This window comes from Idiomarina sp. 29L (genome assembly GCF_004123135.1).
GTDB lineage: Bacteria > Pseudomonadota > Gammaproteobacteria > Enterobacterales > Alteromonadaceae > Idiomarina.
The window spans coordinates 57672-113944 of sequence record NZ_SDJS01000004.1; the positions used below are offsets into that span (position 1 = coordinate 57672).

Genomic DNA, 56273 nt, shown 5'->3' on the forward strand with positions numbered 1-56273 from the left:
GTCCAAATTCGCCTCAACGTCACGCACTTCCAACTTAAGGTCAGACAAGGCTTCATAAAAGTGCAGTAAGTGACTTTCAAATAACGTAGGTATCATTCGAAAATCAGGAATGAGCGCAAACTTGTCACTGTACAAGCGATAAATATTAATATGGTTCGACTTTAGCTGCTTTTGTGCCCATAAACTGAATTTACGAAGCAATTCGTCACCAAAGTCCAAACCATAGAAGTCCGCATAACTGCGAAATTTTCGTATATCAAGTACGGCCAGACATTGTGCTTTTACACGTTTCAGGTCGTTTAATAAGTCAACTCTGGTTGGTAACCCGGTTACCCGATCATAGCGCGCTTCTTGCAGAAGTTCGTCAAGGTGAACTTCGCGTGAGATATCCTGAAACAACAGAACCAGTTCATTTAGCGTACCCGCTTCGTCGTAAAGCGGAATTGTCATACAACGACACCAGTTCGTGCGTGTGTTGCTTTCAAGGCAAACCGTACCGTTCCAGCTGTTACCCGATTCAATTGCATAGCTTATAACTTCTGTTACATGCTGTCTGTTGTCAGGGTGCAGGAAATCACGAAACGCTGTAGTCTGTTTTAGGTAGTGAATATCGAGCAGCTTATGCATGGAGTCACTTAACCACCGAATGTGACCAGACGGCGACAGTCGGGCACAAAGCGCAGTAGACTCTAACGTATTTATGTACTGCTTTAACAAAAATTGATCACGCATTCGCGCTTGATTACCTCAGCGACTCAGTAGAGATGTTAGCTTTTTGTAATGTAACGAATTCGATTGAATAATAACAGCCCGCAATCGCAGATATTTCTTTAAATTTACAGTCCAGCTTGCGTATAATCGCTCCGTTTTTGCAAACTTGACTAAAATTTAGGCGCTTTATCCATGAAACACATCGTTTTCTCTTTGTTCATTCTTTTGGCTTTGCCTTTTTCAGCAACCGCAGAAAAGTATTGGTCAGACACCAGTCTCACCTACTTAAATGGTAGTGACTATGAAGTTGGCGACCCTGACCGCCAGGTTATCACTCTTGAGTACGTTGGCGGGTACAGTTGGGGCAAGATCTTCTCTTTCGCCGACCGTTTAGAATCTGATAACGGCGATACAGAAACCTATATTGAGGTCTCTCCAGAAGTCTACTTCGTGCAGTTTGATGACAACATCGTCAACAATTTAAGCGTTACCACTACCGCGGAAGTTGGTGACGGTTTTACTCACTACCTTTATGGCATTGGCGCAGCTTTCGATGTACCTGGCTTTCAGTTTTTTGAAGTTGATGCGTACAGGAGAAACAATGATGGTTTCGACAACAACTACCAAGTGACCTTGTCTTGGGGAGTACCTTTCTCTGTTGGTGAAACCCAATGGATGTACGATGGCTTTTTAGATTACGCCTCTGGTATTAGCGGTATCGGTCCGGCTAATATGAACTTCACTTCACAGCTCAAGTGGAATTTAGCGCCTTATTTTGACCTGTCTGCGCCACTTTACGTTGGTGTCGAGTACGTTTACTGGCGCAACAAGTTTTATATTGATGGTGTTAACGAGAAAAACCCGAATTTATTGATTAAATGGCACTTTTAAGTGCCATTTTTCTATAGATGATACACCCCTTGATAATCCGCGACCTCGACATCAAAAGACGTTGTTTGCATAAGGTGGTCGCGGAATGCTTCCAGGGCGTCCGGCTCGCCATGCACCAACTGAATCGCCGTATTGGGTTTTAATTCAGACTGCTTCAGCCACTGCGTAATTTCTTCATAATCCGCGTGTCCTGACAGCCCCTCTAATGCTCTTATACGAGCCTTAACCGGGAGCCACTCGCCGTGCAGTTTAATCGACTCAACACCTTGTAACATTTTTGCACCGCGTGTACCGCCTGCCTGGTGGCCGCTGAACAGCACCGTTGAGCGATGATCAGCCAGCCAATGCTTGAAATGATGCAAAATTCGGCCTCCTGTTGCCATACCGCTACCGGCAATTATGATATGCGGTCCAGTTTGCGAGGCTATCGCTTTTGAGTCATCAACCGAACGCGTGTACTCCACTTTGTTATAGGTATTTTGACACTGAGCATCCGACAACTTATGCAAGTCATGAAACCGTTGATACAAGCCAGACACATTAATGGCCATGGGAGAGTCCAGGAAAATAGGCTGCCGTGGAATCCGCTTTTCATCCATTAATTTTACCAACAAATACTGTAACAACTGGGCACGGCCTACTGAGAAACTCGGTATTAAAAGGACACCACCGGACTGAGAGGTTTCATTGACCACTTCCGCTAATTGCTCTTCTGCACTGTCGGCTGCCTGATGACGCCGGTCTCCATAAGTCGATTCCAACATTAGTAAATCAAGTTCAGGCAACGGCTCTGGCGGATACATCATAATGTCATTTGGCCGACCAAGGTCACCGGAAAAGCCAACTCGCTTACCATCAGCTTCCAAAATAACGCTGGCAGCACCTAAAATGTGTCCCGCTTTTCTTAACGTGATAGTAATATCGCCAATGGAAAACTGTTGATGGTATTCAACGCCTTGAAATAACGTCATAGACGCTTTCGCCGTGGCTTCGTCGTAGAGAGGTTCAGGCTTTTCATGCCGACTGAGCTTATGTTTACCAAGGTACTTGGCATCCTCTTCTTGTATGCGACCACTGTCTGCCAGCAAGATATCGCACAAACCGACCGTTGCGTGATGTGTAAAAACAGGACCACGGTAGCCATTTTTATACAAAACCGGAATAAAACCGGAATGATCTAAATGCGCATGTGTCAGAACCACACCGTCAACGTCCTGGATACCCATTGGCAAGGGCTGCCAATTGCGGCGTCGTAGCCACTTGTAGCCCTGAAATAAACCACAGTCAATCAAGAGTCGGGTCGAATCCGTTTCAACTAAATATTTAGAGCCCGTTACGGTTTCTGCACCGCCAAGAAATACAATTTTCATACAGCATCCTTTTCTATGCGATCACGGCCGTTTCGCTTTGCGTGTAATAACGCCCTATCGGCCCGGTCAACAGCGACCATAATATGTTCATTTTTTGATACCTGTGCCACACCAAAGCTGCATGACAAACGCTCTGCAAGCGATGGTATGACTATTTTCGATATACCCTCTCTCAGTTTATGCGCAACACCCACAGCATCGCTTTGATCGGTATCAGGGAGTAAAATCATAAACTCGTCACCACCAAAGCGACCGAGTACATCCGACTCCCGCAACTGCGCATTGACCGCATTGGTAATTTCAACAAGCGCTGAGTCACCAACAATATGACCATAAGTGTCATTAATTGATTTAAACTTATCGAGATCAAACATAATGACTGAAATAGGTTTGTTACGTCGCCGAGCCATTTTCAGTAGTAAGTCCGCTTGTTGCATAAAGTGTTCACGAGAGGCCGCGCTTGTTAAACCGTCTTGCGATACTTGATGCGTCAAGTATTGATTATGTGCGACTAGCGCCGGAACCGTTAATCCAAACCAAGCCGTTGACGCTATAACAGTGACCGCAAACTGATACACAATTGCGTAGTCCATTAACCCCAATAGACCAATAGAAAAGGCCGTAATGGTACTAAAGACAGCAAGTGCTATAGCGGTTTTTAATGGCGACTCGGTATAGGAAACCCAAAGCAAAGGTAAAATTAAAAAGAAGACCAGAAAGGCAGCCTCTTCATAGCTGGAAAACATAGAAATGATTAAGCAAACTGCCAGCATAATGACAATAATTAGCAACTTTGTAGAAAAGGACGACCAACTGCCCCCACCTTCGGTAAACTTTAAGCCGCCTAGCCAGCGTTCTATTTGTGGGTAGCGCCAACTCACCAACGCAATGAAAATAGGCGTGAGCACAATAACGCCGCTCAAGTCACCTATCCACCAAGGCAGCCAGGTGTACCAAAGCGCCTCAGCTTGAAGCAAATTACCGGAGATCATGACCTCAGTACCCAACCACGCCGCGCAAAATGACGACAGTGCAGCAATACCTAAAAACGTCATAATGGTGCTAGACAAACCGTGGCTGCCTAAGCGAAGTAGTTTGGAGCGCAATAACCACGCCCCTAAGAAATAAGGCACCGTATGCGCAAATCCAAAAATCAGACCAGTCACGAGTAAATCCTTGACCGGTGTTTGGTCACCGTATAAATCAGATACCCATAACGTTGTTACGATACTGCCAAGTAGTATTGCGGGAAAGGCTCGCCAGCTCATGACCAGAAATGCAGCGAACGTCAGCCCCGCTGGCGGAAACCAAATACTGGCGTGCGGAGCGTATTCCATTATTCCTGCAACACGCCACAAAATTATCCAGGCAAGCGCTAACAGTAATGTTCTTATAATTATTTGGCGCAATATAAACCGTCTTATTATTTTTTTATTATGTCTCTAACTGTTATAAAAAAACACTCAAAAGGCAACCTTTAGTCTATTGACGGGGCTAATTTATCTTGCTTCACTCAAAGTTAATAAGGAGTGAAACATGACGCAACAATACCCAAAAGCCGATGAGTTCATGGCCAGCACGCATGAAGTTGAAAACCAGCCGGAGCCTTTAGAAAACTATAATCTCTATTTAGCTGACAAGGCGCTTCAGGCGGCGGTTGAACGAGAGGGAGCCAGCTGGGCCTACTCTGATCTTATTGCTTTTGGTGCGCTGGCCGGTCAACGTGACAGTATTGAGCTTGGGTTTCAGGCAAACAAATATCCGCCGGAGCTGAGAACTCACGATCGCTATGGACATCGTATTGATCAGGTCGACTTTCACCCCAGTTATCATCAGTTAATGACAACCGCCATTGAGCATGGGTTGCATGCCAGTCCCTGGAGCGACCCTAAACCGGGGGCTCATGTGGCTCGAGCGGCAAAATATTATCTGCATACCCAAGTCGAAGCGGCGCACGGCTGTCCCATTACCATGACCTTTGCAGCCGTTCCGGCGCTGCGTCACCAGCCCAGTTTACTGAAAGAGTGGGCGCCAAAAATCACAGCCCGCGTTTATGACCCGAGCAACCGCCCCCATACCGAAAAAAGCGCGGTAACAATTGGCATGGCAATGACCGAAAAGCAAGGTGGGTCTGACGTGCGTAGAAACTCGACTCGGGCTTACGCCATTAGTCAAGAAGGTTCAGGGGAAGCCTATGAGCTCATCGGGCACAAATGGTTTGTTTCAGCACCTATGTGTGACGCTTTTCTTGTGCTCGCACAGACGACAAACGGTTTATCGTGCTTTTTAGTCCCCCGTTGGCGCCCCGATGGCTCTAAAAACCCGCTACAAATACAACAGTTGAAACAAAAAATGGGCAATGCCGCCAATGCATCCAGTGAAACCGAGTTACGTGGCGCGCTAGGTTGGATGGTCGGTGAAGAGGGTCGCGGCGTTCGCACTATTATTGAAATGGTTGCGACCACTCGCTACGACTGCATGATTGGTTCGTCGTCCGGCATGCGCCAAGCTGTGGCTCAAGCCATCCATCACGCATCGAATCGGGAAGCTTTCGGTGCCCGGTTAAGCGAACAACCGCTCATGCAAAACTTGCTGGCTGACCTGGCAATAGAAAGTGAAGCAGCTACGACATACACCATGCGCATTGCCCGAGCAATGGACAACCAGAACAACGAGCACGAAAAGCTGTTGTCCCGCATTGCCACACCCGTTGGCAAATACTGGATTTGCAAGCGTACACCGAACCATGCCTACGAGGCGATGGAAGTCATTGGCGGCAGCGGTGTTATGGAAAACCATATTATGCCGCGTTTATTCCGGGAGTCACCTGTAAATGCGATATGGGAAGGCAGCGGCAATGTTCAGTGCCTTGATATTTTGCGCGCAATTGAAAAACAGCCGGAGGTTCTCGATGCATACTTTACTGAATTAGAGAAGGCTCAGGGAGCTGATCGACACTTTGATACCTTTGTGCGTAGCTTAAAATCTAAATTTAGTGATATAAGCACTCTGCAATATCAGGCAAGGACTATTGCGGACAAAATGGCGGTAGGCTTGCAGGGGGCACTATTACTGCAACATTCCACAAATGATGTTGCTGACGCCTTTTGCAAAAGCCGCTTAGCGTCCAATGGTGGTTTGAATTACGGGACCATGCCGAGTGGACTTAATTGTGCTGCGATCGTCGAAAGGGGCGCGCCAACAAACGAATAAATAATTCACCAACAATAGCCAGCACTAAGCCGCAAACCAAGCCAAATAGGATAGCGCCCGGGTTCAGCTTAACAGTGTAAGAAAAGTCGCTTCTGACTTCCTGTTGTATGTCTGGTACAGGAGAAATAAAAGCCTGAGTATAAGCGTTCCAGGCACTTTCATTAAATTCATTCAACGCACTGAGTAATAGCTGGTGGCGTGTGTATATAACGCTAATGCTTTGCCCGCCTTCCCGGAAGACGATATCGTCACTGGCCTCATAGTGAGCAATGAGCTGTTCGATATCACCATCGAAAAACTTCTCTGCTTCGTCTCTGAATGCATCAAGGCTTTTTTCTGACTCTATTAGATGAGCATTAAGGCTTTTGCCGTATTGATCAACAAAGCCCGGTAATTGAATACCAGCCAGTACGCCCAGAATCAGCAAAATAATTCTCAGGTAAGATGTGAAAACGCCCATGCTCTCTCCTTACATAGCCTAAAGCTACTCTAGGCCAGACCATGGTCAATAATCAAACAAAATTACACGACTTAACGCAAGAGAAGCTAACCGGTCAGAACAACGGCATTCTTACCTTCTTTTTTCGCCTGGTACATGGCTCGATCTGCGCGTGCCATAATGTTTTCAACGGTGTAATGCTCTGACGGTTTGTCACATTGGCATAAACCAATAGACAAGGTTACTGGCAACTTTGCATGCCCTATTCCGCTAACTAATTCAGCTCTTAAGCGTTGCATCATTTGCTCTGCGTCACTTGCAGCAATCATCGGATGAATGGTCGCAAATTCGTCTCCGCCAATGCGAGCGACATAATCGGTATGCCGACTGTGCAAACGAATAAGTTCAGCAATCTTTTGTAGGACTTCATCACCGTACTGGTGACCATACTCGTCGTTAATTTCTTTAAAGTCATCAAGATCAATAAAGCTGACTGCGAACGGCGTTCCATGCTGCTCCAACTGCGTAATTTCATCGGTCAACTGCGCTGTAAACGCTCTTCGGTTCATTATGCCGGTTAAATGATCCGTCAATGCCTGACGTTTTTCAAACTCCAGTTCCAAACGAATTTTATCTTCCGCTTTTTTAAGCAGCGTGTAATCACGAGCGATCGCAATACCGAACAATTCACCATCAATTTCCATCTGGTTCAGCATAATATCAACGTAAAACTTAGAACCATCACGGCGAACGGCAGGAAAGATTAGGCCATTCCCCATTGAACGCCGCCCTGGGTGTTTAAAAAACTTGACCAGGTGTTCATCATGCTTTTCCCGGAACTCTTTAGGCAATAAGCTATTTAACGGCATTTCCAACATTGAAGACGACGAATAACCAAACATTGCCGCTGCTGCTTGATTCACAGCGACAATTAACCCTTCAGTGTTTATAACGACTGCACCATCAGGAATAATCTCGAGAAAATCGGTAAAGGCTTGTTTTACTTCCATGAGCATTCTCCGTTACAGCACAGCCCTTTAAAGCGAATGTTTTTAACTAAAATAACTTTTTAACTAAGATAACTAATATATAACAGTTCTGTTGAAGCTTTAAGCAAAATCGCCCAAAAGCCGTTGAGAATAGATTCTCCGAGGGTAGACTTTGACTCAGATCAAGTTGAATTACTGAATCCGAGTTACTGAGAATGTGGTATAGTGCAGGGAAAGTCACAGCAACTGTGACACCTACTTAAAACAATTCCCGGAGCTTCATGTCCACAGAACAAAATCAGAACTCGTTTCAGTCACTAGGACTGAACGACAATATCTTACGAGCCGTAAATGAATGCGGTTACACCACCCCTACCCCGATTCAAGAGCAAGCCATTCCGACCGTAATGAAAGGTCATGACTTACTGGCAGCAGCGCAAACCGGAACCGGGAAAACAGCAGGATTTACGCTTCCTTTATTGCATAACTTGTCTTCGACGAAGACAGAAGGTAAGCCTGTTATTCGAGCGTTAATATTAACACCGACACGTGAGTTAGCGGCTCAGGTTGAGGATAACCTCAACACCTACGCAAAATACACAGGCCTTAAATCATTGGTCATTTTTGGTGGCGTTGGTATCAACCCACAAATTAATGCGTTACGTCGAGGTGTCGACATTTTAGTAGCAACCCCCGGACGCTTGCTTGACCATAGCCGTCAGGGCACGGTTGATTTAAGCAACATCGATGTGCTTATTCTTGATGAAGCAGACCGCATGCTGGACATGGGTTTTATTCATGACATTAAAAAAGTTATGAAATTAATTCCTGAAGAGCGCCAGACGCTGCTGTTCTCTGCGACATTCTCAAAAGAAATAAAAGCATTAGCTCAACAGTTTATGCACCAACCTAAACTGGTGGAAGTTGCTCGCCAAAATGCCACTGCTGATACAATCGAGCAGCGCGTTTATCCGGTTGATAAGAAACGCAAACGTGAGTTACTAAGCTATCTAATTGGCAGCAGAAACTGGCGACAAGTATTAGTCTTTACCCGAACCAAGCACGGGGCTAATCGTTTGGCGACTCAACTTAGCGACGACGGTTTACCAGCAATGGCTATTCACGGCAATAAGAGCCAAGGCGCCAGAACCAAAGCTTTAGCGCAGTTTAAAGCAGGGAAGTTACGTGTTTTAGTCGCAACCGATATTGCTGCACGCGGTATTGATATCGACGAATTACCACATGTAATAAATTTTGAACTACCACAAGTTGCTGAAGACTATGTGCATCGCATTGGACGTACCGGCCGTGCCGGCAGCGAAGGCGAAGCCGCTTCTTTGGTCTGCGTTGACGAACATAAGTTGCTACGCGACATTGAAAAGCTGACCAAGAATGAGATACCGAAAGAAGTGGTTCCGGGTTTTGAGCCCGATCCGAGCATAAAACCTGAGCCTATCCAAAAGCCCAGAGGTAGCCGGCCAAATAACTCGCGCCGTGCGCCGAGACAAAACCGCCCGGCGACACGACGCTAGCCACTTCACTGTCGGCTGGGTTTTACTTCAAAAAATCCAGTCCGCCAGTTACTGCAGCGACCTGGGCTTCAATACACTGCTCAGGCGTTGCTTTGGGGCTGTCGGGGTAAACTTCTGTGGTTGTGGCGTACTCTGCTTTACTGAAGCTAATGCAAAGTCCCAGCTTAGACGTTGGCAGTAAAATAACACCTCGCTGCGCAATGTCTTCGCCAATCAGTTTATTTTCATCGTCAGCGTCCGCTATGTGTGTGACTTTCTCGACAGAGTCCAGTACGGCCTTTTGGAATTCCGGGTAAGGCTTTTCGGCATTACCGACCAAATAGAAGCCGTCAGGGATATTCCAATTAGTATTCACGGTACCATCCATTGCGGCTTTTGCCGGACGAAACTCACTGTTGTCAGTATCTGTGGTTTCATGCAAGTCAATGTGCGCCAGAATATCTACGCCTAAATCCGCGACGTACTTCATAATATGAGCGCACTCGCCAGCCGGTGATTCAGCAACAAACGAACGATTAGGATCAATAGCGGCCGGGTTCCATCGGTTAATGGTTTCATAACCCCACGGACTTAAACACGGTGCAACAACAACGTTAAAGTGCTCTGCATAGCTATTGGCTTGGGTTTCTATAAAACGCAACGCACCGTGAACACCACTTGTTTCGTAGCCGTGTACACCACCAGTGACTAATACCGTCGGTTTATTACTGTCCCAACTCTTAGTTTTCACCGCGAATAACGGGTAAGTAGCGCTTTCGTAAGCCAACTCGCCATATTGTTCAACGTCAAAGTCGTCTTTAAATGTCTCTATTTTGCTAACAACATCATCAAAGTATGAACGCTTTTGAGTTTGCTCCGCTAACCATTGCGCTTTTTCTTCCGCACCCCATGGTTTACCTGGAGTACCAATGTGGTAAATCGTTTCTTGCGTCATAGCCTGATCCTATTCATTACGTCTTTTAAAGAGAGATAGCTATACTACCAAAGTCTTCTCATGCACCAAAGCTATGCTGCCTTGGTCGCCTCTTTATTACCCGCTTTATTATCTACTTTCTCTGCCGGTGTTTTTTCTGCTTTCGGCTTTTTCGGTTTCTTGGCGCCGAGAGCAATTAAAACATTTTCTCGTTCTTTCGCTAAAAACATCGCCATATCTTCAAGCTGCTTGTCGTCAGTAAAAAGCTCGCTGCTTTCAATTAAGGGCGTTAGCGCCTCTGCCATATCCAACATTTTATCGTGTGCATCAGCTTCGGCTTTCGAGGTAAATGTCATTTTTTCGGCTCCATCGCGAATCACTACGTATTGGGTTACTACAGCCATGGTTGTGTCCTTTGCTGAGGTTTACAGATACTGGTTATTTGTACAGTATAAAGCAAGTAATTGCAATAGCTGCCACATTCGCTAAACTGCGCACTCTTAACAAAGACGATAAGTACAGGAATACAGCCAGCCCCATGACTCAGTTCTCCAAAGCACAAGTTCGACTGGCTATATTTGCCATGGCCATTGGCAGTTTTGCTATTGGTATCGGTGAGTTCGTGATTATGGGTTTGCTGCCTGACGTCGCTACCGATTTTAATACTGACACGCGTACAACCGGGCACTTAATCAGTCTTTACGCTTTAGGTGTTGTTATCGGTGCGCCACTTATTACTATCCTCTTTGCGCGCTTTCCTCGTAAACCGATGCTACTCATACTGTTGTTCGTTTTCGCTATTGGTAATTTTGCCAGCGCATCGGCCGATAATTACTTTTTGCTGCAAATTTTACGATTTCTAACTGGTCTGCCGCATGGGGCTTACTTTGGCATAGCCTGTTTGGTCGCTGCCGATATGGTGCGCCGAAACCAGCGTGGTATGGCTGTCACTATGGTTATGATGGGTCTTACCATCGCCATTTTGGTTGGTAACCCTCTAGCAACATGGCTCGGGCAGCTCATCGACTGGCGTACGGTCTACCACACTGTTGGTGCATTAGGTTTAGTTGCACTGGTTATGATTGCACTTGTGGTTCCACAACATCCAAACGAACAAAAAACCTCCGCCCGAGGTGAAATGAAAGCCTTGCAGAATCCTCAGGTTTGGCTAACCCTGGCAATTGGCGCCATCGGTTTTGGCGGCATGTTTGCGGTTTTAAGCTACATAGCCCCCACCTTGATTAACGCTACCGGACTGGCCCCTCACTGGATACCTATTGCATTGCTTATCTACGGTATCGGCTCGTTAGCAGGGAGTTTAGTCGGCGGTTGGGCAGCGGACCGAAGCCTTAAGTTAACGATTGGTGGCTCACTTATTTGGTCAGCAGTTGTACTAGGTATTTTCCCCTTTACGCTAGAAAGCATTTGGAGCGTTATGCCAATGGTCCTTCTACTTGGCAGTGCAGCGGCTTTGGTTCCCGCGCTTCAGGTTCGCCTTATGGATGTAGCGGGAGAAGCACAAACCTTAGCCGCATCGCTGAATCACTCCGCATTTAACGCGGCCAACGCCTTAGGCGCCTGGCTCGGTGGTTTAGCTATTGTTTCACCACTGAGCTGGCAAGGTACCGGTTGGGTCGGCTGCGGTTTGTCCCTCGCAGGCTTATTGCTATTCTGGATCACTAAAGAACACAGCCGTAAAGCGCCCGATATTATTAGCCTTTAGTCTCGCCGTTGATGTGCAATTCGCGCAACTCTTTGTCGGGCTTTGCGTACGACAAACGCGCTGCGCGAGAGGTCGAGTGATAACCATCTAGTCCGGAAATAGTCATAGTACCCAGACCTTCAATGTCGATATAGCCATCACTTTGCACTGCATCCTCCTGCACATCTACCCAACGCACTTCGCCAACGATAAGCGCCGTGTCGTTGTGTTGTATCGGAATAATTTCAACCAACTGCATACCAATACGCAAAGAACTTTCAGCGACATAAGGTGCATGGAACCCATCCATAAACTCAGGGGTCAAGTCACAAGCGTCAAACTCGGACTGCTCTCTGGGATAGCGCGCTGACGTTTGATGGGCTTGTTTAAAAAAGCTCTCGCCAACATGATTAATAGTATACACACCACTTTCCTCAATATTCTCCCAGGTGTGCCGTGTCACTGACTGTGGACGCATAACAAAGCCAAGAAACGGCGGGTTGCTTCCAAGGTGCACAACCGAACTCACAATAGCCAGGTTATCCTGCTGACGCCTATCGCGTGTACCTATAACATTGGCACTCTTAAAGCCAGAAAGACAGTTCACAAACCGGGCACGTTCCCTTTCTTTCATTTGGGCTAAATCATTCTGTTTATAGTGTTTCATAGTAACCTCAAGATTTATCTCTAATCTGTATTACGCAGGAAAAGCCACTTTTGATCGTTGGAAAGACTCTTTACAAAAAACATTATTGCGAACAGTTATCATTTGCGTTAACTTGTTTTCAGCAACGACCAAAAGGAAAAGTGATACAAATGAAAAATGCCTACACTGGTTACTTTAGCAGTCAGGAAAACCTGCAAAAAGCCACCCAGTACCTACAACAGAAGAACTATTGCAGTGTCACTTCAGTGCTGTCAGAAGCAATTGAAGATGCACGTTGCGCCGCAGAAGAAGTCGCTTTGACAGCCAATGCAATACAAACCTACACGACGGCGTCGATTTTACTCATCGCTGTTTATATTCGGATTAATAAGCCGCTTCTCGCTCAGGAAAGACAAGAGAGCGCAAACCGGCAACTTCAACAATGGCGCACCAATACGGACTCCATGCAAATTAATGAATTGTGCCGCTACTGCTGCCAGCTATTGATTACCGGGTGTCAGCACTCTCGCTGTGTTGGACACTACACTCAGCAACTTGAGGAGCTAAACCATGCGCAGGAACAAACCTGAACGTTTGCAACTGTCCATGAGCAAAGAGCAGTTGAAACATCTGCTGTTAGAAAAGCGAGTTGTCGCAAGTGACATTCGTTGCTGCGACTACTGCAGCCAATGCGAATTAAAGGAACTTATACTGGAATGTGCCCGAATATCGTGCTCAGGTGAGACGAGAGATACTGGTGGTTAAAATTCCTTTTTGCGAAGCACTTTTTTCTGGCCGTGCTGCTTCTTATTATTCAAGCGCTTCTCTTTAGCAGCGCGAGTTGGCTTAGTTGGAATACGTTTTTTCTGCACTTTAGAAACACTGCGAATGAGTTCAGTCAGCTGCTCTAAAGCCAACTCTCTGTTCCTTGCCTGACTACGTGTTTCCTGACTTTTAATAATCACTTTGCCACTTTGAGTAATACGGTGATCATGCTTTTTAAGCAGTCGTTGTTTATAAAAGTCAGGCAGCGATGACGCCTGGATATCAAAAATGAGCTGTGCGGCGGTAGCCACTTTATTAACATTTTGTCCACCAGCTCCACTGGAGCGAATAAATTGCCACTCTATTTCGCTTTCCGCAATTTCAACGCGCTGAGAAATATTAATCATCGAGGACGGTTATCTCTTTCTGAAGGTGAATACATACATGAAAACCTTTGTTGAACCTTATTTAGGATAAATTATTACCCGCGATTTTGAAACAAGCGGACATCTCCTCTGTCTCTTCGGTGTCATCCAATTGTTAAAAATTATGGTATATTACTGCGCAACTTTTTTACTCAAGCAGGATTAATCTATGGCCGCTTTTGGCTCTGTATTTATGCCGCAAATGACGTTGGCGACGTTTGAAAACTCAAATTGGAGTACGCCTGAACTGGTTTCCTCCGACGCCATTCAATTACACCCGGGGGCTCACGTTTTACATTACGCCAGCACCTGTTTTGAAGGGCTGAAAGCGTTTCGACACGACGATGGTTCCATTAATATTTTTCGTATGGATCGCAACGTGAAGCGCATGCAGCAGAGCAGTGAGCTACTCTCGTTACCCGCATTCGACGAATCCATGCTTGAGAAAATGATTGTCGATGTCGTTAAACACTTTAGTGACGAAGTACCTGCGCCACCAGGCTCTATGTACATCCGTCCAACCCATATTGGCACCGAAGCCGCAATTGGCAAAGCCGCCTCTCCAACACATTCTTCCATGCTTTATGTGTTGTTATCACCTGTTGGCGATTACTTTTCGGGCGGCGATAAAGCACTGCGACTGTTGCTGGAAGAAAACGGTTCCCGCTGCGCGGCGCACATGGGCATGGTGAAAAGTGGTGGTAATTATGCCAGTGCGCTACAGCCTATTTTAGAGGCTCGTTCCTCTGTCAATGCTGACCAAGTATTGTTCTGTCCAAACGGCGACGTTCAGGAAACCGGTGCGGCTAACTTTTTGCTAATTGATGGTAATGAGATCATAACCAAAGCACTGGATACCAGCTTTTTGCACGGCGTCACTCGTGACTCTATTCTTACCATAGCTAAAGACTTAGGAATGACAGTGTCAGAGCGGGAACTGAGTGTTGAAGAGTTATTAGAGCGCGCAGCAAAACCAAACTGCGAGGCCGCTCTATCAGGTACGGCCGCCGTTTTAGCGCCAGTTGGCACTCTTATTCATAATGGTCAGGAGTTCTCAGTCGGCAGTGGCAACACAGGCCAAAGCACTCTGAAACTCCGCAAAGCCTTAAATGATATTCAATGGGGCAAAGCGGACGATAAACATGGTTGGCTAACCAAAATCTGAAATACTTAGCACTTTTAGATCGTTTTTTCAGGTGGTAAGACGACCCACTCTGGATCTTCAAACTCCCCTATGGGCGTAATCTCGCAAAACGGCGCTGCGCTGCGAATAATCTCGGCGACGTCTGGGTTGGATTGATTTTCCATTGCATCCCGCTGCGCTTTCGAGTCCCAGGATGCAATAGCAATAAGTGTTTTATCATCGCCAATTTTTCGGTGGAGCTTGGTGCCTCGTGCACCCGGCGCACGCTGAATAATTTCACTGGCTTTAACCCAAGCCTCTGCATAGTCTTCTGCTGTGTGTCCGTCTTTTATACGCACCTGAAAAATATATTTCATTACTCTCCTTTATTCGCGTACTGGTATAGTTATTTTCGTTTTTTCTCCGCTTTCACCATTTTTATATAAAAAAATACAGCGTAGAAAAAACACATACCAACAACAATAGCCAGTCCACTAAAAGAAATAAAGATAACAGGGTCACTAAAAAACTCTTGCCATAAACTCATAACGGATACTCCTATTTTGTTTTCATCAGTTTATGAGAACGCAGCGAACCCGTTATTGAGCTAAATCAACTTATTGAATATCACTTTATTTTTTGTGGGTATTTTGAAAAACATCTGTAAAGAGCACCATAAACGTAAATTATTGTCCTATATTTAATAGCGTTAGTATTTTAGTTAACACTGGAGGTTAGTGATGAAAAACGTAAAAGCAGCTTTATTCGCAAGTTTAATTCCATTGTCGCTTCTGGCACTGTCTGGTTGTAGTGAACAAGAAGCAAACAAAGCAGAGTCTGAAGTTGAGAGTAAAATGGAACAAGCTGAGCAAAAAGCAAAGGAAACCATGGACGACGCTCAGGAAAAGTCAGAAGACGCTTGGAATGAAACCAAAGAAACGTCTGAAGATGCCTGGAATAAAACCAAAGAGGAAGCTCAGGAAGCTGGCGACTACGCTGAAGAAAAAGCAGATCAAGCGGGTGACTACATCGATGACTCTATCATCACCACGCGCGTTAAGGCCGTTATTTTTGAAGACGACAACCTCAACAGCATGAATATTAGCGTTGAAACCAACAACGGTATTGTTCAACTGTCAGGTTTTGTTGAGAGCGACGCTGATATTGATACAGCTGAAAACTTAGCTTCTACAGTCGAAGGCGTGAAAGACATTGAAAACGACCTTCAAGTGAAGAAATAACGAAATCACTTAGTGTTAAAAAGAGCGGCAAATTAGCCGCTCTTTTTATTTGTATCAAAGCATTTCAGGCACTAGCAGGAGACTTAAAAGCTTGCTAACTTAGGCTCCAACAATAATAACAAGCAGCCTGTCATGTCTACCAGTTCATTTTCAAACGAGACAATCGAAAACAGCAGCCTTCCTAAAGCTCGTGAACAACAATTTTTACCGTTAAGCCCTGCCTACGTTAAAGTTAACTTACTTTGCCGCTTGCTGATTTGGCTTGTGATTTTAGTCGCCTTGGTTGTTGTTTACTGGCAGCCCTGGTTTGAACTGCCTAGCCCTATGCAAGCCGCGATTCCCAGCTTACTCATTGCCATAGCTTCATTAGGGCTCTTGCTCTCTGTCTACGGCGTTATTGGCGACAAAATTAAAGGCTATGCGCTGCGAGAGCATGATTTAAGTTACAAAAGCGGTGTTATTTTTAAGTCGATCATCAGTCAGCCCATATTACGAATACAGCATGTTGAATTAAAACATGGGCCCATCGACCGTCACTTTGGGCTCGCCTCCTTAGAGGTATTCAGTGCCGGCGGTGCAATGCATACGTTCGCTATTCCTGGCTTGCCCGAAGAAAAAGCCCGCGAACTTCGTCAATATATACTTGAGCACGGTGATATTGCAGCCAATGAATAGCGAGCAAATAACCAGTATTAACAATTCGACAGAAGAGTATCGCGATAAATGGCTAAAACTGTCACCCGTCGCGATTATTTATTTTGCTATTCAGTTTATTAAAAATACCGCCAGTAACTTCGTTTATTTAATTCCGGCATTCGTCATTGGATACCAGAAGCTGGCAGACAATATTATTTCTATTATTGTTGGTGTCACCGGGGTTTTGGTGTTTATTGCTGTTAGTGCGTTGGTTAAATTTTACTTTTACCAATACCGAATTACCGGGCAGCGAGCACAAATTCACTCAGGGGTTTTTCAAAAGAAGCACATAGATTTACCCTTTGAGCGCATTCAAAACATTCGCTTTGAGCAGCCTATTTATTACCGTTTTACTGATCACGTCTGCATGCTGCTCGACACTGCTGGTTCGAGTAAGGCGGAAGCAAAAATTATCGCCCTTCCCAAGCCCGTCGCCGAAGCGCTTAAACAAGAAATACTGCTGTTTAAAGATCACAAGACCAACACTGAAGATCATCCAGAACCCGAACAAAAGCAAGAAGAGCGAGAAACAGTTCTTAATACTCGTTCAGTAAGAGATCTCGTTATTCACGGCTTAGCAAGCAACCGTATTTGGATTGTCTTAGGGGCATTAGCGCCCTTTTTTAATTCGATTTCTGAACAAGTGATTGAGGGAATAGAAAGCTTCGGCGTCGATCTGGAAGCACTTATGTCCTCCACCCAATACGCTATGTGGCAATACATCCTGGTTATAGCCTCGGCCACCTTCGTTATTATTGCGCTACTAGCGCTAGTTTCTGTCATTGGTTCGGTCATTACCTTTTACGATTTTCGCTTAACTCGATCCGGCGACCGCTACATTCGGAGAAACGGTCTATTTACCCGCCATGAAGTGGCAATGCGACTGCGCCGACTACAGATGATCGTGTACCAACAAAACTGGCTTGATCGTCTGCTACAGCGTGTGAACCTGAAATTCGAACAACTCAATGCCAGTATTGAACGTTACAGCGCTTCTACGGCCGGCGGAAAAATCATGGTGCCTTCAGTGACTCTGAAAGAAGCAGAGGGACTGGCCGCAAACGCTTGGCCAAAACACCAAATGGGCACTATTAATTTTCACCCGATAAGCAAACGGCTTATGGTTCGTAATCTATTAATCGCCTTTTGGTTGTTGATTGTACCCTCCATTACCTTTAGCTACTTTGGTTACTACGAAGTGTCACTTGGCTTGGGTGGCCTGTTTTTACTCCTTATTCCTCTTATTGCTCTGCGTTGGAAGCGCTGGGGCTATGCAAACGATGGTCAGTTTATTTACATTCGTAAAGGTCTCATTGGGGTTAATTATCGCTGCTTCCCCATTCACAAAGTTCAACAAACCTCGTTTTACCAAAGCTGGTTTATGCGGCGTTTCAAATTGTGCACTGTCGGCTTTGTGCTCGCCTGTGGCGGCCAATCCATTCCTTTTATTAAAGAAATCTCCGGTGACACGTTAATTGACGAAACGTTACATCAGGTTGAGTCATTGAAAAAATCCTGGATGTAAAACACGGTCTATTTTTTGTTAGAGTACCGGGTACTAATGACAACAACTGGGTCAGATTTTATGGAGCTGCCTTTCTCACAAGCTTGTGAAAACAATAAAAAGTCAATACTTGATGTTCTGAAAGTCGCTTTTGCTAAAGCTTCACATGTTTTGGAAGTGGGCAGTGGCACCGGACAACATGCTGTTTACTTCGCTAGACAACTCCCTCATTTAAAATGGCAGGCAAGTGACCAACCGGCCTATTTATCTGGCGTAAAAGCCCGAATTTTAAAAGAAGGAGCGCCAGGCCAAGCTTTGCCGGTGGAATTCGACGTATTTAAAGAGGCTCCTGCGGGTCAGTTCGATGCTTTATTTACCGCCAATACCTGCCACATTATGCCTAAAGAAGGAGTGAAAGCACTGTTTGAGCATTTGGGAAACAGCCTTAAGTCGGTAAAGCGTTTATGCATTTATGGACCATTCAACGACAACGGTCAGTTTACCAGTGAAAGTAACCGCTCATTTGATGAATCATTAAAAGCGCGTGACAGCCAAATGGGAATACGTGATAAACAATGGATTGCAGAGCTTGCCGGACAACAGGGGTTTAGCTTGAAGAGCACCCATGCTATGCCGGCAAATAATCAAATTCTGGAGTTTCAGCGTTAATCGTTAACGCTGAAACTTATTTGGTATTGGGGACAATTCGCAGCTCAACGCGGCGATTGAGTTGACGTCCGCTTTCTGTGTCATTGTCTGCTATTGGCTGACTTTCACCATACCCTTCGGTTGTCACCCGACGAGTGTCAACGCCATTACCCACTAAGTGGTTACGCACCGCGTTAGCCCGGTTTAACGACAACTGCTGATTATATTCAGCGGTGCCTGTACTGTCCGTGTGTCCCTGGATAAGCATGGTGGTTTTCTCATACTTTTTCAGCACTCGGGCAACGTCGTCTAAAACCGGGTTGAAGCTCTGCGAGATGGTTGCGCTACCTGTGGCGAAAGTTATGTTACTTGGTAGCTGCAGACGGATATTATCGCCTTCACGTATGACTTTAACGCCGCTGTCAGCCAGCTCTTCCCTAAATTCTTCTTCCTGCTTGTCCATATAGGAACCAATAGCACCACCCGCTAATGCGCCAACTGCCGCCCCCCAGACATAACGGCTTTTATCGTGGTCGCCGGTACCTTTACCAAGCAATGCACCAGTTACAGCGCCAATGGTTGCGCCCTTCTGGGTATTACTCATATTTTCACAGCCCACTAAAGCGAGCGAGGTCATTATCGTTAATAACGCTAACTTCTTCATACCGTTTTCCTTTTTAACGCTTTGAGTACACATAAAATTAGCATTAATTCAGAAATTCGCTAACGCCATTTGCAGTTCTTTTACGCAACCCAGAGCTAGATATTAGGCTTATACTCAAAGCCTTCTTCTGCCTGAGAATCAGAAAACGTTTTTATTTTTTTCTTACGGTTCAGCATGGCATTAACCAGTGAGTTCGGAAACACTTCAATGCCGTTATTAAAGTCTTCCACGTTTTGGTTAAAAATACGAATCGCTGCGCCAATGTTTTCCTGTTGGTCGGTAATTTCGCGCATGAGTTTCTGATAGGTTTCTGACGCTTTCAATTCAGGGTAATTTTCAACGGTGACATTTAAGCTTTTTAGTAACTCACCCGTTTTTGCTTCAGCCTGTTCCAGTTTTATGGTATCAACTTTCCCGCTATCTAAGCCCTGTAGCGCACTGCGAAGCTCGGTGACTTTAGTCAGTGTTCCCTGTTCAAACTCTTTGTAATCTTTTACCACATCCTCTAAATGCGGAATGATTTTATTCTTCTGGCGCTCTTGCGTAATAACATTTGCCCAAGCCCGTTCAACGGCATTCGCCCGGTTAATAATGGAGTTATAAATGGCAATAATGGCTATCACCAAAACTACCGCAATACCAACCGCTATCCATATTCCAGTCATTTATTCGCTCCTAAAAATTACTGTCCAATTTAGTCATTACATAATGAACATGACTCAGTGTCGCTCTTAGTTTTTCAAATTCCTGTTCGCCTTCCAACGCTTCAATAAAGGCGTCAAATTCGCTAATTTTTACTCTATTGGGTGTTGCAATAAGATCTTTGTCGGCAAATGAAAGACATAAATCGGCCGCGTCGTTCACCTCGAAGTTTATTTTCGATAATACATTGCTAAGTTCTTCAAACGCGACAACAACCGTCGGCTTCATGGCTTTAGCCGCTTCAATCTCACTAGCAGCGACCACCTTAAACATTTTATTAAAACGGTTAGATGCAGGCTTGTAAGTTGCTTTACCCGCTCCAGGAAGGTTAAAACCAATAACCACAAAATTACGCAGTAAGCCAAAAGGTAAAATCAGACCATAGCGATCATAATGATCGTACTCGCGACGAGTGCGCGTTCTTACCCGGCCGTTACTGTCAGTGTAGGTTTCGGTAACAATACGCTCATCGACGTAATGAAAATGGTAATAGTGATAGTCAAACGAATATTCATCGCCCTGGTAACTGCCTTTAAACAGTTCTTTAATTTCACGGCTGTAGTTGCCTCGATGAAACTCGCTAAAGCGTTGCTGAAACTGTTGAGCGGTAGCTTTGCCGTTAAAGCTTACCAACGTCAGGTTGTTGTCGAACAGACCGTCGCGCTGCAATAAAGCATGAGACACTTTCGACATCAGACGATGAGGATAATAGGCTGTAATACCAGCAAGCACCGTTAACAAGCCACCAACGGCAATAATAATCCAGGTGCTTTGCTGAAAATGCTGTCGTTGGGACCAGTCCCAGTAACCCAATAGCCCTGTCACCAATAATAAGATGGTAAAAATAATCCAATAGACTTTTGTTTTAAGCTGATAACTACCGGGAAAGGATTTGAGCTCAGAAATAACCGAGTCTAACTCTTTCCTGGAGCGGCTTAGCGATACTTTGTTTTTAATACTTTTCAGCAGCGAAATAAGTGCTTTGTTGTTTTTATAGTAGAGCACGGTTGGCAATATCAATTTGTTTGAATTGAGGAAGAAAGCTTAATGTTTCTTCCCCATAAGTACCAGAAAAACTTATTGAACCAAAGCCTTCTGAATAGCGTCGTCCAGGAAAATAGACTCAAAACGCTGTTTATAGATGATCTGCATTTCATTTGAAATGAGTCCACTACCAACGTCGTCTTCGCCTTTGAAGCTGCGTATCGTTTTCTCTTCACCGTTTCTATCTAAAATAACAACATCAACGTCGTACCATGAGTTGTCAGAAAATGCATGGTAATCGTATTTCCACTCATTCAACGCAATAATAATGGATGGTTGTTCTTTTTTAGCCAGTGCATTTTTAATACTGCTAAGGCTCATTGAGTGTGAAGTGGAATACGCTTCAGCATCGACTCCTTTCTTGTTAAAGCCAGCAACTAAACGCTCGGTCAAATATTCAGACATTGGTTGACCGGTGTATGTGTACTGTGAGTATGGGATACCGAAATTAGAACGGGAAAGGCCTTCAAAATTTGGAGACTTATCACCACTTAGAACATACTCGCGCTTATCAACGACCGCGATTGAGACCGACTCCAGCTCATTAGGGGTATTGACAGCAGGCGCAGCCTGCTCAGCAGTCATTATTGACGCACAGCCCGATAAATAGAAGCTTGCGATGGCTAACGCAATTAACTTTCCAAATTTAAACATCAATTATCCTTATAAGATGACTAACAAAAGTTCCATAACCAAATGCAATAAACTTAATCGCGTTCGGTTAATGACTAATAGTACCATCTTACTAATTTGTTATAAATCTGTATCTTTATTCACGCTGCCGCTTTTAATGATAAACTAGGCCTAAATCAACAAACACCTTTTAGTGGCAGGAGTTTCTATGAAAGCCGTCATATTAGATAACAGCAGTTTGGGAACTGGTGTTGATTTATCTCCTATTGAAAATCAAGTTAACGAGCTCGATTGCTATTCGCTGACGTCGCCCGGGCAAGTCGATGAGCGCATTCAGGATGCCGACATTGTTATTACCAATAAAGTGGTTCTGAATGAAGACAGTTTAAAACAGGCAAAGCGGCTGAAACTGGTTTGTGTGCTGGCTACCGGGATGAACAATATCGACTTAAAAGCTGCTGAAAAGCTTGGTATTCCCGTTAAAAACGTCGAAGCCTACGGAACACCTAGTGTGGTGCAGCATACATTAATGATGATGCTGTCATTGGCAACTAAAATGCCTGTCATGCAGCAACGGATGGCTGCTGGCGACTGGCAAAAATCACCGTTATTTACCTTGCTTGATCCTCCTACCTATCAGTTAGAAGGCAAGCACTTGGTTATTGTTGGTTCGGGCGAGCTTGGCCAGGCGGTGAAGAAACAGGCCGAAGCATTGGGAATGCGTGTCACTTTTACTGCACGCCCTGGTAAAGCAGACGACTCACGCCCGAGCTTTGGCGAACTGTTAGCTCAAGCGGATGTTATTTCTTTCCATTGCCCGCTAACGGATGACACGAAAGGTTTGCTTAACCGTAACAATATCAAACATTGTCAGCCCCACGTTTTAGTCATTAATAATGCCCGAGGTGGCGTAACTAATGAAGAAGATGTTTTAGAAGCGCTTCGCAACGGAAACATTGGAGGCTATGCAACCGATGTTCTGCCGCAAGAGCCGCCAAAAGACAGCCACCCGTTACTCGATGCATTAAATGAACCACTAAACTTGATTGTTACACCACATAACGCCTGGACTTCTCCGGAGGCACGACAACGCATTATTGAGTTAACTGCCGAAAATATCCAAACGTTAAAGTAACCACGCTCTTATTCTAGGCTGAGGACTAATTTGCACTAGGTCGCAATTTAGTCCTTTTCTTTGTAAAAGTGCCAAACACCACCGGCAATATGTAAAGCAACTAGCACTGGCAGTATATACGTACCTAATACTTTATGTATTTCTTCTGAGGGCTCATGCAGCCATTGCAATCCACTTAAGTCCAGCGATACGCTGAACCATCCAAATACCGATAGAGAATCATTTTCGGTAAACAGATAAAGAGGCCCTGTTACAATTAAGACCAACATAGTTAGTAATAAAGCATAATGAAGATATCTGACGAGTTTGTCTTTTACCGTTGTGGTTGACTCAGGAAAACCTTGATAGAAGCGCAAAACAATACGCCAGGCAACAATAAAGAAGACAAAAAAGCCAACACCAATATGGGCGGCTTCGGAGTAGTGTTTAACCTCTCTGGAGTCAGCAAACACCATCATAAAACCAAGTGTCAGTATGGTAAAAATTGATAACGCCCCGAGCCAATGAAGTGTGCGCGATAATGGTGAGTATTTACTGTTCATAGAGTGACTCCTTACGTTTATTCACGCCAGAGTAAACACGAATCCTTAAGCGAACATTAAAAGATTAACGAAGACGCTTTGTTATTCCCCTTCCTTATGATGTCGATCAACTTTTACGATGAAATCGCCATCTTGATGCTCAAATGTCAGTATTAAGCCGAGCTGCCGAGCCAGATTATTTACGATACTTAAGCCGATTCCAGCGCCTTGTTCACGTAACTGTCCCCCGCGATAAAAACGTTCAGTGAGGCGTTGAACATCAATATGATGTGTCGCTTCTACCGAATTTCGAATAACAAACGCAGAGCCATCAAAGGCAATATCTATCGTTGATTTTGGTCGGGCATATTTAATCGCGTTATCAACCAGGTTGCTGAATAGTACCGCCAGATAACTTTCTTCAGAGCGCCAGTCAACGGTGTCAGGCAAATTCACCTCTAGCGACAACTGCTGGGCCTCTGCTTTTGGATAATAGTCAGAAATTACTTGCCGAATAACCGCCGCAGCATTCACTTGTCGCCACTGCTCAGGAGGAAGCTCTGTTTTTGATAACAGTAGTAAGCTTTCAACCAGACTCACCAGTCGCTCAGTACTGTCCAGTAGCGACTGGAGCTCAGACTTTTGCTTATCGGTCGTCGCTTTGACTATTTGATTTTGTAACTGAGCCTTCAGGCTTGCCAGCGGTGTTCGTAGTTCGTGCGCTGCATCGGCAGAAAACTGTTTTTCCCGTAAGAATGTTTGCTCAATGCGATGTAAATAATGGTTCAGTGCGGTTTTAACTAACGCGACCTCTTCAGTATCGTTGGACTCTGAAAACGGTCGGTAGTCGTCTGAGCGCTTGCGTCTAAGTGCTCCGGCTAACCGTCTGAAGCTCGCGAAGTTGCGATTTATTGTCCACCAGCCTAGCCACAGCATCAATGGTAATAGTGTGATAATAGGTATCACGGTATCAACCGTCAGATCATTGCGAATTTCAGAGCGGAATTCATCCTGCTGCAACAGCAAAATGCGGTAATCACCTGCAGCCGAATATAAACCGAAGCTATGCCACAGCTCGTTATTGATCATTTTAACCGCAAAGCCTTCGTTAAAGGTAATCACTGACGGATCCAGCGAGCCTTCTGTTTGCAATAGACTCTCACCAGAGGTGGTTTCGATACGATAAGAGAGTTTGTCCTCATATGAATGTGCATTAATACGACTAATGGTAATGTCGCGATCCACGTACTCATTATTTTGGGGTAAAAGTGCAAGCAAGGTTTTCGCCTGCTGCACCATTTCAGCGTCAAACAACTCATCGACTTCATGACTGATTTCGGCATAAATCCACGTGGCAGAGACGGCCGAACTCAATAAATAGACAGCCGATACCGCAACCAGAATGCGCCGACGTATGGAGTTTAGTTTTGTTCTTATACGGCTAATTATTTGCATGCCAGGCGATACCCTACCCCTCTAATGGTCTGAATCCACTCCTTATTGCCGAGTTTCTTTCGCAGATTATGTACATGCACTTCCAACGCATTGCTTTCCACTTGCTGTTCGTTACGAAACACCACTTGCTCTAACTTATCACGGCTATGCACACGTCCCGGTGACGTCATTAACGCGCGTAACAGCTCAAATTCACGTCGGGATAAGTTAATCGGCTGTTCATCAACCAAAACCTGAAAGTTAACTTCGTCAAGACGAATAGGTCCAACCACCAGTTCAGCCGACGCCTGTCCGCGCTGACGCCTAACCAACGCGCGCAAGCGCGCAGCCAGCTCATTCATATCGAAGGGCTTAACCATATAGTCATCCGCCCCCAGGTCTAACAATTTAACGGTCTCCGAACTATCATCGCGCGCGGTTAACACCAACACAGGCATCAGCTGACCTTTTTTACGCAACGCTGACAACACTCGGCTACCATCTAAATCGGGTAGCCCGAGGTCCAGTACAACGGCGTCATAAGGCGCCCGCTGACTTTCACTGATAGCAGCCGCTCCGGTCCTTACCCACTGCACCGAAAACTGACGTTCAGACAGGCCAATTTCAACAGCCTGTCCCAACATCCCGTCATCCTCGATTAACAATAGATCCATGCACCCTATACCCCTGTATTACTGTTCACGTTTTATTCTGGCCAAGAGCTGTTCCACTTCTTTCCGTCGAAATTCGTCAGCAAGAGGTCGGTCCGGTCGTGGTGCTGCGGCAAGCGCCTTATTCGCATAGCTTTCAGCTTTTGCGTAGTCACCCTGTTCAAACCAATAATCGGCGTAAAAGTAATTTGGGTCAATGCCATTTGGGTTAATTGCTAACGCTTTTTCCAATAGCTCTTGCGCTTTATCATCGTCACCAAATCCGAACGGCCAGCCAGGCACCTTATAATATAAGGTACCCAGTGACGCATAGGCCGAGCCACTTAGCGCATTCGGATCGATTTCCAACGCCTTCTCCAGAGACTTTCTCGACTCCTTCGCCAAGCTCAATGCCCCAAGCCCTCCTTTTGCACCCGCATAGGTACTTTTAACAATACCCAGCCAAATATGTGCAGACGCGGACTCAGGCTCTTGTTCAACCCACTGCTGGGCATCTGCAACCAATTGCTCAAACGCTTTTTCCTGGGCGTCGTCCTTAAGTGTATAGTTAACAGTGGCCCAGCGTTGTTGCAGATCATGCAGTCGCTGTTGACTGTTAACGCTGGAATCGAGCTCAGCAGAGAAAACGGATAGGCTTAAAAAGCCAGCGATAAAGAATGCGGTTACTTTAGTTTTTTTCATGACGATTTTCCTCAATTAATTGATACAACGTATCTCGTGTTTTACGTAAGCTGCGACTGACCTGCTCCGGCCACAGTCCATTAAGACGGACGAATAGTCGTTCGGGCCAGCCCAACGTTTGTAGCTGCTTCTGCCGCTCAATTTGTTTAATTAATTGCAGTGCCACTTGTTGCGGCGGATCTTGCGGTGTCTTCAAGCGTTGGTTTAATTGGCCTAACAGACCTTGATTAAGCGATGTTTTGATAGCACGCGGAGCCGCGTACATAATGGAGGCATCGTGTGCCTTCAATTCACGCTGTAGTGCTTGTGTAAAGCCCCGCAAACCAAATTTACTGGCGCAGTACAAAACTTGCCCCGGAAAGCCGATAGCGCCAAAAACCGAACCCACATTTAATACCCACCCCTGCTGAACTTTCAGTAACGGAAGTAATTGACGAGTCAGTGCGACAGGCGCTGTCAGGTTAGTGGAAATAACTCGGTCGATATCGGTTTCTGTTGCCTCATTAAAGAGTCCCTCATGCGTGACCGCAGCATTATTAATAAGTCCTGTCAGTGATGACTCCTGTCGCTGTAGAAACTGAACTAGCCGTTGTCGGTCATCAGCTTGAGTCACATCAGCGACAAACGATGTTTGTTGCAAACGAGTTGCGAGCGCGTCCAACCTTACCGCCGAGCGCCCGACCAAGACTAAACGAGCGCCTCGTTGACTAAGTTCTTCTGCCAACGCTTCACCAAGCCCACCGGCGGCTCCTGTTAGCACAATCGTTTGCCGCGACCAATCAATGACTTTAACGTTGGTTTTCATACAGGCTCCCCAGCCAGTTCAGGCAGGGCGCGGAACATATCTCCATAAAGCCGATAGACATGTTTTGCGGTCTGTATGATCACTCGCTGTGCTTTTTCATCGGTCACTTTATTCATCAACTGTTCAAAAAACTGAACGTGCTCCTGATCAAGATCTCCGTGCGATAACAAATAGCTAAACGCTGAATCAGGTAGTCCCAGAGTTGCTTTAATTTTTCCCGCAGCTTGTGTCGCCAATTTAACGCTCGTTCCCTCCAGCACATGTGCCATACCAAAAAACGCCGCCGGATGTTCATTATCGATAGCGTGGTAAACTAATGACACCATTGCCTGAGTCGCTGTATGTGGCTGACTATTTTTTACTGCCTGCGCATCACCACCAGCCGCTTGAATATCATTTAAGATCCAACGCTCGTGACCGTACTCTTCATTGATATACTCGATAACCGCTTTACGTAACCATTCATCGTTGAACGAGAGCTTGCTGCCACAGCGCATGAGTAAAGGCGTGGTATGCTTTACGTGATGGTAAGCCTGCGTTAAAAATGCACCATAGCGCTCGGCAGTGATGTCGCCTTGTAACGCTTGTTGGATGGCCGGTGCGCTCAATAGATAATGCTGTTCGCTTTGAGTTTGTTCACATAACGTATTAAAAAATTTCATCATTTACCTCGTTAGTCGATGCGGGATCTTTCAATTCAAAAAACGCTTGGATAGCATGACGTCGCAGTCGTCCGGTTCCTGTTAATAGGCCATTGCTTACCGTAAAGGGCTCAGTCATTACGACGTGTCGCTGAATACGCGCATAGTCCGGCAACTGTGTATTCACCTGACTAACCGCAGTATCAGCCTGTGCGGTGGTTGTGGAGGGCATTAGTACTAATAAAGCGGTCAAAGGTGTTTGTTCATCACCTAGGACGGCTGCCTGTGCAATACAGGGCTGACTGCAAAGTTCTGATTCAACCCATTCAGGATCAATATTGCGGCCGTACTCCGTCACGATAATGTTCTTACGGCGTCCTAAAATAATCAGGCGTCCCTTATCATCCAGAGCCCCGAGATCACCGGTATGAATTTGTGCAGGAAACCAACTGCTTCTATCATCCCAGTACCCCAGCATGGCATTGCCTTGCACGACAACCTCGCCATTCTCAAACGAAACCCGTGCATGCTTTAGCGGCGGTCCAACTGTGCCAGGTTCGCTATTTGAAGGCGCATTGAGCGCTACCACAGAGCCGAATTCCGACAAGCCATACCCCTGAACAATAGGTAGTTTCAGCGCCAGAGCCCGTTCTTCCAATGTGTCGCTTAAGCGGGCTCCGCCAACGGCCAGTAATTTGAATTGTCGGGCATTGATAAGTCCGCGCTCCACACCAGTAACTAATACGTCCAACAACGCTGGTGTCAGAATCAAACTGTCGGGTTGATACTGAGTCAGTGCGGTAAAAAACGGATTGAAATGCAACGACGACGAACCTTGTAACCCAAGTGTTTCACTTCTCAGCAGCACGACCTCTGCGCCGAGCCATAACGCCAGGTAAACACCCGCCACATTTTCCAGCAACACCGACAGCGGCATAATAGCCATGTGTCGCTTTACGCAAGAACCGGCAACCCGCTCAGCTAATGCAGCTACCGTAATCAGTTGGTTATCAACGGATAAACAAACGCCTTTGGGTTCGCCGGTACTGCCAGACGTAAAGGTCACTTTTGCAGTTCCTGACGGTAACGGTTTATTTGCCCTCACTTTCGTCTGCAAATAAGTTTGCTGTTGCTGACTAAAAAATGGCGGCACCGGAATGCATACTTTGTCGGCCAGCATCAACGCTAAATCTTCTACTACCCAAGTTACCGGGGCAGTTTCCTTCAATAAAAAGAGTCGCTGAGGTTGTTGGCGCAATTGCTCCGCCCGTTGCTCAACGGATTGCAGCAGCTCTGAGTAGCTGAGTTGTCTTCGTTCTGAGCGAATAGCAATCGCTTCAGGGTTCGTATTGGCGTGCGCTTGTAGACGTTCAAAGAACACGTTCATATCGCAATCTCTCGCTGCTGAGACAACACGTACTGGCAGGGTGTAGTCATTTGCTCAAAGACGTTCCCGTCCGTTAACCAGCCAGCAAGCACCGTCGGTTGGTGCTGATAATAGTTGCCCCAAAGATCACGCACCGATTCAGGCAATGCACTTTTCTGTGCCGTTTCTAATTCAGTTAACGCAACGCCTATGCGACGAAAATATTTTTGCAGAGCTCGGGTCGCTGTAAAAATAACCACATCACGACCTTTATCGTCCAATAACCGCACAACAGCTCGAAATAAATGTGGCAAGTACGTCGGAGTTAACGCCGCCATAGAACCAACTTCAGCCAGGTTTTCTGATTGAGGCAGCGGTTTGTCGCTAACACGATAGTTCTCTAAAGGCTGGGTTAGGTAAGCTTGGGAGAATAGAGCTTGTTCGTCGGCTAATTGCACCCCGCACGCAGCCACTAATCGACTCTCTTCAAATACAGCAATCAATAAACGGGGCAATGTGCGCAAGCAGGCATGGAAGTTTAACCAATAGCGTTCACAAATAAACGTTTCAACCTGTTCGCGTAGCGGATGTTCAGGCAGGATCCAACAGTGATGCATATCTACTCCTTAAGTCAGCCAGCTGGCTGCAACAGCGTCAATGCAGTCACTTTATTAATAAAGACTTAAGGAAAACTTAAATTGATCTCCGGAATGATGGTTTGCGCAGACCGTTAAAAGTTCCAATTTTTATTCCATTAAAAAAATAAAACCGTTACCCAGGTAACCATTAACAGTATCAATGCAAAGAAAACAGCAGCTGAAGCAATATCCTTGGCACGCCCGCTGAGCTCATGGAATTCCGCTCCGATTCGATCAACAACAGCTTCTACTGCGGAATTTAGTAATTCAGTAATCACCAAAATAAATAAACTCGTAATAAGCAGTAAGCGTTCTACAATCGAAGCCTCAACCAACAATGCCACCGGAACTAATACCGCACAAAGCAGTGCCTCCTGGCGAAAGGCTGCTTCATAACGCCAGGCTACTTTTATTCCGCGCAGCGAGTTAAACGTTGCTTTCCAAATGCGCATCATACCGGTATAGCCTGGTTTCATTGTTTTTCCTTTCCTGCAATTGATAAATTAAACAGACAGAGTTTATTAAATCAATCTTAAGCTTAACTTAAGAAATAATTGTTAGCGTCTTCACAAAGAATGAACTACCGGAAGAACTAACACTCATGCCTGCAGAAAGATCACAGAATACGTTATGGCAAACACTGGCGCTTTTTAAGCCACTATTGTACTTTTTTCTGCTAGCGCTGGCGTTGCTGAGCAGTTCCCGATTAATGCTGGCGTGGCTCTACTCCGATAGAGTTGACAACGCTATTAGCTGGTTTGACTTTATATTGCTGGGCATTCGAGCAGATGTCGTCCAAATCGGCTATTTTGTTCTCATTCCACTGTTGCTGTTATCGCCTATGGCGTTCGCACTGCATAAGCCACTAATGCAGCTGTGGTGGCGACGTATATGGATCGTATGGAGTCTCATTTGTGTCGTCGTATTCTGGTTTATGGAAATTTCTACACCGGCATTTTTAGCACAATACGATACTCGTCCAAACCGATTGTTCTTTGAGTATCTTGCCTACCCTAAAGAGGTATTTTCAACTTTAATTAACGGGTTTGCAGGTTGGTTATTTATTGGCATCGCCTCTACGACAATCGTTATTTTTGTTGCGTACCGTTGGTATAAAAGAACCGATAACCGTTTTAACACTCGAACGATAAAACGTCGCTATCTTATCGGTGTCATACCGATCTTAATAATTTGCACGCTGTTTGGTATACGTTCAACACTCGCGCACCGACCCGCTAACCCGGCATTTTTTGCTGTCACCTCCGATGCCATGGTGAATTCATTGATTTTAAACTCCACCTATACGTTGGAGTACGCACTCTACAACCTTAAACACGAAGCACAAGCCAATCGTGTCTATGGCTCGCTCAGTAATGACAAAGTCATTAGCGAAATTCGACAAGTTGAATATTTAAGAGACACTGAATTCCCGTATGACAACTACCCGACTGTTCATTACCAACAGGCGTCAGTTAGCCGCTCCCAACCGCTGAACATTGTTATCATTCTGGAAGAAAGTTTGGGAGCAACTTTTGTTGAGTCACTGGGGGGCAAGCCGTTAACGCCTAATCTTGAACACCTAAAAAGCCAGGGGTGGTGGTTCGAGAGCCTGTACTCTACTGGAATACGCTCAGTTCGCGGTATCGAAGCAGTTGTTTCCGGTTTTCTACCAACGCGGGCACGTTCTACGGTTAAGCTGTCCGGCTCTCAACGGCAGTTTTTCACGCTTGCAGACGTTCTAGGTCGTCAGGGTTACCACACCGAGTTTATTTATGGTGGCCAGGCGCACTTCGACAATATGGCGAGTTTCTTTGTCGGCAATGGCTTTCAGTCCGTCATCGATCAGGACGATTACGAAAACCCTCGCTTCGTTGGCAGCTGGGGAGTCAGCGATCAAGATTTATTCGACAAGTTACACCAACGCTTAGTGAATACAGAAGCTTCCACACCACAGTTTACGTTGGCATTTACCTCATCGAATCACGAGCCATTTGAATTCCCTGACGGGGAAATAAACTTGTCCGAGCAACCGAAACAAACTGTTCACAATGCGGTTAAGTATGCAGATCATGCACTCGGTGAGTTTTTCGCCAAGGCAAAAAAAAGTGACTACTGGCATAATACACTATTTCTAGTGGTCGCTGACCACGACACCCGCGTTTATGGCGAAGAACTTGTTCCGGTGCAAAAGTTTCATATTCCGGGATTAATTTTGGGCGCTGATATTCAACCAAAAACAGTATCTACAATTACCAGCCAAATTGATTTGGCTCCGACCTTGCTTTCTTTAGCCGGCATTTCCGCCTATGTTCCAACTATCGGGCAGGACTTGAGTCAATCAGATGTTAAACCGGCTAATCGAGCCATGATGCAATTTGAGGACAATTATGGCTGGTTGCAAGGCAGTAAAGACGGGCAAATATTGACGGTACTTCAAGTCAAGAAACCCGCAGAGCAGTTTCTATACTCCCCGGCACAGAACGAGCTCACGCCACTCCGTAAAAATTTGAGCGAAAAGCACCTACGCAAAGTGGTTGCACATGCCATGCTACCGTCTATTCTCTATCAGGGGCGCTCGTATTATGTCCCCTTACAGAACTAAGACTCCACACATACACAATTCCGACCGGCCTTTTTCGCTTCGTATAACTGCCGGTCAGCCCGTCTAATCGCATCAGCCGCTGACTCATCTGAATGAATAGCAGCCGCCCCCATACTTATTGTCAGTATCGGCAACTCAGCTGTCTTAAAGTCATGAGGAATGGCCAAAGTCATCACCGCCTCACGCAGCTCATTCAACTTTTTATCAATCGATTCAGCTGCGGGGATAATAATAGCAAGCTCTTCTCCCCCATACCGATAGACTTTCAGTGGCGTTCTTTCAAGTAGACAGTCGGCTATTTTCTTCAATGCTCTGTCGCCAGCTTCATGTCCGTAGTTATCGTTATAGGGCTTAAACTCGTCTATGTCTGCCATCATTAAATAATAAGGCTTTCTTGATTCAATCGCGGTCTCCAGATCACGATCAAACGCCCTGCGATTGAACAGCCCTGTTAATCCATCCATATGCGCCAGCGCGTCAAGTTGTTTGTTCGCTTCGGCCAACTCCTCCGTGCGAGCCTCAACCTGCTGCTCCAAGTCATTTTGAGCGGCAATGAATCGTGAAGCCATTGTTTTAAAAGCATCCAAAGCTTGTTTGACCTCACCACGCGCTTTTATTGATGCGGCACGGTGAGACAAAGCTTCTTGATAGTTTCTCTGACCCATAAGTGATGCCACAGTAGCCACTTCATGCAGTGGCTTGGTGACTTCTCGCTGGATCAACCAATAGGTCATCAACAATGTCAGTATCACTAAACCAACACCTGCGGCAACCAGCTGAAGCGGTAAAATGATAGCCTGCTTGCGTATTTCCTCTAGCGGATAAGCGGTTATGTGCCACCAATCAGGACCAGCTATTTTATCAATAATAAGCAATTGATCGTCTACCGCATTTTCCAAAGTTATAGCGGTGTCATTAAGCTCTGCCTCCGTCACCAGATGACTCAACTGTTGATACAAAGGCTCATCATAAGTTTGTGAAGTCAGTGTTGAGCGCTCAATGATTGCCTCCTGAGACAAGTTGGATGCAGCAATTAAGTCTCCCTTTGTATTCAAAACAATGTGTTCTGATTTAGGCCTTTTTTTCTGTGTTAAATCACTCAACAAACTACCTAACGCAACATCAAAGCTCGCATTCGCTAAATGCTGCCCATTTAAGTCTATCGGTTTTTGGTAGGTAATCGTCCAGACATCGGCAGAGAGGTCGTAGTACAACCCTGTCCAGTTTGGCTTCCGCTCAGGATTCTTACTTCGCAACGTCGATTTGACCACCGAGAAGTCCGTTATAATCAGGTCTTTGTCAGCCAACAATCCCCATGGAGACTCTTTTGAGTACATCAAAAGAATGTTTTCAGGCATTGAAAAGTGCGTATTAGCAACGTCATTTTGCCATGCCGGAGCAAGCTCATTTAACGTAAACAGCGCGGCAATCACACGAACTTTTAATTCATCACTTATTGGCTTCTGTCGAGGTCCGAGAAAAGCGCTTAACGATTCAAAATAATCTCCGTTAAGCGATATACCCCGGTTAAAAGCAGGCTTTAACCGAAAAACCCCCGGCGATGTCTCCTGATACCATTGATTAAACCATTCATTGGTGGATTCGTTACTTGTCATCAGCTGATATTGAGAAAGAAATTCTTCCGCTAAAATATTGGCGTTACTTTCAATGCGCTTAAACAAGGCTTGGTTGCGTTGAAGAGTTGGAGATAAGTCTTGTTGAAGCAGATTTATTACCCGTTCCCGATCATTACTATAAGTTGTCAGGAAGGTAATTGCGGAAGCAATAACGACAAGGGAAATTGCCCATATACTGATTTTCACCAATAAGGCTGTCGTCAGTTTTTCATGCCGCTGCAGTCGGCGATCGTCTTTTCGTCTTTCCAAAATAATCAACCGTTGTCTTTTTCGTAAATCTAACAACTATTTTGAACAAATGCTATTATCAAAACAAACGAAACAACAATCAAAACCAGGGTCAAAATTATGAAAGAGATAAAATGGGGCTTAATTTTTGTCGCAGCGATTATTTTGTGGCTGATCATTGAGAGGCTAGTGGGCTTACACACTCATAATATCGAGTATCACGCTATATTTACCAACGTGTTTGCCGTGGTGGCCATTGTCATTTATATCATTGCGTTACGCGATAAAAGAGCGTCATTACCCAATCAGGAAATGACATGGTTACAAGGTTTTATTAGCGGTTTAAAAATTGCGGTTGTGGTAGCCGTGCTATCGCCCGCTGTGCAATTATTGGTTCACTACGTTATTTCGCCGCAGTTCTTTCCAAATATGAAAAGCCACGCCATTGCATCTGGCATGATGAACGAAGATCAGGCTGAAAAATATTTCAATCTGACATCGTACATGATGCAATCAGCAATAGGCGCCTTGGTGATGGGTGCTATCACCGCCGCTGTTGTCGCTTTCTTTCTAAAACGACGCTCTTAAGGGCGTCGTTATTTCACCTTACCACTTAGGTAAAACCAACGACCCTGCTCGCGCACAAAGTCGGAATGCTCTTCCATAAAACCCACGTCAGCGCCCTCTTTATAAAACGCCCGGAAGTGCACTTTGCCTTTATCGCCTGTTTGCTCAGAGGACATGACCTGTAATTTTAGCCAGTCAGGCGAGTCCGATAAGTCAAGCGACATAGGACATGTACTGGGATGCCAGGTTTTCAGTAGGTAATTGGTAAGCTGTTTTACAAAGGCACTGTAACGTGATCGCATCAGTTGCTCTGGGGTGTCGGCCCGCATCGTCTCAATATGTAACGGTTCGCAACACCCTGAATACTCATCTCCACTGCCGCACGGACACAGCTCGCTACTCATAACCTACACCTAGTATTTGCTGATCACTATAAATGACTATACAAAACCCATATACCAATAGTAATTAGAACCACACCGCCACAAATTTCTGTTCGTTGCCCTAGCCAGCCTCCAACGATACGGCCCAAGAGCACACCAATAGTTACCATTATTGCGGTCGCTAGCCCAATTAACCCAGCCGCAAGCCAGATGTTCACTTCAATAAATGCCAGGGTTATTCCTACGGTTAGCGCATCAATACTCGTTCCTATTGCGGTCACGACTAGCTTAAGAAAAGAGCCATTATTCGGAGTAAAGTCAGCGTCATCTTCTTCTGTTTTTACTCCCTCATAAATCATGTGCAGGCCTAATATCGTTAATAGGCCAAAAGCTAACCAATGATCCCACGCCTGTACATAAGACTTTGCGGAATAACCAATAAGCCAGCCTATAAGCGGGGTAGAGCCTTCAATTACACCAAACAGAACACCTATTTTAGCGGCTTGTTTGAGCGTTGGTTTTCGTAATGCCGCTCCCTTACCAATTGCTGCCGCAAACGCATCCGTTGACATAGCAAAAGCAAGGAGGATTAATGCAATAACAGTCATAATATAAAAGGTTAAACGTCTTCAGATTGGCGCGCATAGTAACACAGAAACGCCCACCCCTTACTCAAATAAAAAGTAATAACCATAAGCCACAATAAAGGCTGGGATGGCCGAATAAACCGTTGCTAATATTGCCGCTTTTGGAGCTAGCGCTATGGCGGGAAAGAGCGCATCACCGTCGTTACTAATAGCATTACCGAGTTGAGCCGAAAATTGAATAGATCCATTTATATAGAGGCTTGTCACGAGTATTTGGGGACCACACCCCGGTAAAAAACCAATAAGTACAGCCATCAGTATAACTATCGGTCCCCAAGACTCGAATAGCCCGGCGAGGTCAACTCCCAGCAACTGCACCGGCAATTCAAACGCTAAAAATGCGAGCACCACCCAGCCGGTTACAAATTGAGTATCCAGAACCGATTTATTTAGCCAACCTTCATGATGTGTCGTGGGCTCTTCGCTGGTTATTGCCGAATAACCGGTGAGATCGGACGTGAATGCCCATAATACTAAGATAAGAAAAGTCACTGTCGCAGCAGTGGTTTCAACGGTATTAGCCGGTAAATGTAGTGGTTCGTTGAGCTCTAGTTGGAGTGCAACCGCTATTGCTCCAATTAGCGCGGGTATAAAAATGACTTTCCAAAAACGCACAGACCAGCGCAGCACGGTTTTGCGTGTTGTACTTGGCTCTGGTCCACACAGACTCTCTCTACTTTGCGCAGCACTTTTACTCAGTAACCAATCGTTCTTGCCCCGATGAAACAGGTTAACCACGAAGCCACTAATGGCGCCCACGACCACACTGATAGCGATAATAAGTACAGCATCTGCAGGCTTTTGTGCTAACAATAAGAATGCGGCGTCCCCCATGGTGCTGGTTAACACCGCCACAACGGCCCCAAAGCTTGTCATGCCACGGGTAAACTGAGTCACAACAATAATGGCGCCACCGCAACCTGGCAACGCACCCAATAACGCCGCAATAGCAACTTCCTGTAAGGGGTGCCGCTGCATATAGGTGGCTAATCGCTCTTTATCGAGATTACGAGTTAAGCTGTAGTAAAGCGCCAACGACGCAAAAACAAACACCGACACCTGCAAAAATGCATCGGACAGCACTTGTAGAGTGATTTCTCGAGTCTCCGGTAACAGCAATAAAATAGCGAGCAAAATAGGGAGGATAATACGTAGGTTCGGCTTAACCTGCCCTTCCTTGCATTCCGTCATAAGCTCGTTAAATTTCAGCTTTGAATCCATACTACCGGACTACTCCTTTATGAGGCGGAATCGGCACACTCTCTGCCCTTCAAGGTTGACCGATTCGGTAAACATATCATACGGTCTTACCCATAGTTTTTGTTCACCATACAGCGGCTGATACAGTACCAGCGTTTCCTCGGTTTCACTGTGCGTTACTGTATCAATCACTCGGTATCGGTTGCCTTTGTAGTGCTCGTAAATACCGGGAGTTATTATCATATCGTTGCCAATTGGGTTTCTTTGTTTTTTATGATCATATAGGCTTTCGCTCTAACGACAAGCTACAATTTGACCTAATGACATCACAGAAACAAACACTTCTTCAGTTTCTCTCTCAGAATAAGCCCGTAACCGTACTAACAGGTGCAGGCTTAAGTACCGCTTCGGGTATTCCGGACTACCGCGACAGTAACGGCAACTGGAAAAGTGCCCCGCCTATGCAGCATCGCGACTTCATGTCCAACGAACTACTGCGCAAGCGTTACTGGGCACGTGCGTTACATGGTTGGCCGGTACTTTATAACGCACAGCCTAATGCCTCACATTTGGCATTAGCAAAGATGCAGAAGGAAGGCTTAATTGGCACCATCATTACTCAAAATGTAGATGGCTTACACCAAAGAGCCGGAGCCACTGACGTGATAAATTTACACGGCTACGCGAATGACATGATTTGCATGAGCTGTGGTGCGCAATCGTCTCGTTTGGAAATGCACGAACGCTGTCTGGCACTGAATCCAGAGTTCGCAGAAATGGCTGCCTCCGCCCTACCCGACGGCGATGCTGACATTGAAACCGACTTTTCAACCTTCCAAATAGCCGACTGCTTAAAGTGCGGCGGTATTTTAAAACCGGACGTCGTGTATTTTGGCGACACCGTACCTAAAACTCGAGTTGCAGAAGCAAAGCAAGCGCTCGCTGACAGCGGAGGGTTATTCGTTATAGGCTCATCGTTAATGGTGTTTTCGGGTTACCGCTTTGCCCGCCAGGCCGCCGAAAATAATCAACCCATTGCCATTTTAACGCGCGGTAAAACCCGCGCTGACGACCTAGCTACGTTTAAAATAGATGACGATATTGAGCGTGTATTGGTGTAAAGAGGCCAACCTCTTAGTTGACCTCTGCTTTATAGCGTATTAATTCCAGTGCTGCTTGAACCACAACATCATTTCAGCCGTTATCTCTTTTCGTTTAGGTGCCGACTGATGCCCCAACCCCTCATAAATAGACAACTTATGTTTAAAGCCTTCTTTTTCCAAAGCCTTATCTAGAGCAATACTTTGCTCTACGTGAACTTTCTTATCAGCATCGCCATGAATAAGCAGTATTGGGATACTCTTATCAATTTCATCCACCCAATAAACAGCAGAACGCTTTTTGAGTTCTGTCTCTTTGTTTTCTTCATAATTAGGAATTCTGGCCTTATATACTTGTTCCATCTCAGGCCGGCGCTTTAGCCCTTGCTGCAGATCATAATCCCCGGCATAAAGAACAACCGAGTCTGCTTTTAGCCCTTGTTTTAGAGCCAGCATTGACTGCATGCCGCCTCGGCTTGCGCCATAAAGCCCAACCTTCTCAGGGTTTACAGCCGGGAACTCATCAAACAACTGTGGTAGCGCAAGCACATCTTTCACGTCTTCTCCACCAAACTCATCTTTACCGGGCAACTTAGGAAAAATACCACGATAGTTAGTCGCAAAAATAGCGACATTATGCTCTTTTGCTAAGTCAAATAGCCGCATGTAAACTCGGCCGAACATCCACATCCCATAGGCTCCGTTCCCACCACGATTATAAATAACAACGGGTAAATCGGACTTGTCAGCCGGGGCAACATAAAATCCATTAACGATAGCATCGTCTACTTTGTACACTATGCCCTTACAATCAATAGTCTTCTGATAGCGTTCAAAGTCTTCTTTTTTGTAGAATGATTTATTTCTCTTGAGACGCTCTTCAAAATCTTCTGCTTTTTTGCTACTTCCGCCGGAAATTAATTTCATCCAACTTTCATAATTTGAAAAAGGGCCTGTAAAACAGGAGTCGGACTTTATCAACGAGACACTTTCTTGAGCCTGCGCTGGTTGAGTAAAGGCGAAAGCACCTGCTAGAGTCGTTATCGCTATTAGTTTTATTGTTCTTATCATTGTCACTTCCTTATGGTTGCATCGAAAAATTTGACTAGTAGTTTTAATAACTTACCTTATGAAGATTAAAAAACAACCTAAGCGATAGACCTTATGCTTTCAGACAATACCCCGGTACTCTCTACACTATACTTTACATTGGTTTTGGTTGGTGGTTACTCAGTTGCGGCCATGATCATTACTTACTTTCAAACTGGGGAGTTTACCTGGGGACACGCTGGCATTTTGCACTTTGCCACGGCTTTCACTATTTCAATGGTTTATCATGTATGGAAAAACCATCGTCATAAAAAGCTCGGACAGTAATACCCATGTCATTTAATGCACTCATCACGGAAGCGGCTGATAACCTTTCCAGTCAGGAACCAAAGGCTGTTTTTTGCCGTCGTGGTACAAGTGAATGTAGTGACTATCGATAAGATCCAAACACAGACAGTCATCGACGGCTATCAAATCATCTTTATGCAATTGCTCCGCACCAGCTAATCCTCTGTTAAGCACCTGAACTTTAGCTTGCTGTTTAGCCGCTTGAACAGATTCGGCCACAACAACCGTAAAATCATGAAACTCCGCCAACTTACCGTCAAAGTAGCCACCAAAATTCACGAAATAAAGCTTTTTAGCGCAATCCAATTGTGGCTCTTTTGCAAGTTCAATACGATAACCATCGACATGGTGCAACTGAACATAGCTATCCAGATGCAAGCCTTTTTGCGTACCGAACCAGCCTGCTCGAATTTCTGGGTAGGTATGCTCAATAGTTTCCCCCACAACAAAACGAACATCATGTAGCTCAATATTCGCGCCGGGAGCAGTGCCGCCAACATAGGTTAAATAGAGTTTTTTCATGCGGGATGTCTTATCCGTTTCCGTAATTTAGCGATTTCATTTATTTGTAATAGTCATGTTGATTATAAAGAAAATTTTAAGCTGCGCTTAATATTCGTTGCTTAAGATACGCTTTTTATTGGTTCGGGCCCCCCATGAAACCAGAAAAATCAATATGTTGGATTTCCTAAAATGACCACACTCTGGCAGCGCTGGTTACTGACGTTCTTAGTAGTGCTCGTTGCATTAGCGGCTGGCGATTTACTCAGTCTCAAGTTTTTTATTGCTAATAAGCTCTATCAACTTGAAGGCTTTCAGTGGTCGCTGAAACACCATTTTATTACTGAAGCAGTGCTTCATGACGGTGTCCGCACGTTAAATCTCATCGCTGTTGCATCACTGTTGATTATAACCTTACTGCAATTCATACCTGGAAAAAGAGGTTCTCAAAAACGGTCTTATGTTCTTCTGTTGTTATCCGTTTTACTTTCATTTGGCTTGGTTAATTATCTAAAAGCCACGCTGGGAATGGACTGTCCCTGGGATTTACGACAATACGGCGGAACGAAACCTTATTTTAGTTTGTGGTCTCTTAATGACAGCCATGTTAGCTCGGGGCGGTGCTTCCCCTCCGGGCATTCAAGCATCGGCTTTGCCTGGATTGCACTTTATTTTTTCTGTCGTCGGCATCGGCCTACCCTTGCCAAAACTACGGTCGCCCTTTCTCTTATTGCGGGGACTACCCTGGGATTTGTTCAGCAGCTGCGCGGCGCCCACTTTTTTGTTGACGACATTGCGACAGCTTTCATTTGCTGGACCGTAGCCTTATTAATTTTTCGTGCAGGTGAACAACATAAAACGATTCAGTCTTAATTTTATAGTGATACTAACGATTGTTTCGGCCTGGCTTACCTTTGCTTACTCAACGCCATTGCTAAATACGTTAGAAGCTTATGGTATCACTCCCTTCGTACAGTATAAATTAATGGCATTTATACTCTGCTTTTATGCCTTAGTATTAGCCTTAAGCCAGCTGTTCAACATCTTCAAGCTGCTAGCCATAGTTTTAATGATGTTAGCGGCTACTGCTTCATTCTATATGTTGCAATACGGCATTGTCATTGATCCCGACATGGTCATAAACGCCTTTGAAACTGATCCGGCAGAAGCAAGCGAACAACTCTCCAGCAGATTTTTCATCACTCTACTCATGCTTGGGGTTGCCCCTTCATTATTATTGCTTTACGTCAAAATGCCTAGCTGTAACGCGTTAGTAAAAATCAAACAAAGTCTCATCTCAGCAGTCTGTTTACTCTCTTTAGTGGTGGGCATTGCATACACCAGTTATGACGACTTTGCTTCTTTATTTCGTAATCACCGGGATATCAAATATCGTATCGTCCCCTTCAATGTGGTTTCTGCAACAGTTTCAGCGGTATCAAGAAAGCTAGAAAAGCCAGCAGAATTTATTTCTCTGGGGCATGACGCAGTACAAACTAAAACCTCAAACAAGCCAAATGTCATGGTTGTTATATTGGGAGAAACGGCGCGTTCCGATCATTTTTCAGTCAATGGTTATGACCGAACCACAACACCCACTCTCATTCGTTTGCTCAATTCAGGGCAACTTCAAAGCTACAAAGACGCCACATCATGTGGAACTGCAACGGCCGTTTCAGTTCCCTGTATGTTCAGTTTTTTAACGTCTGATAACTATTCGAATATCGCGAGAAATTCGAGCAATGTATTAGATGTCCTGCAAACAGCAGGTATTGATGTAACCTGGATAGAAAATAACTCCGGATGCAAAGACGTCTGCAATCGCATCAATACCCTTGTAATGAATAAAAGCCGGTGCGGAGAAATAAGCTGTTACGACACAGACATGATTAACGAACTCAAATCTTGGTTGTCAAACATCAGTCAAGACTCAATTATCGTCCTTCATCAAATGGGGAGCCACGGCCCGGCCTATTACAAGCGCTCGCCCCAGCAACTCAAGCGCTTTTTTCCTGAATGCGAAAGCCCAGAGTTAACAGACTGTACTCGAGCTGAAATTACTAATGCTTATGACAATAGTTTATTGGTAACCGACCAGCTCATTAGTGAGGTCATAGCGTTGCTAAGGCAGCATGATGAACTGGATAGTACGATGATGTACGTTTCTGATCACGGCGAATCGCTCGGCGATAGCGGAATTTATTTGCATGGTTTACCGAACTGGCTAGCGCCCAAGGAGCAGCGACATATACCTTGGATAATTTGGCCGTCGCACACAATTGGTGTCGCAGGAAGTAGCGATAACATAGCGGTCAGCCACGATAATTTCTCGCATACGCTGTTGGGATACTTTAATGTAGAAACCTCACTTTATAATGAAAGCTTGGATTTAAACAAAAAAGCTGAGAAAAATATAAACGCATCGGCAGCGCCTTAATATGGTTTATCCATTTACACACTCAGTCTAATAAGGTTTCGATCAACCAGGCTGATAGATTATTGCGGCCACTCAACCCTGATTTTGCATAAACTGATGACGCCTGCTGGCGAACCGTCTTTTCTTTGGTATTTCTGACTTCAGCTATTTCGTTAAAGCTTAATCCCTTGATTAATAAAACGGCGACCTCTTGCTCACTAGGCGATAACTTCCATTGTTTGAACCAGGATTTTACAGCAGTATATGAGGCTGGAGAGCCGTCTTCGTCCCCGTCTACCTTCACTATCGACTCCTGGTTTTCGGCGCTATCTCTTTCGCGTTGCTGATGTCTTGTTAACGCATCTTTTACCTGTTGAAGCTCTCGATTACGCCCTAATACTCTTTTCCACAACACAATAAACGCAGCAATTGAAATTACCACGGTGATTCCCTCAATCGCCAAGTGCCAGGTTGCCACTTGCATATGGTAATCCGCTATCACATCAGAAATATTAGCAAACGCAATGAGTAAAAAAATTACCATTAATAGTCGGTCAATTGTCATAAATTCCCCATAAAATACTGCGCTTAGGACATCCGCCCGATGCATTAATGCCTTAAAAACCCTAATGTCAGCGATGATATTAACCGATGGAGGCTTTAATGTCTTTGTTCCGCGTCATTCCCGGTAAGTTGTTTTTTAGTCTATTGGCTGTTGCTGTGTTGCTGCTTAGCCCCCCAACCAAAGCCAATAATCCATCACAACAAACTTTACTGCAGTCGACGGTTGAGCGACTCAAAACGGATGGGCTTGTTATAACAACTGATTTTAGCCAGCGCCGATGGCTCTCCGCAACGCCACGGTTGAGTCTAATGCATTGGCAGACTAACGCTGACAGCTTTGGCGCTAACGAGACCGAGCTTGTTTTAGAATTGGAGTTTTTAAATTCAGAGCAACGACAGCTTGATAGTCATTCTCAGCAGTTGATTCAACAATACCATCAACTCCAGAATCTTCAGCTTAATCTGACAGCGAGTGGTGTTATACGTGAACTGTTCTGGCAAACCAAACAACGACAAGCTGAACTTGCTTATGCCGAACAGGTCGCTGACCAACTAAATCAGCTACAACGCCAAACCCAGTTTCTAGTTGAGGCAGGAGAGCGTCCGGCGTATGCAGGCATCATTGTTATGCAACAGCAGCAGGCTGCGCAGAGCAAAGTTGCAGAAAAGCAGATTGCTCTACAACAGCTCCAACGCCTGTGGCAACAGTTCACCGGCTTTAGTGCAGTACCAGCCTCACTTGATGAGCCTGAACTGACACAACCGGCCATACCAACACACCCTGAGCTGCAACGTCTACAGCTGCAATGGCAATTGACGTTAAATGCAACCCACCAAAGCATCGCCGCCCAAAAAAGCTGGGGCATTAACGCAGGGTATAAATACATTGATTCGCCCTCCCAAAGCGAAAACCAATGGGGACTGGGTTTTAGCCTGCCGCTCAGCTTTTCTCAGTCCCTAAACGCCAGCGAGCTTGTTGCCTTGCAACAGCAACAAAACGAATTGAACCAATCACTGAGACAGACACAAATACGAATTGAGCTCGACACCGTCGACGCAGAAAGTCAGTTAGCTCAACTAAAGCAACAGCATCAAAGTAATCGTCAAAATGCAAACCTAAGTCATCGAGCCATTGAGCAGCTCAACAACCTGTACCAACAAGGTCAAATTGATACCCGCTTGTACATTCACCGATTACTTGAACAGTTGTCTTACCAACAAGCTGCACAACTCAGTCAAATCGAAGTTAAAAAAGCCGAGGCACTATTAAACCAAGCAAAGGGGATCACTTTATGAAACGCCGTAACCCTTCTCGTCGCGCCAATATTCTTATTGTTAATATATTAGGTCTCGCTTTATTAGGAGCTGCGACAGCAACCAATGCTTTGGCCGCACAATCCATTGCTGCCGATCAAATCAGCAACTATGAGCTGCGCCCGCAAACCGCCGAAAAAGCAGAAATGGTTGCTTTCGCACCCGTTACCGCTCGTTATCAAACAACACCAGGTAGCGTCTTAACGTTACCCAACCCCTTCGACAATGCTGCCGTCGACTATACAGTGGTTGATGGTCAAGCACTGGAGTCGGGCACTCTGATCGCACAATTAAGCGGCTCTTCGGTCGAGCACTTCTTCCATCGTGTTGACATACTGCAAGAGCAATACAATGTTGCCTCCAAACAATATCAAAGCAAAAAGCGCTTATACGAAAATAACGCAATCGCTACTGATGAGTGGCAGCAGTTTTTAACGCAATACATTAACCTGAGTGATACCTTGCACGATATTAACGTGATTCTAAAATGGGTGGCACAAACTGGTGAGCAATCAGCAAAACTTCTCGCAACAGAGCCAGGCGTTTGGCGTACCAGCGATAATAGCCAGCAGTTAGGCTCATTGCTAACAAAAGAGCGGCTCGCTGTGGTTGCTGAGATTCCTATCGCGCAGGCAAAACGTATTACTCACTTACAAATTAACAACCTGCAACTAGCGGTAAGGCAGCGTGAACAAACTGTCCGTAATGGCTTTGTTCGCGTCTGGAGTGAGTCGCCGCGCCAAGTTGACTGGGCTATTGATCAACGTTTTACAGTCGCCCCCCTAGCGGCAATTGACAACGCCTACCGTGTGCCTGCCAGCGCCATTGCTACTCTAAAGGATCAAGCTGTTGTTTTTAACATCGAAAACACGGTAATTAACGCCGTACCTGTCGAGCTACTCAGTTTGCACGGCTCATATTACTTTGTGCAATCCACAATCCCATTGGATAACATCGCAACGCATTCTGTCGCTGCGCTAAAGGTTATCGCTGAAGAGCGGGAGGCGCAGTAATGATTAGCCGTTTGTTGAGCTTTTCGCTAAAAAACCGTCTGTTCGTTTTTATTACGTTTTTGCTGATAATCGCTTCTGGTATCCAGTCAACTCGGCAGTTACCCGTAGACGCTTTCCCTGAGATATCCCCAACTCAGGTGAACGTCATTTTACGCGCGCCAGGTATGGCTGCCGAACGAGTCGAAAATCAGGTGACGCATCCATTAGAAACCGAACTGTTGGGCATACCAAATCAGACCATTTTGCGATCGACGACCAAATACGGAATTACCTCAATAACTCTCGACTTTGAAGAAGGCACAGATATTTACTGGGCTCGCCAGCAGGTGGCAGAAAAGATAGCCGCAGTCAGTAAAGACTTGCCGACCGGTATTCAAGGCGGTATGGCCCCCATGAGCACTCCGCTAAGCGAAATGTTTATGTTTACGGTAGAAAACCCCGAGATGAATCTAGCGCAAAAGCGTCACCTGTTGGATTGGGTTATTCGACCAGCGTTACGCACAGTTGAAGGCGTAGCTGACGTGACAAATTTGGGAGGGAAAGTCAGAACCTTCCAGTTTACACCATCGGCGTCGAAGTTAAGCGATGCCGGAGTTTCACTACAAGCAATAAAAGACGCCTTGGCTGATGCCAACCAAGTCGGTAATCTCGGTCGCATCACGCAAGGCACCGAAACGTTCAGTGCACGGGTAACCGGTCGTATTGTTGCGCTTGATGATCTCGCCGCTATTAACGTAGCGAATCAACAGCAGCAAGTTTATCGTCTTGATCAACTCGGTGAAGTTTCGCTCAGTTACCTCCCACGTTTTGGCGCTATTACCAAAGATGGAGAGGAAGCCGTCGAAGGTCTGGTCGTCGGCTTAAAAGGCGCTAATGCCGCAGCCGTGGTAGAAGCTGTAGAACAAAAGTTGACACAAATACAACCGAGTTTGCCAGAAAACACGGACATTAACGTGTTCTATAACCGTAAAGGTCTTATCGACACAGCTATTGCCGGAATTTCTGATGCGCTGATGCAATCTATCGTATTAGTTATTGCGGTACTGGTTTTCTTTTTACGCAATGTGCGTGCTTCAATTTTGGTTTCATTATCGATTCCCGTAGCAGCTCTTATTACCTTTATTAGCCTTCGATTACTGGGTTTATCGGCAAACTTAATGAGTTTAGGCGGGCTGGTTATTGCCATCGGTATGATTGTCGATTCATCAGTCGTTATCACTGAAAAAATTGAAACCGAATTAAATTCCAAAAAAAGGTTGCCCCTGTTACACAAGATTTACCGTGCCAGCCTGGCCGTTGCACCATCGGTGGTTAGCGGTACCGTGATTATTATTTTGGTGTTTTTACCCTTACTCACCCTGACTGGGCTGGAGGGCAAGCTATTTTCACCAGTAGCGTTGACTATTGTTATCGCTATAACCGCAGCGTTAGCAACTTCACTAACACTCATTCCGGCGCTGGGCTCGTTATTAATGCGACCTAAAAACCGCCGCAATAAGTCTCTTGAGCGGATGCAGAACCGCTATCGGCATATTCTATCTCATGTTATTAAGCACCGTCGTGCCACAATGATGGGTTTTGCCGCTGTATTCGGCTTAAGCATTGTCAGTTTTCTTATGGTGGGTAAGACTTTTATGCCCACCATGGACGAGGGCGATATTATTGTGCAACTTGAAAAGTCACCGACTATCTCGCTGCAAGAATCCGTCGCTCTGGATACTCAAGTCGAGCATGAACTACTCGCTAAGATCCCCGAGATCAAACAAATTGTTGCCCGTACAGGGTCTGATGAACTCGGTTTAGATCCCATGGGACTTAACGAAACGGACGTCTTCATGGAACTTAATCCCAAAGACAGTTGGCGTTTTGATAGCAAGCAAGAGCTTATTGATGCCATTCGTGAGATCGTATCAGCCTATCCGGGCATGAATGTTAACTTCACGCAGCCTATTCAAATGCGTATTTCGGAAATGCTTACCGGTAGTAGCGGTGATGTTTCAATTAAAGTGTTTGGCGATGACATGAATACTCTGGCTAATATTACCGATAAAGTCATTGAGCAAGCTGAACAAGTGCAAGGTGCGGTTGACGTACAGGCGAGTGTAATAACTGGCGCTCGCTTTTTAAGCATAGTGCCGAAGATGCAACAACTGCGCTACTACGGTATCTCAAAACAAAACTTTAGTGAGTTTATTCTGTCACAACTGAGCGGTTATCCTATCAGTGAAGCCGTAGACGGACGTATTCGCACCCCCATTGTTATGGGCTCGCAAAAGTCAGAGGGTAACTACCACTCTGTCAACAACATCGAGTCGCTGCCTATTGTAATGGACAACGGCGAAACTGTTGCTCTTCAGCAACTTGCTGACATCACTTTCGAGCAGGGACCCGCCATTATCGAACGCGAAAACTCTAATCGCTATGCATTAATTACCAGCAATGTTGAAAATCGCGATGTTGTCGGTTTTGTAAACGAGCTGCAACAGCGAGTCAGCACTAACGTGAATCTTGAACCGGGCTACTTTATTGAATACGGCGGTGAGTTCGAAAACCAGGCTCGCGCCAGTGCCAATTTACTGATGGTGATTCCTGTAGCCTTGTTATTGATCGTGATTTTATTGTTTAGCTCGATGGGTTCAATGGGTTTAACTACGATTGTGCTAACCAACATTCCATTTGCCTTAAGTGGCGGTGCGATTTCGCTGTGGCTTAGTGGCGAATACATGTCGGTACCGGCTTCTGTTGGCTTTATCGCATTGATGGGTGTCGCCATTCTTAACGGCATAGTGATGATTAGCCATTTTGAGCAGACCCGCGTCCACTATAGTGACTTCACTAGCTTAGTAATTGAAGGGGCAAAAGACCGCCTTCGCCCGGTATTAATCACGGCTATCACCGCTATTTTTGGTTTAATCCCACTGTTAATGTCCAGCGGCCCCGGTTCGGAAGTACAAAAGCCTCTGGCGGTGGTGGTCATTGGTGGGCTGATTACAGCAACTCTGGCCACGTTATTATTACTACCCATTTTGTACTTACTAGTAAACAGGAAGTCAGGCGATGCCTAATAAGTTATTAAAACTCTATTTAAGCCGCGAACAAAAAGCAGACTTAGTCGACTGCCTAATCCAACTCGATGTTATAAGCGGTTTTAGTTTCTACGATATTGACGGCTTTAGCCGCAACCACGAACGCTTTGATATCGACGAGCAGGTTCGTGGCGCGCGACGTATGGTGATGGCAGAAGTCATTTGTTCCAACGATGATATTTCTCATATTAAAGAGGCTATTTCACAGCTTCACTTTAAAGAACCCATACGTTATACGCTACAACCGTTAGACGATGTTGGTCATTGGCTTTAACGCGCACTCCCCCATTAACAAGTTAAATGCCAAAATCATCGAAACGGATACGACTGCGATTAATGCCGATATCGGTAAGCGCTTTGAGCGTAGCCTTAAGCATTGGCGGTGGGCCGCAGACATAAACATCTACTGCATTAAGGTCCTCATTGGCAAGCCAAGCCAAAGCAGCTTCGTGTACAAAGCCTGTGTTACCTGACCACCCATCGGCTTTAGTTGTCTCCGAAAGCACTGGTGTATAAGCAGCACCATCATAAGCCTCAAACTCATCCCGGTAGCACAATTCATCCTCATTTCGGGCTCCGTAGAAAAAGACACAGTGCCGCGGCTGCTGTTTCGCCTGCTCCGCCTGAATAAGCGAACGTAAGGGAGCAATGCCGGCACCACCGCCAATAAACACTTGAGTATTATTATTCTGTTCAGTCAACTGGAAGTCACCGAAGGGCCCAGTCGCATCAACATTGGCTCCCACTTCTAAATGGCATAAATAATTAGAACCAACTCCGGGGGGAACGCCCTCTTGAGGAGATGGCATTTGCCGTACGTTAAAGACAAGCTTGTTTAAGTCTGGGCACGTCGCCATTGAATAGTGTCTTATCAACACCTCATCTATGTGTGGAATACGAAACTGCATAAACTGTCCAGCTTGGTAAGTAAGATTCCCGGAACTGGTAAACGTCAGCTCAACAATCGATGGTGTCAGTTGCCGTTTACTGACTAATGTTAAGCGAGTGTCACTAACCGCTTTGTCAACCAACTCAACATTGTATGCCGTAGAAACTTTATGTTGGCAGGACAGTCTCACGCCGGCATTCAGTTCGTCACGGTTCAGTAACGCATTCTCAGAGTCGGTTGGCTTAGGAAGATTATCGCCTTTCAACGTTACTTTACAAAGCCCACATGTACCACCGCCGCCACAACTGCTGGCAACCGGGTGCCCTTGCTGTTGAAATTGCTCAAGCCACGTCTTCTTGCGCCTGGGATTGAAGTCGCCATTAATAAGGTTACGCCCGAGCAATATCAGCCCTGACAACGAAAACCAAAGCGCCAACAAACCTGCACTCCAAATCAATAAGTGATTGAAGCTACGACCACCACTGTAGTCCATAAAATGCAAACGAAATGCCCAGTCAGCAATAGTCCATGGCGTATTTCGATGCTCAACAACCTGAGCAGACGCTATATCAACGTAAATTCGCGTGTTGAGGTCATCCGCCATGTCGACACGAAAACCCGGGGCATTCCACCCAATGACTTCCTCGCTGCCGGTCACCCGCTCAACGAATTCAACCCTCCCTGGTCCACTATAACTGCGAAGAGCTAGTTGCGTTGCAAGTGTTTCATCGGTATTCCAGTGGCTTCCGGTATTTGCATCAATGTAAATAACATCATCCGGTAATGTCACCTGGTATTGACCAACTCCTGCGACACTGACCAACTCAACCGCATGCGCATTCGGAAACCGTTGCTTTATTTCTTCAAAGCCGAATTTTGGCGCCACTTTTCTCAGTTCAGTAAGCGTTTTTTTGGGAACCATATATTGATGTCCAGACATGCCTTGATGCCCAGTTAGCGCAAAGAAGAAACCGCTGATTAACCACAACACTACCTGAACGACCAGAATAAGACTGACCCAACGATGCAGCCACTGCATAAATCGCATTATTGGGAACCTCCGGCCGGCTTTCGTTTAAAGCTAATGGTATAAACCAGTAAAACAATACCCGTTACCATCAGAATGAACGTGCCAATAATAAAGCTTTTTAACCACCAGGTTTCTATATCTACACGCTCTTCATAGTCCATAATGTGCAGCATCCAGACGATATCGAAGCCACGCCAGAAAGTGTGTCGCTTAACCAACAAGTCACCTGTTGTTTCTGACAGATAAAGGCTGGTATTACCAAAGTCGTCATAATTGATTTGCCACACCGGCAGCAGTTTTGCACTAATTTCCGTAGGCGGGTTATCGGTCATATAAACAACCGACTCAATATTTGTTTGCTCCTGAGCGTAATAACGATTCGCAAGCGCCTTAATGTGCTGCTCATTCAGCTCAATAGGCTGTAACGATTCAGCATTTACCAACAAAGAACCTTTGCTTGTTTCCAACTTGTAAACCGTCTGTAGTGTGTTGTCGAGCCAGCGGGTTTCTAGGGAAACCGAGTGCGTCTCAGGGTAGGTGGCGAACAACTCATCGAGGCTTGCAATATCGGTATGTTCAGGCAAAGGTTGACTGATATCCTGAACCAGATGATCACCATGGATATAATCCAAGTCAAAGAACACCATGTAAGCACCGCTGACTGCCCAAATGACCATCTGTACACCAAAAACTAATGACAGCCACCGGTGCCAAACTCTCCAACGACTTGAACGTTTCTTTTGCGCCATATCCGGCCTCAGTAATATGAAATAGCTAAAAGTCCTCTCAAATAGCGCACGTTACTTGCGTTACCTGAAAGAGCAGGCAGTTGTTTCTAAGAATCAGTTTTCCTAAGTGGTCATTATCGTGAGAGAGAAAACTAACAACAAAATTCCGTTCGGCACAAACCGTTTACTTCTTTGCAACATGAGCGAACTTAGTCTAACGTCATTATTAACCCTGTCAAACGAGGCGGCTTTATGATGGATCACAATATATTTACTAATATGGGCTTTCTGTGGATGCTCATTATGGGGATTATTTTTGTCATTCCAGCCTGGAGAATATGCCAACGCATTGGCTACCCCGGCCCTCTTGGACTATTAATTTTAATTCCCTTTGCCAATATTGTTTTGCTGTACTTTATTGCGTTTGGCCCATGGAAAATCAATTCGATTGACCAATAAAATCAGCTCCTAAGCGTTGGCTGTGTGAAGAAAAGAAAAAGCCGCTCAGATGAGCGGCTTTTATGGAATTGGTGGAGCTGGCGGGAGTTGAACCCGCGTCCGCAATACCTACATCCTCGGTCCTACATGCTTAGTCAGTCTTTTGTTTAACCTATGCGACGCCGACTAACAGGCTTCGTTCATAGGTGAGTCCGATTGAGTTTAACGCTTCAGCTCCGGACAAAGCATCCACGCGAGTCTACCTTAGGTCGAGCCGTCCTGATCCAGTCTCGTAGACAAAGCGCTGGGGGACGGGCTTAGCGGGTTATTAAGCCGCTAGAGCGTAGTTGTCGTCGTTTGCAACTATAACGTTGAGGCTTTTTACGAGGCCAGCCTCACCTCGGCATGCACCTTGGGTTTCGTGTATCCCGTCGAATCCTGATCAGCCCCAAAGTTTTCTGTCAGTTCTTAATGACGTAATGTCGATACTATAACTCAGACACCGTTTAAGCGCTATAAGTTCCGCGCTTAAACGGTGAATTATTAGGCTTTCATACCTTAAGCGGCCATATAAAGCACTTTTTCTACCAATTTGCGAATGCCCTCTTCCGCATCCGCTAAGTTATCCGCCAACATATATGCCGGTGTTGTCACCAGTTTGTGCTTGTCGTCCACCACGATATCGCGCACGCCACAGTCAACGTGTTCGCCACCCATTGTATTAATTGCGCCAGCGACTTCTTGGTCATTACCCACAGTCACTTTCACACCGCTACCATAAATATGCGGTAACAAAACAGGGGCAATGCACATATAACCTGCAGGCTTCTCTGCATCAACAAAGGCTTTACCAACCTTAAGAACTTGCTCGTTAACGGTCATTTCAGCTCCGTTCACTGCAAAATCACAAAAGTTCTTCGCAACACCAAAGCCCCCCGGTAACATCAAGGCATCAAATTCCGACGCATCCAGTTCACTTAACGGTTTCACCTCTCCTCGAGCAATGCGTGCGGCTTCTTCCAGTACATTACGTTTGTCGCCACTTTCTTCGCCTTTCAAATGATTAATAGTGTGCATTTGCTCGACGTCGGGAGCGAAACACTGATAAGCAGCACCTTGCTTGGTAAGGTGCAACAGAGTTAATACCGCTTCATTCACTTCAGCGCCGTCAAACACACCGCAACCTGACAATAGTACCGCTACTTTTTTCATAAAAACCTCTACTTAAACGTAAGTTTATTTATCGTTTATATGTTTATCGTGCTCAGTTCGCCATTTCCACTCATTTTCAAGCGTTGCTGTCGGCTGCAACATGGCGAAGTCTAAATCTTCAATTTTGTCACCTGACTTCAAACGCTTCGGGAGGTCAGGGTTTGCCAACGCCGCTTTAGCCACTGCCAACATAGCGTTCGGATAATGCGCGGCTACGTGTTCATAATTGGTCTGGTCAATTCCACCGTTAACTATCAACGGAATATCGCTGAATTCCTGCACAATTTCCGCCAGCGTCTTCGCACTGCCACCTTTAAATGGCTTACGATTTACGTCGGTGTCCGTTGTATGAATATAGTCTATTCCAGCCTCTTTCAAGGCTTTCACCAGCTTTATCATCGCGTCTTCGCCTTCCGGCCACTGGTAATCCGGGTCGGTCACCGTAATTTGGCCCAGGCGAATACCAACAATGAAATCATCTTTTGCCGCTGCTTTCGCCGCTTTTGCAACCATTTCAACAAACTTAATACGCTTACCAATATTGCCACCCCATTGGTCTTCACGTTGGTTGAAGTAGTCACTTAAAAATTCATTCAGCAAGTAACCATTGGCGGCATGCAGCTCAATACCGTCAAACCCTGCCTCTTCTGCGCGCTTCACGGCGCCAACGAAGCCTTGCATGACCGCATCGAAGTCGCTTTCGTCCATTGCTTTCACTTCTGGCCAGCCGTCAGTTTCACCATATAAACTCAATGGCTCACCTTTAGGCTGTACGGCACTTGGCGCGATCGGCGTGTCCGTATATTCATTGTGTTGGAACTGGGCGCCTGCGTGCATCAGCTGTAAAATAAATTTGCAGTCGTGCTCATGTACTTTTTCAACAATTTCTTTCCAGGCATCGGTTTGCGGTGCATCAGTAATACCCGGCTGATTAATATAACCCTGGCTTGCCTGACGGTCGGTATAAACACCTTCACTGATAATCATACTCCAGCCACCTTTAGCGAATCGCTCGTAGTATTCACCCATAAGCTCGGTTGGCTTACCTTTTTTATCAGCACTGGTGCGGGTCATTGGCGCAACCACAAATCGATTATCAAACTTGTGGCCTTTTAACTCGAAATCATCAAATGCAGAGCTCATACGGAATCCTTTTTTGTTAGGAACTAAACTATGACTTTGTGCATATTTACGGAGATTTCAAGGTGATTTGATCACTTTACCTATTTTTAACCGACAGAATCACCGCCGCTTTTTGCTTCTTGCCGCCATATCCAAAGGCTTTACTGAACGTTTTGACCGGTATCGGTAGGTATTGTCTTTCTGTCGGTGACTGCCAGGGTAAGGTATCGTAATCGGGGTCATTAATATAAACAAAATCGTCGTCTGCGGCGCATATCAGAACCCAATGGGGTGCTCGAATGCCGTCAAACAAATAGGTTGAAATAAGCGCCATGACCAACGCCCCGGCCGCCAAGTCACGACACAACGACTCTAGTGTGTAATCGCCTACGGACACGGCTACATTTCTTTCACGCAAATAACCGATATCGACTTGCTGTATTCGCTCAATAACAGCTTTCTTCTGCTCATGCCTTACCGAATCGACAAACAATGGCTGATCAGTATTCACCTCAACACGAACATTCAAGCCTCTTTTTAACGCTGCGCGAGCTAATCCATAAGGCCCGCAACCGCCGTGTCCAGAGGTCATATAAATAGTGGTTGCTTCGCGCCAAATCTCCAGCTCTTCTGATTGCGGGTCATGACTTGGGTAGCCAAAGTAATCAAGCGCCATTAGTAAGCTTGCCGGTCCACAGGTGAACTCTGTTGACTGGGTTAACATAGGAACGTAGGTTTCGGTAGCACCCACACCGGCATCTTCGCCGAGTTCATAGCGTGGTAGGAGTTTTTGCAGCACAAGCGCGTCACTCGACTGTGCCTGAGTCACCGGAAAGTAGGCTTCACGCAACTCTATAGAGTGAAACCCATCACCAATAAGTAGTTTTTGAGCGACCTTATTAGACACCGCCACTTCGGTACGTAAAAATAAAGAATGCCGTTCGTCAGCTAACTCTTCGCCTTTATGAAGCAATAAACGCCCGTAGCCTTTATGACGACAACGCTCACTGACCACCAGCGCATACAAACGAGCCAAGTTGGTGTTGTTGCGATACAACACCACAACATAACCTTCGACGTTGCCGTTCACTTCAAGTACAAAAAAGTCGGCCGTTTCGGACTCAATAAAGCGGCGGAAGCTACGCTTGCTGATAGCATCTTCAGGGTAGGTTTTCGCTTCTAGCGTTGCCACGGCATCCAGATGAAGCGATTGAGCACAGGTTATTTTATAGCTTTGAGAAGCCATACTTAGAGCGCACCTCGTAATAAAGTTCCTGAGCTAATAACCTCAGGCTTCAGACTACCTTTTGTACCACAAATCGTGTTAAACTTGCGCGCAAATTTTTTGCCTGTCGGGATAATTCTGTGAGCGATAACAAACCTTCTTTAAGTTACAAAGACGCGGGCGTCGATATTGACGCTGGTAATGCATTGGTTGACCGTATCAAGGGCGTGACGAAACGCACGCATCGACCAGAAGTAATGGGTAACATTGGTGGGTTTGGCGCACTTTGTGAAATTCCAGCAGGATACAAGCAACCCGTTTTAGTCTCAGGTACGGACGGTGTTGGTACAAAATTACGTTTAGCTATTGGCCTTAAACGCCATCGCGGTGTCGGAATCGACTTAGTCGCGATGTGTGTTAACGACCTTATTGTGCAAGGCGCAGAGCCGCTGTTTTTCCTAGACTATTACGCAACAGGAAAGCTGGATGTTGACGTTGCTGCTGACGTCGTCGCAGGCATTGGTGACGGCTGTGAACAGTCAGGCTGCGCACTTATCGGCGGAGAAACGGCAGAAATGCCGGGCATGTACGAACATGGCGACTACGACTTAGCGGGCTTTTGTACTGGGGTTGTCGAAAAGTCAGACATTATCGACGGCACCAAAGTTGCTGACGGCGATGCCTTAATTGCACTAGCGTCAAGCGGCCCGCACTCAAACGGCTACTCCCTGATTCGTAAGATTATTGAAGTAAGTGGTGCCGACTTAGAGTCTCACCTACAAGGCAAAACGCTAGCGGATCATTTATTAGAGCCTACTCGCATTTATGTTAAATCGGTGCTTGAACTGATTAAGCATGTTCCTGTGCATGCCTTGTCACACATTACCGGTGGCGGCTTCTGGGAAAACATTCCACGAGTCCTTCCAAAGGGCAGTAAAGCCGTTATTGACGGTAACAGCTGGGACTGGCCAGTTATTTTTGACTGGTTGAAAGACAACGGCAACGTCAGTATGAAAGAAATGTACCGCACTTTTAACTGCGGTGTGGGTATGGTTATTGCCGTGCCTAATGACCAAGCCAATAAAGCCATTCAGATACTGACCGACGCTGGCGAAGATGCGTGGAAAATCGGCCGCATAGCCAATGCGTTGGAAGGTGAAGAACAAGTCGATATTCTGGCCGACGAGACGCACTAATGAAACGCATTGTTGTACTGATATCAGGCACCGG

62 protein-coding genes and 1 other RNA gene (2 of these 63 cut by a window edge) are annotated in these 56273 nt (G+C 45.7%); 25 read left to right on the forward strand and 38 right to left on the reverse strand.

The window, feature by feature from the left end; genetic code table 11:
* Positions 1–732 carry the 5' portion of an EAL domain-containing protein gene (locus EST55_RS09295; RefSeq protein WP_129497265.1) on the reverse strand. The gene continues 858 nt to the left of window position 1, outside the view, so the window shows 732 of its 1590 coding nt (coding positions 1–732); it begins with the start codon at positions 730–732; its stop codon lies beyond the left edge, outside the window.
* A gap of 171 nt (positions 733–903) precedes the next feature.
* Here EST55_RS09295 and EST55_RS09300 point away from each other — a divergent pair, with 171 nt between their 5' ends.
* Positions 904–1602, forward strand: a complete 699-nt coding sequence (locus EST55_RS09300) for a nucleoside-binding protein (protein ID WP_129497266.1) — start codon at positions 904–906, stop codon at positions 1600–1602.
* 11 nt (positions 1603–1613) lie between these two features.
* Here EST55_RS09300 and EST55_RS09305 read toward each other — a convergent pair whose 3' ends face one another.
* Positions 1614–2972, reverse strand: coding sequence for an MBL fold metallo-hydrolase (locus EST55_RS09305; protein WP_129497267.1), 1359 nt, complete (start codon positions 2970–2972; stop codon positions 1614–1616).
* Complete coding sequence (locus EST55_RS09310) at positions 2969–4381, reverse strand: diguanylate cyclase (RefSeq protein ID WP_164976537.1); 1413 nt, start codon at positions 4379–4381, stop codon at positions 2969–2971. Before EST55_RS09310 ends, EST55_RS09305 begins: the two co-directional genes overlap by 4 nt.
* Positions 4382–4508: 127 nt before the next feature.
* On the opposite strand from EST55_RS09310, the gene EST55_RS09315 reads away from it, so the two are divergent.
* A complete protein-coding gene (locus tag EST55_RS09315) occupies positions 4509–6185 on the forward strand; it encodes an isovaleryl-CoA dehydrogenase (protein ID WP_129497269.1) in 1677 nt (558 codons plus the stop codon).
* Here the strand turns inward: EST55_RS09315 and EST55_RS09320 are convergent.
* Both EST55_RS09320 and EST55_RS09325 read right to left on the reverse strand, forming a co-directional pair.
* Positions 6139–6645 (reverse strand): DUF2937 family protein, encoded by a 507-nt coding sequence (locus tag EST55_RS09320; RefSeq protein WP_129497270.1) that lies wholly within the window; start codon positions 6643–6645, stop codon positions 6139–6141. The two genes, EST55_RS09315 and EST55_RS09320, sit on opposite strands and share 47 nt — an antisense overlap.
* Before the next feature lie 86 nt (positions 6646–6731).
* A complete protein-coding gene (locus EST55_RS09325) occupies positions 6732–7634 on the reverse strand; it encodes a sensor domain-containing diguanylate cyclase (RefSeq protein WP_129497271.1) in 903 nt (300 codons plus the stop codon).
* Between the two features lie 260 nt (positions 7635–7894).
* On the opposite strand from EST55_RS09325, the gene EST55_RS09330 reads away from it, so the two are divergent.
* Positions 7895–9145, forward strand: coding sequence for a DEAD/DEAH box helicase (locus EST55_RS09330; RefSeq protein ID WP_129497272.1), 1251 nt, complete (start codon positions 7895–7897; stop codon positions 9143–9145).
* Positions 9146–9167: 22 nt separating this feature from the next.
* Here the strand turns inward: EST55_RS09330 and EST55_RS09335 are convergent, their stop codons facing one another.
* Positions 9168–10079, reverse strand: a complete 912-nt coding sequence (locus EST55_RS09335) for a M14 family metallocarboxypeptidase (RefSeq protein ID WP_129497273.1) — start codon at positions 10077–10079, stop codon at positions 9168–9170.
* Positions 10080–10150: 71 nt separating this feature from the next.
* Complete coding sequence (locus EST55_RS09340) at positions 10151–10462, reverse strand: YebG family protein (protein WP_129497274.1); 312 nt, start codon at positions 10460–10462, stop codon at positions 10151–10153.
* A 134-nt stretch (positions 10463–10596) separates the two neighbouring features.
* On the opposite strand from EST55_RS09340, the gene EST55_RS09345 reads away from it, so the two are divergent.
* Entirely contained in the window at positions 10597–11781 is a 1185-nt protein-coding gene (locus EST55_RS09345) for an MFS transporter (protein ID WP_129497275.1), read from the forward strand.
* Here the strand turns inward: EST55_RS09345 and EST55_RS09350 are convergent.
* Positions 11771–12427: a flavin reductase family protein gene (locus EST55_RS09350; protein WP_129497276.1), complete on the reverse strand. Its 657-nt coding sequence runs from the start codon at positions 12425–12427 to the stop codon at positions 11771–11773. The two genes, EST55_RS09345 and EST55_RS09350, sit on opposite strands and share 11 nt — an antisense overlap.
* A 149-nt stretch (positions 12428–12576) precedes the next feature.
* Here EST55_RS09350 and EST55_RS09355 point away from each other — a divergent pair, with 149 nt between their 5' ends.
* The gene (locus EST55_RS09355) at positions 12577–12996 is read left to right on the forward strand and encodes a hypothetical protein (RefSeq protein ID WP_129497277.1); all 420 of its coding nucleotides are present in this window, start codon (positions 12577–12579) and stop codon (positions 12994–12996) included.
* Positions 12977–13171, forward strand: coding sequence for a hypothetical protein (locus EST55_RS09360; RefSeq protein WP_129497278.1), 195 nt, complete (start codon positions 12977–12979; stop codon positions 13169–13171). Before EST55_RS09355 ends, EST55_RS09360 begins: the two co-directional genes overlap by 20 nt.
* Here the strand turns inward: EST55_RS09360 and arfB are convergent.
* Positions 13168–13578 (reverse strand): alternative ribosome rescue aminoacyl-tRNA hydrolase ArfB, encoded by a 411-nt coding sequence (gene arfB / locus EST55_RS09365; protein WP_129497279.1) that lies wholly within the window; start codon positions 13576–13578, stop codon positions 13168–13170. The two genes, EST55_RS09360 and arfB, sit on opposite strands and share 4 nt — an antisense overlap.
* A gap of 187 nt (positions 13579–13765) precedes the next feature.
* Between arfB and EST55_RS09370 the strand changes: the two genes are divergently transcribed.
* Positions 13766–14761, forward strand: a complete 996-nt coding sequence (locus EST55_RS09370; protein ID WP_129497280.1) for a branched-chain amino acid aminotransferase — start codon at positions 13766–13768, stop codon at positions 14759–14761.
* 14 nt (positions 14762–14775) lie between these two features.
* On the opposite strand, the gene EST55_RS09375 is transcribed toward EST55_RS09370, so the two are convergent.
* Positions 14776–15096, reverse strand: coding sequence for an antibiotic biosynthesis monooxygenase (locus tag EST55_RS09375; protein ID WP_129497281.1), 321 nt, complete (start codon positions 15094–15096; stop codon positions 14776–14778).
* Between the two features lie 29 nt (positions 15097–15125).
* Entirely contained in the window at positions 15126–15266 is a 141-nt protein-coding gene (locus tag EST55_RS09380) for a DUF3149 domain-containing protein (protein ID WP_129497282.1), read from the reverse strand.
* A 193-nt stretch (positions 15267–15459) separates the two neighbouring features.
* Here EST55_RS09380 and EST55_RS09385 point away from each other — a divergent pair, with 193 nt between their 5' ends.
* The 4 genes from EST55_RS09385 to EST55_RS09400 all read left to right on the forward strand — a co-directional run bounded on the left by EST55_RS09385 (position 15460) and on the right by EST55_RS09400 (position 18829).
* The gene (locus EST55_RS09385) at positions 15460–15960 is read left to right on the forward strand and encodes a BON domain-containing protein (protein ID WP_100691874.1); all 501 of its coding nucleotides are present in this window, start codon (positions 15460–15462) and stop codon (positions 15958–15960) included.
* 132 nt (positions 15961–16092) lie between these two features.
* Positions 16093–16635: a PH domain-containing protein gene (locus tag EST55_RS09390; RefSeq protein ID WP_129497283.1), complete on the forward strand. Its 543-nt coding sequence runs from the start codon at positions 16093–16095 to the stop codon at positions 16633–16635.
* Complete coding sequence (locus EST55_RS09395; protein ID WP_129497284.1) at positions 16628–18181, forward strand: PH domain-containing protein; 1554 nt, start codon at positions 16628–16630, stop codon at positions 18179–18181. Before EST55_RS09390 ends, EST55_RS09395 begins: the two co-directional genes overlap by 8 nt.
* Positions 18182–18217: 36 nt before the next feature.
* Positions 18218–18829 carry a DUF938 domain-containing protein gene (locus tag EST55_RS09400; RefSeq protein ID WP_240665288.1) on the forward strand — a complete coding sequence of 204 codons (612 nt, stop codon included), beginning with the start codon at positions 18218–18220 and terminating at the stop codon, positions 18827–18829.
* 16 nt (positions 18830–18845) lie between these two features.
* Here the strand turns inward: EST55_RS09400 and EST55_RS09405 are convergent, their stop codons facing one another.
* The 4 genes from EST55_RS09405 to EST55_RS09420 all read right to left on the reverse strand — a co-directional run bounded on the left by EST55_RS09405 (position 18846) and on the right by EST55_RS09420 (position 21872).
* The gene (locus EST55_RS09405) at positions 18846–19472 is read right to left on the reverse strand and encodes an OmpA family protein (protein ID WP_088767919.1); all 627 of its coding nucleotides are present in this window, start codon (positions 19470–19472) and stop codon (positions 18846–18848) included.
* Between the two features lie 95 nt (positions 19473–19567).
* Complete coding sequence (locus EST55_RS09410) at positions 19568–20137, reverse strand: LemA family protein (RefSeq protein ID WP_129497285.1); 570 nt, start codon at positions 20135–20137, stop codon at positions 19568–19570.
* Between the two features lie 10 nt (positions 20138–20147).
* On the reverse strand, positions 20148–21179 hold the full coding sequence (locus tag EST55_RS09415; protein ID WP_240665297.1) for a hypothetical protein: 1032 nt from the start codon (positions 21177–21179) through the stop codon (positions 20148–20150).
* A 72-nt stretch (positions 21180–21251) separates the two neighbouring features.
* On the reverse strand, positions 21252–21872 hold the full coding sequence (locus EST55_RS09420) for a hypothetical protein (RefSeq protein ID WP_129497286.1): 621 nt from the start codon (positions 21870–21872) through the stop codon (positions 21252–21254).
* A 187-nt stretch (positions 21873–22059) separates the two neighbouring features.
* Here EST55_RS09420 and EST55_RS09425 point away from each other — a divergent pair, with 187 nt between their 5' ends.
* Positions 22060–22986 carry a D-2-hydroxyacid dehydrogenase gene (locus tag EST55_RS09425; protein WP_129497287.1) on the forward strand — a complete coding sequence of 309 codons (927 nt, stop codon included), beginning with the start codon at positions 22060–22062 and terminating at the stop codon, positions 22984–22986.
* 47 nt (positions 22987–23033) lie between these two features.
* Here EST55_RS09425 and EST55_RS09430 read toward each other — a convergent pair whose 3' ends face one another.
* The 9 genes from EST55_RS09430 to EST55_RS09470 form a co-directional block, all read right to left on the reverse strand.
* On the reverse strand, positions 23034–23528 hold the full coding sequence (locus EST55_RS09430; RefSeq protein WP_129497288.1) for a cytochrome b/b6 domain-containing protein: 495 nt from the start codon (positions 23526–23528) through the stop codon (positions 23034–23036).
* Positions 23529–23609: 81 nt separating this feature from the next.
* Entirely contained in the window at positions 23610–24962 is a 1353-nt protein-coding gene (locus tag EST55_RS09435) for a histidine kinase dimerization/phospho-acceptor domain-containing protein (protein ID WP_232709794.1), read from the reverse strand.
* The gene (locus EST55_RS09440) at positions 24953–25615 is read right to left on the reverse strand and encodes a response regulator transcription factor (RefSeq protein WP_088767915.1); all 663 of its coding nucleotides are present in this window, start codon (positions 25613–25615) and stop codon (positions 24953–24955) included. The genes EST55_RS09435 and EST55_RS09440 overlap by 10 nt, the downstream gene beginning before the upstream one ends.
* Before the next feature lie 18 nt (positions 25616–25633).
* Entirely contained in the window at positions 25634–26293 is a 660-nt protein-coding gene (locus EST55_RS09445; RefSeq protein ID WP_129497289.1) for a tetratricopeptide repeat protein, read from the reverse strand.
* Positions 26280–27098 carry an SDR family oxidoreductase gene (locus EST55_RS09450; protein WP_129497290.1) on the reverse strand — a complete coding sequence of 273 codons (819 nt, stop codon included), beginning with the start codon at positions 27096–27098 and terminating at the stop codon, positions 26280–26282. Before EST55_RS09450 ends, EST55_RS09445 begins: the two co-directional genes overlap by 14 nt.
* Positions 27095–27763, reverse strand: coding sequence for an iron-containing redox enzyme family protein (locus EST55_RS09455; protein ID WP_205702586.1), 669 nt, complete (start codon positions 27761–27763; stop codon positions 27095–27097). Before EST55_RS09455 ends, EST55_RS09450 begins: the two co-directional genes overlap by 4 nt.
* Positions 27747–29126, reverse strand: a complete 1380-nt coding sequence (locus EST55_RS09460) for an AMP-binding protein (RefSeq protein WP_129497291.1) — start codon at positions 29124–29126, stop codon at positions 27747–27749. Before EST55_RS09460 ends, EST55_RS09455 begins: the two co-directional genes overlap by 17 nt.
* Entirely contained in the window at positions 29123–29722 is a 600-nt protein-coding gene (locus EST55_RS09465; protein WP_100691861.1) for a thermostable hemolysin, read from the reverse strand. Before EST55_RS09465 ends, EST55_RS09460 begins: the two co-directional genes overlap by 4 nt.
* Before the next feature lie 137 nt (positions 29723–29859).
* Positions 29860–30219 (reverse strand): diacylglycerol kinase, encoded by a 360-nt coding sequence (locus EST55_RS09470; protein WP_100691860.1) that lies wholly within the window; start codon positions 30217–30219, stop codon positions 29860–29862.
* A 125-nt stretch (positions 30220–30344) separates the two neighbouring features.
* Between EST55_RS09470 and EST55_RS09475 the strand changes: the two genes are divergently transcribed.
* The gene (locus EST55_RS09475; protein WP_129497292.1) at positions 30345–32345 is read left to right on the forward strand and encodes an LTA synthase family protein; all 2001 of its coding nucleotides are present in this window, start codon (positions 30345–30347) and stop codon (positions 32343–32345) included.
* Here EST55_RS09475 and EST55_RS09480 read toward each other — a convergent pair.
* Positions 32342–34231, reverse strand: a complete 1890-nt coding sequence (locus EST55_RS09480) for a diguanylate cyclase (protein ID WP_240665289.1) — start codon at positions 34229–34231, stop codon at positions 32342–32344. The two genes, EST55_RS09475 and EST55_RS09480, sit on opposite strands and share 4 nt — an antisense overlap.
* Before the next feature lie 99 nt (positions 34232–34330).
* Between EST55_RS09480 and EST55_RS09485 the strand changes: the two genes are divergently transcribed.
* Positions 34331–34798 (forward strand): DUF4199 domain-containing protein, encoded by a 468-nt coding sequence (locus EST55_RS09485; RefSeq protein WP_129497293.1) that lies wholly within the window; start codon positions 34331–34333, stop codon positions 34796–34798.
* A gap of 8 nt (positions 34799–34806) precedes the next feature.
* On the opposite strand, the gene EST55_RS09490 is transcribed toward EST55_RS09485, so the two are convergent.
* The 4 genes from EST55_RS09490 to EST55_RS09505 all read right to left on the reverse strand — a co-directional run bounded on the left by EST55_RS09490 (position 34807) and on the right by EST55_RS09505 (position 37250).
* A complete protein-coding gene (locus tag EST55_RS09490; RefSeq protein WP_126751539.1) occupies positions 34807–35181 on the reverse strand; it encodes a YchJ family metal-binding protein in 375 nt (124 codons plus the stop codon).
* A gap of 26 nt (positions 35182–35207) precedes the next feature.
* On the reverse strand, positions 35208–35732 hold the full coding sequence (locus EST55_RS09495) for a manganese efflux pump MntP family protein (protein WP_346437900.1): 525 nt from the start codon (positions 35730–35732) through the stop codon (positions 35208–35210).
* A 96-nt stretch (positions 35733–35828) separates the two neighbouring features.
* Positions 35829–37028: a putative manganese transporter gene (locus tag EST55_RS09500; protein WP_240665290.1), complete on the reverse strand. Its 1200-nt coding sequence runs from the start codon at positions 37026–37028 to the stop codon at positions 35829–35831.
* A gap of 9 nt (positions 37029–37037) precedes the next feature.
* Positions 37038–37250, reverse strand: coding sequence for a DUF1653 domain-containing protein (locus EST55_RS09505; RefSeq protein WP_100691855.1), 213 nt, complete (start codon positions 37248–37250; stop codon positions 37038–37040).
* A 77-nt stretch (positions 37251–37327) separates the two neighbouring features.
* Between EST55_RS09505 and EST55_RS09510 the strand changes: the two genes are divergently transcribed.
* A complete protein-coding gene (locus EST55_RS09510) occupies positions 37328–38128 on the forward strand; it encodes an NAD-dependent protein deacetylase (protein ID WP_100692325.1) in 801 nt (266 codons plus the stop codon).
* Between the two features lie 39 nt (positions 38129–38167).
* Here EST55_RS09510 and EST55_RS09515 read toward each other — a convergent pair whose 3' ends face one another.
* Positions 38168–39178: a prolyl oligopeptidase family serine peptidase gene (locus EST55_RS09515; RefSeq protein WP_129497295.1), complete on the reverse strand. Its 1011-nt coding sequence runs from the start codon at positions 39176–39178 to the stop codon at positions 38168–38170.
* Between the two features lie 93 nt (positions 39179–39271).
* Between EST55_RS09515 and EST55_RS09520 the strand changes: the two genes are divergently transcribed.
* Positions 39272–39484, forward strand: coding sequence for a hypothetical protein (locus EST55_RS09520; protein WP_129497296.1), 213 nt, complete (start codon positions 39272–39274; stop codon positions 39482–39484).
* Between the two features lie 24 nt (positions 39485–39508).
* Here EST55_RS09520 and EST55_RS09525 read toward each other — a convergent pair whose 3' ends face one another.
* Entirely contained in the window at positions 39509–40027 is a 519-nt protein-coding gene (locus EST55_RS09525) for a DUF1543 domain-containing protein (RefSeq protein WP_100691852.1), read from the reverse strand.
* Positions 40028–40240: 213 nt separating this feature from the next.
* Between EST55_RS09525 and EST55_RS09530 the strand changes: the two genes are divergently transcribed.
* Entirely contained in the window at positions 40241–40879 is a 639-nt protein-coding gene (locus EST55_RS09530) for a phosphatase PAP2 family protein (RefSeq protein ID WP_240665291.1), read from the forward strand.
* Between the two features lie 7 nt (positions 40880–40886).
* Positions 40887–42443 (forward strand): phosphoethanolamine--lipid A transferase, encoded by a 1557-nt coding sequence (locus tag EST55_RS09535; RefSeq protein ID WP_240665292.1) that lies wholly within the window; start codon positions 40887–40889, stop codon positions 42441–42443.
* 22 nt (positions 42444–42465) lie between these two features.
* Here EST55_RS09535 and EST55_RS09540 read toward each other — a convergent pair whose 3' ends face one another.
* Positions 42466–42987 (reverse strand): helix-turn-helix transcriptional regulator, encoded by a 522-nt coding sequence (locus EST55_RS09540; protein ID WP_100691849.1) that lies wholly within the window; start codon positions 42985–42987, stop codon positions 42466–42468.
* A 98-nt stretch (positions 42988–43085) separates the two neighbouring features.
* Between EST55_RS09540 and EST55_RS09545 the strand changes: the two genes are divergently transcribed.
* Genes EST55_RS09545 through EST55_RS09560 form a run of 4 tightly spaced genes read left to right on the forward strand, consistent with a single transcriptional unit; the run spans position 43086 to position 48673 of the window.
* Positions 43086–44282 (forward strand): TolC family protein, encoded by a 1197-nt coding sequence (locus tag EST55_RS09545; protein ID WP_129497298.1) that lies wholly within the window; start codon positions 43086–43088, stop codon positions 44280–44282.
* Complete coding sequence (locus EST55_RS09550) at positions 44279–45313, forward strand: membrane fusion-like protein (RefSeq protein WP_129497299.1); 1035 nt, start codon at positions 44279–44281, stop codon at positions 45311–45313. The genes EST55_RS09545 and EST55_RS09550 overlap by 4 nt, the downstream gene beginning before the upstream one ends.
* On the forward strand, positions 45313–48378 hold the full coding sequence (locus EST55_RS09555; protein WP_129497300.1) for a CusA/CzcA family heavy metal efflux RND transporter: 3066 nt from the start codon (positions 45313–45315) through the stop codon (positions 48376–48378). The genes EST55_RS09550 and EST55_RS09555 overlap by 1 nt, the downstream gene beginning before the upstream one ends.
* Positions 48371–48673, forward strand: coding sequence for a DUF3240 family protein (locus tag EST55_RS09560; RefSeq protein ID WP_100691845.1), 303 nt, complete (start codon positions 48371–48373; stop codon positions 48671–48673). Before EST55_RS09555 ends, EST55_RS09560 begins: the two co-directional genes overlap by 8 nt.
* A gap of 22 nt (positions 48674–48695) precedes the next feature.
* Here EST55_RS09560 and EST55_RS09565 read toward each other — a convergent pair whose 3' ends face one another.
* Both EST55_RS09565 and EST55_RS09570 read right to left on the reverse strand, forming a co-directional pair.
* A complete protein-coding gene (locus EST55_RS09565) occupies positions 48696–50336 on the reverse strand; it encodes an FAD-binding oxidoreductase (protein ID WP_240665293.1) in 1641 nt (546 codons plus the stop codon).
* A complete protein-coding gene (locus EST55_RS09570; protein WP_100691843.1) occupies positions 50336–51067 on the reverse strand; it encodes a PepSY domain-containing protein in 732 nt (243 codons plus the stop codon). The genes EST55_RS09565 and EST55_RS09570 overlap by 1 nt, the downstream gene beginning before the upstream one ends.
* A 231-nt stretch (positions 51068–51298) precedes the next feature.
* Between EST55_RS09570 and EST55_RS09575 the strand changes: the two genes are divergently transcribed.
* On the forward strand, positions 51299–51505 hold the full coding sequence (locus EST55_RS09575) for a hypothetical protein (RefSeq protein WP_100691842.1): 207 nt from the start codon (positions 51299–51301) through the stop codon (positions 51503–51505).
* Between the two features lie 69 nt (positions 51506–51574).
* Here EST55_RS09575 and ssrA read toward each other — a convergent pair.
* The 4 genes from ssrA to EST55_RS09595 form a co-directional block, all read right to left on the reverse strand.
* Positions 51575–51934: a transfer-messenger RNA gene (gene ssrA, locus EST55_RS09580) on the reverse strand.
* Between the two features lie 108 nt (positions 51935–52042).
* Positions 52043–52696: an isoprenoid biosynthesis glyoxalase ElbB gene (elbB, locus tag EST55_RS09585; RefSeq protein ID WP_088767896.1), complete on the reverse strand. Its 654-nt coding sequence runs from the start codon at positions 52694–52696 to the stop codon at positions 52043–52045.
* A gap of 24 nt (positions 52697–52720) precedes the next feature.
* Positions 52721–53839 carry an NADH:flavin oxidoreductase gene (locus EST55_RS09590; RefSeq protein ID WP_100691841.1) on the reverse strand — a complete coding sequence of 373 codons (1119 nt, stop codon included), beginning with the start codon at positions 53837–53839 and terminating at the stop codon, positions 52721–52723.
* Positions 53840–53915: 76 nt separating this feature from the next.
* Positions 53916–55064 (reverse strand): peptidase C39 family protein, encoded by a 1149-nt coding sequence (locus EST55_RS09595; protein ID WP_129497302.1) that lies wholly within the window; start codon positions 55062–55064, stop codon positions 53916–53918.
* A 119-nt stretch (positions 55065–55183) separates the two neighbouring features.
* Between EST55_RS09595 and purM the strand changes: the two genes are divergently transcribed.
* Both purM and purN read left to right on the forward strand, forming a co-directional pair.
* Complete coding sequence (gene purM / locus EST55_RS09600; RefSeq protein WP_129497303.1) at positions 55184–56239, forward strand: phosphoribosylformylglycinamidine cyclo-ligase; 1056 nt, start codon at positions 55184–55186, stop codon at positions 56237–56239.
* On the forward strand, positions 56239–56273 hold the 5' portion of the coding sequence (gene purN / locus EST55_RS09605; RefSeq protein WP_129497304.1) for a phosphoribosylglycinamide formyltransferase. 604 nt of this gene lie beyond the right edge of the window; only the first 35 of its 639 coding nucleotides appear in the window; its start codon is at positions 56239–56241; its stop codon lies beyond the right edge, outside the window. The genes purM and purN overlap by 1 nt, the downstream gene beginning before the upstream one ends.

Bases quoted from the DNA above. Each gene is read 5' to 3' on its own strand.
- EST55_RS09300 (WP_129497266.1), top strand. From the start codon at position 904: ATGAAACACATCGTTTTCTCTTTGTTCATTCTTTTGGCTTTGCCTTTT.
- EST55_RS09305 (WP_129497267.1), bottom strand. From the start codon at position 2,972: ATGAAAATTGTATTTCTTGGCGGTGCAGAAACCGTAACGGGCTCTAAA.
- EST55_RS09315 (WP_129497269.1), top strand. From the start codon at position 4,509: ATGACGCAACAATACCCAAAAGCCGATGAGTTCATGGCCAGCACGCAT.
- EST55_RS09320 (WP_129497270.1), bottom strand. From the start codon at position 6,645: ATGGGCGTTTTCACATCTTACCTGAGAATTATTTTGCTGATTCTGGGC.
- EST55_RS09325 (WP_129497271.1), bottom strand. From the start codon at position 7,634: ATGGAAGTAAAACAAGCCTTTACCGATTTTCTCGAGATTATTCCTGAT.
- EST55_RS09330 (WP_129497272.1), top strand. From the start codon at position 7,895: ATGTCCACAGAACAAAATCAGAACTCGTTTCAGTCACTAGGACTGAAC.
- EST55_RS09335 (WP_129497273.1), bottom strand. From the start codon at position 10,079: ATGACGCAAGAAACGATTTACCACATTGGTACTCCAGGTAAACCATGG.
- EST55_RS09340 (WP_129497274.1), bottom strand. From the start codon at position 10,462: ATGGCTGTAGTAACCCAATACGTAGTGATTCGCGATGGAGCCGAAAAA.
- EST55_RS09345 (WP_129497275.1), top strand. From the start codon at position 10,597: ATGACTCAGTTCTCCAAAGCACAAGTTCGACTGGCTATATTTGCCATG.
- EST55_RS09350 (WP_129497276.1), bottom strand. From the start codon at position 12,427: ATGAAACACTATAAACAGAATGATTTAGCCCAAATGAAAGAAAGGGAA.
- EST55_RS09355 (WP_129497277.1), top strand. From the start codon at position 12,577: ATGAAAAATGCCTACACTGGTTACTTTAGCAGTCAGGAAAACCTGCAA.
- EST55_RS09360 (WP_129497278.1), top strand. From the start codon at position 12,977: ATGCGCAGGAACAAACCTGAACGTTTGCAACTGTCCATGAGCAAAGAG.
- arfB (WP_129497279.1), bottom strand. From the start codon at position 13,578: ATGATTAATATTTCTCAGCGCGTTGAAATTGCGGAAAGCGAAATAGAG.
- EST55_RS09370 (WP_129497280.1), top strand. From the start codon at position 13,766: ATGGCCGCTTTTGGCTCTGTATTTATGCCGCAAATGACGTTGGCGACG.
- EST55_RS09375 (WP_129497281.1), bottom strand. From the start codon at position 15,096: ATGAAATATATTTTTCAGGTGCGTATAAAAGACGGACACACAGCAGAA.
- EST55_RS09380 (WP_129497282.1), bottom strand. From the start codon at position 15,266: ATGAGTTTATGGCAAGAGTTTTTTAGTGACCCTGTTATCTTTATTTCT.
- EST55_RS09385 (WP_100691874.1), top strand. From the start codon at position 15,460: ATGAAAAACGTAAAAGCAGCTTTATTCGCAAGTTTAATTCCATTGTCG.
- EST55_RS09390 (WP_129497283.1), top strand. From the start codon at position 16,093: ATGTCTACCAGTTCATTTTCAAACGAGACAATCGAAAACAGCAGCCTT.
- EST55_RS09395 (WP_129497284.1), top strand. From the start codon at position 16,628: ATGAATAGCGAGCAAATAACCAGTATTAACAATTCGACAGAAGAGTAT.
- EST55_RS09400 (WP_240665288.1), top strand. From the start codon at position 18,218: ATGACAACAACTGGGTCAGATTTTATGGAGCTGCCTTTCTCACAAGCT.
- EST55_RS09405 (WP_088767919.1), bottom strand. From the start codon at position 19,472: ATGAAGAAGTTAGCGTTATTAACGATAATGACCTCGCTCGCTTTAGTG.
- EST55_RS09410 (WP_129497285.1), bottom strand. From the start codon at position 20,137: ATGACTGGAATATGGATAGCGGTTGGTATTGCGGTAGTTTTGGTGATA.
- EST55_RS09420 (WP_129497286.1), bottom strand. From the start codon at position 21,872: ATGTTTAAATTTGGAAAGTTAATTGCGTTAGCCATCGCAAGCTTCTAT.
- EST55_RS09425 (WP_129497287.1), top strand. From the start codon at position 22,060: ATGAAAGCCGTCATATTAGATAACAGCAGTTTGGGAACTGGTGTTGAT.
- EST55_RS09430 (WP_129497288.1), bottom strand. From the start codon at position 23,528: ATGAACAGTAAATACTCACCATTATCGCGCACACTTCATTGGCTCGGG.
- EST55_RS09435 (WP_232709794.1), bottom strand. From the start codon at position 24,962: ATGCAAATAATTAGCCGTATAAGAACAAAACTAAACTCCATACGTCGG.
- EST55_RS09440 (WP_088767915.1), bottom strand. From the start codon at position 25,615: ATGGATCTATTGTTAATCGAGGATGACGGGATGTTGGGACAGGCTGTT.
- EST55_RS09445 (WP_129497289.1), bottom strand. From the start codon at position 26,293: ATGAAAAAAACTAAAGTAACCGCATTCTTTATCGCTGGCTTTTTAAGC.
- EST55_RS09450 (WP_129497290.1), bottom strand. From the start codon at position 27,098: ATGAAAACCAACGTTAAAGTCATTGATTGGTCGCGGCAAACGATTGTG.
- EST55_RS09455 (WP_205702586.1), bottom strand. From the start codon at position 27,763: ATGATGAAATTTTTTAATACGTTATGTGAACAAACTCAAAGCGAACAG.
- EST55_RS09460 (WP_129497291.1), bottom strand. From the start codon at position 29,126: ATGAACGTGTTCTTTGAACGTCTACAAGCGCACGCCAATACGAACCCT.
- EST55_RS09465 (WP_100691861.1), bottom strand. From the start codon at position 29,722: ATGCATCACTGTTGGATCCTGCCTGAACATCCGCTACGCGAACAGGTT.
- EST55_RS09470 (WP_100691860.1), bottom strand. From the start codon at position 30,219: ATGAAACCAGGCTATACCGGTATGATGCGCATTTGGAAAGCAACGTTT.
- EST55_RS09475 (WP_129497292.1), top strand. From the start codon at position 30,345: ATGCCTGCAGAAAGATCACAGAATACGTTATGGCAAACACTGGCGCTT.
- EST55_RS09485 (WP_129497293.1), top strand. From the start codon at position 34,331: ATGAAAGAGATAAAATGGGGCTTAATTTTTGTCGCAGCGATTATTTTG.
- EST55_RS09490 (WP_126751539.1), bottom strand. From the start codon at position 35,181: ATGAGTAGCGAGCTGTGTCCGTGCGGCAGTGGAGATGAGTATTCAGGG.
- EST55_RS09495 (WP_346437900.1), bottom strand. From the start codon at position 35,732: ATGTCAACGGATGCGTTTGCGGCAGCAATTGGTAAGGGAGCGGCATTA.
- EST55_RS09500 (WP_240665290.1), bottom strand. From the start codon at position 37,028: ATGGATTCAAAGCTGAAATTTAACGAGCTTATGACGGAATGCAAGGAA.
- EST55_RS09505 (WP_100691855.1), bottom strand. From the start codon at position 37,250: ATGATAATAACTCCCGGTATTTACGAGCACTACAAAGGCAACCGATAC.
- EST55_RS09510 (WP_100692325.1), top strand. From the start codon at position 37,328: ATGACATCACAGAAACAAACACTTCTTCAGTTTCTCTCTCAGAATAAG.
- EST55_RS09515 (WP_129497295.1), bottom strand. From the start codon at position 39,178: ATGATAAGAACAATAAAACTAATAGCGATAACGACTCTAGCAGGTGCT.
- EST55_RS09520 (WP_129497296.1), top strand. From the start codon at position 39,272: ATGCTTTCAGACAATACCCCGGTACTCTCTACACTATACTTTACATTG.
- EST55_RS09525 (WP_100691852.1), bottom strand. From the start codon at position 40,027: ATGAAAAAACTCTATTTAACCTATGTTGGCGGCACTGCTCCCGGCGCG.
- EST55_RS09540 (WP_100691849.1), bottom strand. From the start codon at position 42,987: ATGACAATTGACCGACTATTAATGGTAATTTTTTTACTCATTGCGTTT.
- EST55_RS09545 (WP_129497298.1), top strand. From the start codon at position 43,086: ATGTCTTTGTTCCGCGTCATTCCCGGTAAGTTGTTTTTTAGTCTATTG.
- EST55_RS09550 (WP_129497299.1), top strand. From the start codon at position 44,279: ATGAAACGCCGTAACCCTTCTCGTCGCGCCAATATTCTTATTGTTAAT.
- EST55_RS09555 (WP_129497300.1), top strand. From the start codon at position 45,313: ATGATTAGCCGTTTGTTGAGCTTTTCGCTAAAAAACCGTCTGTTCGTT.
- EST55_RS09560 (WP_100691845.1), top strand. From the start codon at position 48,371: ATGCCTAATAAGTTATTAAAACTCTATTTAAGCCGCGAACAAAAAGCA.
- EST55_RS09565 (WP_240665293.1), bottom strand. From the start codon at position 50,336: ATGCGATTTATGCAGTGGCTGCATCGTTGGGTCAGTCTTATTCTGGTC.
- EST55_RS09570 (WP_100691843.1), bottom strand. From the start codon at position 51,067: ATGGCGCAAAAGAAACGTTCAAGTCGTTGGAGAGTTTGGCACCGGTGG.
- EST55_RS09575 (WP_100691842.1), top strand. From the start codon at position 51,299: ATGATGGATCACAATATATTTACTAATATGGGCTTTCTGTGGATGCTC.
- elbB (WP_088767896.1), bottom strand. From the start codon at position 52,696: ATGAAAAAAGTAGCGGTACTATTGTCAGGTTGCGGTGTGTTTGACGGC.
- EST55_RS09590 (WP_100691841.1), bottom strand. From the start codon at position 53,839: ATGAGCTCTGCATTTGATGATTTCGAGTTAAAAGGCCACAAGTTTGAT.
- EST55_RS09595 (WP_129497302.1), bottom strand. From the start codon at position 55,064: ATGGCTTCTCAAAGCTATAAAATAACCTGTGCTCAATCGCTTCATCTG.